This is a genomic window from Paracoccus marcusii, assembly GCF_006151785.1.
In the GTDB taxonomy this organism is placed as follows: Bacteria; Pseudomonadota; Alphaproteobacteria; order Rhodobacterales; family Rhodobacteraceae; genus Paracoccus; species Paracoccus marcusii.
Genome location: NZ_VDDD01000002.1, coordinates 1 through 53,556 on the forward strand (window position 1 = coordinate 1; position 53,556 = coordinate 53,556).

A 53,556-nucleotide genomic window follows, 5' to 3' on the forward strand; every position below is an offset into this window, starting at 1 on the left:
GCCCGAAGGTCTTCCTTTCGGCCGTCGCCCTAGCCGCCCTCGTCATCTACTGGTTATGAATCCTGACCCTAGGCCAAAGCCTAGATGAACCAAGAGTCAAACGAGGCCTACAGCCGTGATACGTTTTCCGCCAAGTTCTGTCAAAAGCTAAGGCCTTCCCAGAGCAAATGGGGGAATTTTCGGGGGAAGAAAACCAACCCCGGTGCGTAAATGCAATTAATAACAATAGGTTACGAAAGAAATATGGCGGAGGGGATGGGCCTGATATCCAACCTTCTCCACCCTAAGTCATTGTTTCCGTTATAGCGATCTTGGGATCGTTACCACACTGCAGCTCGCATCAGTCCGCATCCTCCTTTCCTCCATGTCCATAGAGGCTAGCATTCTGGTGGGCCCGATCTTGTCGCTCGAACTCGAGCGTCGAGTGCGTGATGCCAAATTCGCTCTCAAGCGCCCGCTTTATCGCGTGCTTGATGTCCTCGAGGCGATCCCATGCATTCACCTCGACCACCACATGTGTGTCGAGCGCAGCAGCATGCTCTTCCATCTGCCAGAAATGGGCGTGGTGGATGTCAGCCACCCCGTCGATGCCACGCATCGCGGCGACAACCGCGTCGTTGTCGATGTCCGGCGGGCTGCCGAGCATCAGGGTCCGGATCGGCCCACCGATCTCGGTCAAAGCCAAGTAGAGGATATAGAGCGCGATGCCGATGGTGATCGCCGGATCGACCCACCGCATGTCGTAAAGGATGATCAGCGCGCCACCCACGATCACGGCGACCGATGCCAGGGCGTCCGACAGGTTGTGCAGGAAAAGGGCACGGATGTTCACGCTGCCCTTCTGCATCGAATAGGTGAGCAGCGCCGTCAGCGTGTCCACCACCAGCGCGACACCGCCGAGGATGACCACAGTCCAGCCAGCGACCTGGGGCGGGTCGATCATCCGCATGCCGCCCTCGTAGATGAGATAGAAGCCAACGAGGATCAGCGTGGTGTAGTTGATCAGAGCGGCGACGATTTCGATGCGGCCGTAACCGAAGGTCATCCTCTCGTCAGCGGGCCGCCGCGCGATCTTGCGCGCAGCGAAGGCGATCACGAGGGACGCCATGTCGGAGAAGTTGTGCAGCGCATCGGCGATCAGGGCGAGGCTGCCGGACAGGATGCCACCGACGATCTGGGCGACCGTCAAAAGCGCGTTCGCCCAGATCGCAATGGAAACCCGTCGGTCGCCGGACTTGGGGTCGATATGTGCGTGGCCATGGTCGTGAGACATCGTGTTCTCGCTTAAGTCTTGCCGTCATCTTGATGGACCGCCTTGTGGTGCTCGCCATGCGCGTCGCGCAGGATTTCGATACCGCCCCAGGCGGCGACGCCGGCGACCGCGATACCGACCACCAGATCGGGCCAATTGCTGCCCAGCAACCAGACCAGACCGCCTGCGACGAGAATCCCGCCGTTCGAAATGAAGTCATTGAGACTAAATGTGTTAGCCGCTCGGACGTTCACGTCGGGATCCTCGAGCCGACCAAGGAGCCAGATGCAGATGCCATTAACGACCGCGGCAATGAGCGCCATGGAGATCATGAGCGGGCCGAGTGGTTCGGAACCGGTGTAGAAACGGCGGACGGCATCAATCAGGATACCGGCCGCGAAGATCAGCAGCAGCCCCCCCGACACGTTAGCGGCCGCACGCTTCCATTTGTCCGAACGAGACAGGGCGAAAAGGCTGATGGCGTACACGAAGCTGTCGGAGGTGTTGTCCAGACCGTTGGCGATCAGCGCACTGGAGTCGCCCAATGCACCTGTCGCAAAAAAGCCGATGGCGATGGCCGCATTCAGCAGCAGAACCGTCCAGAGCGTACGGCGCTGACGTTCATCCGGATCCTTTGGCAGTTCTTTGGTCATCAGGTTCGCCTCCGTTCGTGCTGGCCGTCGGATCAAGGCGGCCTCATTTGCCCTGCATGCGCAAGCCACTCGATCCCCGCCAGAAAAGAGGCAGCTTGCTGCCCAAGAATCGGCCGAGAGGCAGTTCTAGTTCCTCTAGTCAGAGAGATTCAAGGGCTGCGCGTGGATTTATGTCTAGACGCCGCGCGGGGCGAGCAGGATCAGGGCCGCGCCCGCAAGGCAAACGACGCCGCCTGTGAGATCCCAGCGGTCGGGTCGCTCGCCTTCGGCCAGCCACATCCAGAGCACGGACGCCACGATGTAGACGCCCCCGTAGGCTGCGTAGGCGCGCCCGGCGAAGGCCGAGTCGATCTGCGCCAGGAGCCAGCCAAAGGCGATCAGGCTCGCAACGCCTGGAACCAGCCAAACCGCTGAGGCGCCGAGGCGCCACCAAGCCCAGATCGCGAAACAGCCCGCAATTTCCGCCAGAGCCGCGGCGGCATAGATCGCCAGGGTCGGCAGCGCCGTCATTCGGCGGCCCCGGACGTCCTGTGGTCTTGCGCGCAATGTGAATGATCGCTCAGCACCTCGATCACGCGGCAGTCGGCCACGGTGCCCTGTGCGCACTGCGCGATCATGCGCTCGAGCTCTGCCTTCAGCGCCGTGAGCCGCGCGATCCGGGCCTTGACGGCGGTGAGCTGTTTCTTCGCGATGACGTCGGCGGCTGCGCAGGATTGATCGGGCTCATCGGAGAGGCTCAGAAGGTCCCCGATAGCGTCCAGCGGAAACCCAAGCTCGCGCGCGTGGCGGATGAACGCCAGCCGATCCAGCGCCGAATCCCCATAGAGCCGCTGGTTTCCGGCGCTGCGCTCCGGCTCCGGCAGGAGCCCGATCTGCTCGTAGTAGCGGATCGTCGGAACCTTTACGCCGGCCGCCTCACCCAATTTTCCGATGGTGAGCATCAGATTGCCTCTTGAAGCTATAGCTACTAGAGACCTTACATTCCCGACTCAGTAAATACAACGTCGCCCGCTGGGCGGGTGGAAGGGCGTGATGACAGCGAGCGACAGTGCAACCTACGAGTGGACGGTTTCCGGGATGGACTGTGCGTCCTGCGCCAACAAGGTCCGGGGTGCGGTCGAACGCTTGCCGGGCGTGAGGGACGTCGACGTGGCGCTTATGACTGAGCGGCTTCGGCTAACCCTCGACGACGGGCAGACGCCGCGCGATCAGATCGAGGCGACCGTCAAGCGGCTCGGCTACGGGATCGCAGCGAAAGGATCGAGCCCCGACCGAAAACGCTTCGTGCTGCCGGAGGGCGAGCAAGCGTCCCGTGCGGACCGCTCGCGGGATGGCGCAGGACTCGAGCCCGACACTGCATCGACAGAGCCCGAGACCGGCCCTGCGCCCGGTTCGCGTTGGTATCGAACTGCGAAGGGCAGACTGGTGATCGGCACCGGGCTCCTCCTCGCGGCGGCATGGGCCGTGAAACTGCTCGCTTCCCAGGACGTGGCGACCTGGGCATTCGTCCTCGCCACGCTCATCGGGGTTGCGCCAATCGCGCGCCGCGCCGTGGCGTCCGCCCGAGCGGGTATGCCGTTCACGATCGAGATGCTGATGACCATCGCCGCCACCGGCGCGCTCGTCATCAATGCAGCAGAAGAAGCGGCGCTGGTCGTCTTCCTCTTCGCTGTTGGGGAGGTTCTCGAAGGCGTGGCGGCGAACAAGGCGCGCGACGGGATCCGGGCGCTCGCTCGCCTGGTGCCGAAGACTGCGCTCCTCGAGATCGGCGGCAGGACACGGGTGATACCGGCCGACCAGTTGCAAGTGGACCAGATCGTTCTGGTGCGCCCGGGGGACCGGGTCCCGGCAGACGGCGAGGTGATCGAGGGCACTTCGGGCGTCGACGAGAGCGCCGTCACGGGGGAGAGTGTGCCGAAGCTGAAGGAGCCGGGGTCCCCGGTTTTTGCAGGCTCGATCAATTCCGAGGCGGCGCTGCGTGTCCGGGTCACCAAGTCGGCCGAGGACAACACCATTGCCCGTATCATTCGGCTGGTCGAGGAAGCGGAAAGCGCCCGGGCGCCGGTCGAGCGCTTCATCGATCGTTTCAGCCGTATCTACATGCCCGCAGTCGTCGGGGTTGCGGTGCTGGTGGCGATCACTCCGCCCCTCGCGTTCGCGCAAGCCTGGGATACCTGGATCTACCGCGCGCTCGCGTTGCTCTTGATCGGATGTCCCTGCGCGCTGGTGATTTCGGTGCCGGCTTCCATCGCCTCTGCGCTTTCTTCCGGCGCGCGGCGCGGACTCCTGATGAAGGGAGGCGCCGTGATCGAGGCCGCGGCGGCCACCACGCATGTCGCATTCGACAAGACGGGGACCCTGACCTACGGGCGGCCGCGCGTCACGGACGTGGTGCCGATCTCGGGATCGGGAACGGAGGTGCTGGCGCTGGCTGCCGCCGTCGAAGCGGGGTCGAGCCATCCTCTGGCGGAAGCGATCTTGACCCGCGCGGAAGCTGCGGGAGCGCCGTCCCTGGCCGCGACCGCCGCCAGAGCACTCCCGGGCAAAGGGGCAGAGGCAGTCGTTGAGGGTGAACCCGCCTGGGTAGGCTCTCCACGGTTCGCCGAGGAGCGCGGTGTGTTGGACGACAGCACGCGTGGGGCGGTGGTCGGCATGGAGGATGAAGGCAAGACCGTCGTCGCGGTCTTCCGCCGGAGCCAGCTTGTCGGACTCGTCGCGCTCCGGGACGAACCCCGAGAGGATGCCGCCCGCGCGGTGCAGCAACTCAAGGCGCTTGGCATCGCGTCGGTGATGCTGACCGGCGACAACCGGCGCACGGCAGCAGCCATTTCCGCTGGGCTGGGCATTGAGCATCGCGCCGAACTGATGCCTGAAGACAAGGTCGCGGCGGTCCGCGAGATGACGGCCACGGGCCATGTCATGATGGTGGGCGACGGCATCAATGATGCCCCTGCGCTCGCCACCGCCCACATCGGCGTGGCCATGGGCTCGGGAACGGATGTCGCGCTCGAAACCGCGGACGCCGCGATCCTGCGCAATCGGGTGACCGACGTGGCCGGCAAGATACGCCTTGCTCGCGCAGCCATGGCGAACATCAGGCAGAACGTGGCGATCGCGCTCGGCCTCAAGGCGGTGTTTCTGGTGACCACCATCCTTGGCATTACCGGGCTCTGGATCGCCATCCTCGCCGATACCGGGGCGACGGTGCTCGTCACGCTGAACGCGCTGCGGCTTCTCGCTTTCGATCCGGAGGAGACCTGAGATGCTGTCTCCGTTCGGCTGGTCGGCGCTCGCCGTCTTTGCGCTCTACCTCGCGCTCTTCTTCTGGGGCGGCGTATCGGCGGCCCGGGCCGCGGGGCGGCCGATATGGCTGTTCGGGCGGGCGACCGGCCGCGACCGGCTAGCCGCTGCGGGCTTCCGCGCCGCCTTCGCTATCGCCTTTCTCGGGCCACTGATCTGGCTGGCATCTCCGCAAGTCCAGAACGCCGACCCGTTCTGGGCCGACGGTGGGCTGCCTCTTCTGAGCTTCGCCGGACACCTTCTCGCCATTCTGGGCGCGATGGTCGCCTTTGCCGCTCAGATGTCGATGGGGGCGTCCTGGCGTGTGGGTGTCGATCCGGCCGCAATCGGTGAACTTGTTTCCGGTGGCCTCTATCGGATCAGCCGCAACCCGACGTTTCTGGGCCAATTGCTGCTGCTCGTCGGAATCGCCCTTGCCATTCCTTCTGTCCCGACGGTGTTGGCAGCTCTCCTGTTCTGGGCATCGGCGAGCACTCAAATACGGAGTGAGGAACGTCTGCTCTCCCAGGAGCTCGGCAGGCCATACGACGAATTCAGGGAGCGCGTCCCTCGGTGGGCCGCTTTTCGGCACTGGGGCGAAGGATCAAAATCAGCATCCACTCGCAATTCCCATATCGCCGAGATCAACGGGTAGTGAGCCGGCAGAACTTGAATCCCGACAGGCCGAAGCCTCTAAGGCTTCCGATGGCATCGAGGCGAAGGAATAGATGACGTTGAGAAAACTGCAGATCGCACTTTGGGCAGCGGTAGCGCTGGTCCTGATCGGCACTGCCGGCTTCATGCTCGGCGCGCGAAACGAAGAGCCTGTCGCAGCGGCGACCTTTCAGCCGAGCTTTGCCTTGGCCGATGCTGCGGGACGGGAGCGCACGGGCGAGGAATTCAGGGGCAAGTATCTTCTCGTCTTCTTCGGCTTTACCAACTGCCCGGATGTCTGCCCGACGACGCTGGCCGAGGTGGCGCAGGTGATGGACGGGCTCGGCGAGGACGCGGCGCAGGTGCAGCCGCTGTTCATTTCGATCGATCCCGAGCGCGATCGGCAGATGGGGCTTTCCGAATTCACGGAGGCGTTCCATCCCTCGATCCTCGGGCTTGCCGGCACTGCGGATGAAACGCGGGCCGCCGCCGAGAGCTTCAAGATTTTCTACGAGCGTCAGGAGGCCGAGGCCTCCCCCGACGGCTACAGCATGTCGCACAGTTCGGCCCTTTACCTGATCGGGCCAGAAGGCCACTGGATCAGGCAGTATAGCTACGGGACGCCAGCATCGGAAATTCTGGCCGATCTCCAGACGAGATTGTGAGGCAAACAATGAAAAGATTGGCGATCATCCTGGCCCTTCTCATCGCCGCACCCCCTGCCATAGCATGCGAGACCTTCACGATAGGCGATATCACGGTGGAGCAAGTCTGGTCGCGTGCCTCTATCGGGACGCAGCGGCCGGGTGTGCTGTACGTGATGATCCGCAATGAGGGGGCAGCCGACGACGCATTGGTCTCGATCTCAACGCCGATCGCGGAACAACCGATGCTGCACGAGACAACGGTCGAGGATGGCGTCGCTTCGATGCCGCACGCCATGCGAGTCCCCGTGCCTGCCGGGCAGACGGTCGAGCTCCGCCCCGGCGGCTATCACGGCATGCTGATGGGCCTGACCCGGACGCTGGAAGAAGGCGCGTCCTTTCCTGTCACCCTGACATTCGAGCAGGCCGGAGAGCTGACGGTTTCGGCCGAGGTGCTGTCGATGCGGGCGGAGGCGCCGGCATGCGACGCCGCACAGTGATCGCCGGCCTCGGTGCCGTGGCCGGAGGCCTCGCGTTCACGCTCGGGCTCGGCGCGTGGCGAACCCGTGATCGGGAGATCGTTCAACAAGATCCACGTCTGCCGCTGCCGCTCTCGTCGATGGACTGGCGTCTGGTCGATCACCGCGGCGAGCCCGTTGTGCCGGCCGACTGGGTCGGGCGACCGGCGCTGGTGTTCTTTGGCTTTACCTGGTGCCCCGATGTCTGCCCGATGACCTTGGTCGATATATCGGGCTGGCTCGAGGATCTCGGTCCCGACGCCGACCGCCTGACGGTCGCGCTCATCACCGTCGATCCGGAGCGCGATACGCCGGAAGTGCTGGCGGAGTATCTCGGCAACTTCGATCCCCGCATCACCGGACTGACCGGCGACCCAGAGCAGATCAGGGCGGCCGCGGAGGATTTTCGCGTGCGCTATGAGAAGATCCCGCGAGAGGATGCAGACTACACGATGAATCACACGGCCGGCGTGTTCCTGTTCCATCCCGAAGGACGCTTTGCGAGCATCATCGACTTTCACGAGGACAGGCGGCACGCCGTTCCCAAAATCCGGCGCGCCCTGAGCTGAGAACCAGAGCGAATGCCGTACGCCGAAGGAGAACCAATGACGTTCAATCTATCTCGACGTGACCTGGTGTTGGGCGCCTGCGCTGCATCTCTGGTGGCTCCCTTCGCTGCGCGGGCTGAAGCCGCGCTGGCCGTGCACGTGGTCAAGGGCACTGGCTGCGCCTGCTGCACCGCGTGGGCCGAGTACCTGCAGGCGGAAGGATTCGATGTCACCGAGGAGGAACTTTACGGAACCCTGCTCATCCGCCACAAGCTCGACCATGGCGTCCCCCAGAAGATGATGTCCTGCCACACCGGACACGCTGGGGGGTATGTCCTTGAAGGCCATGTGCCGGCTGCCGACATCCGCCGCCTCATTGAGGAGCGGCCTGACGCCGTGGGTCTGGCAGTTCCCGGCATGCCCTACGGTTCACCGGGCATGGGTCCGGAGGATAAGCGCGAGGCCTATGACGTCTTTCTGATCCGCCGCGACGGATCGACAGAGGTGTTCTCCAGCTACGAGGCAGCCTGACCAGAAATTTACCCGGCCAGAGAACGATTCCGCTGCAGTCCAAGGAGCCCGCTAGCCTTCCATAGCCCACGCGGTCAGATCGAGCGCTGGTTGACGCGCTTCGACAGCTCTGCAGCGCTTTCCACCCGCTCCGAGTATCGATCGGTCAGATAGGCCGAGCGGTCGCGCGTGAGATGGGTGAACTTCACGAGTTCCTCCATCACGTCGACGATGCGGTTGTAGTAGGGCGAGGGGCGCATCCGGCCGGCCTCGTCGAACTCGCCCCAGGACTTCGCCACCGAGGACTGGTTCGGGATCGTCACCATGCGCATCCAGCGGCCGAGGATGCGCATCTGGTTGACCGCGTTGAAGCTCTGCGAGCCGCCTGAGACCTGCATGACGGCGAGCGTCTTACCCTGCGTCGGCCGCACACCGCCGAGCGACAGCGGCAGCCAGTCGATCTGCGCCTTCATGACGCCTGTCATCGCGCCATGCCGCTCCGGCGAGCACCAGACCATGCCCTCAGCCCAAATCGCGAGGTCGCGGAGCTCCTTGACCCTCGGGTGGTCGGGACCTTCCGCGTCCGGCAGTGGCAGGCCCGAAGGGTTGAAGGTGCGGGTCTCGGCGCCGAACCAGCGCAGCAGGCGCGCCGCCTCCTCCGAGGCGAAGCGCGAGTAGGAGCGTTCCCGCAGCGAGCCATAAAGCATCAGGATGCGCGGCGGATGCGTGGGCGCGCCCGGCCCGGCGAGCGCGGCCACGTCGATCGGCCTGAGCGACGCGGGATCGACGTTCGGCAGATCCTCGATCGGGAAAGGATGATCAGCCATGACGTGCGCCTCCGTCATCGCCAGGAAAATGGTGCCGCGTCCGGTTGGCGAAGGCGACGAGCGATAGCATCACCGGAACCTCGACGAGAACGCCAACCACCGTGGCGAGCGCAGCACCGGATTGAAGTCCGAAGAGGCTGATCGCGACGGCGACCGCCAGCTCGAAGAAGTTCGACGTGCCGATCAGCGCGCAGGGCGCCGCGACGGTGAAGGGCACGCGCCAGGCCCATGCCGCAGCATAGGCGAGCGCGAAGATGCCGTAGGATTGGATGAGCAGCGGCACCGCGATCAGCGCGATCAGCAGCGGCTGGTCGAGGATGATCTGCCCCTGAAAGCCGAAGAGGAGCACGACCGTCGCCAGAAGGCCGACCACCGAAAAGGGTTTCACCGCTGCCGTGAAGCGCGCGACCGCCGCCTCGGCGCCCGCGCCCCGCCGTCCCCGCGCGAGCCACTGGCGCGTGGCGGCGCCGGCAGCGAGCGGGATCAGGATGTAGAGTCCGACCGAAAGGATCAGCGTCTCCCACGGCACGACGATGTCGGTGACGCCGAGGAGCAGCGCCACGATCGGCGCGAAGGCAAAGATCATGATGACGTCATTCACCGACACCTGCACCAGCGTGTAGGTGGCGTCGCCCCGAGTGAGCTGCGACCACACGAATACCATCGCCGTGCAGGGAGCGGCCCCCAGCAGGATCAGACCGGCGATGTATTGCTGGGCATCGGCCGGTGCAATCAGATCCGCGAACAGGACCTCGAAGAACAGAACGGCGAGCCCTGCCATGGTGAAGGGCTTGATCAGCCAGTTCACCGCGATCGTCAGCACAAGCCCTTTCGGCCGATCGCCGATATGGCGCAGGCTCGCGAAATCGACCGCCACCATCATCGGATAGACCATCGCCCAGATCAGGACGGCGACGACGAGGTTGACGGAAGCGATCTCCAGCCCGGCCAGCACCTCGAACAGCCCTGGAAACACGTTGCCGAGCAGCAGGCCAGTGGCGATGCAGAGCGCCACCCAGACCGAGAGCCACTTTTCGAAGAAGCCGATCCCGGCAGGCGGCGCCGCGATGGCCTCGGCCGTGGGCGCATAGGTGTCGTTGCTCATCGGGCGGCGCTCTCGTTTACGCGACGTCCGTTGGCGTCCACCACGAGCTCGCCATCCTCCTTGCGGAATTCGCCCTGCTGCGGATTCGGCAGGATCTCCAGCACGGCCTCGGACGGACGGCAGAGCCGGGTCCCGAGCGATGTCTCGACGATCGGTCGGTTGATCAGGATTGGATGCGCCAACATCAGATCTATCAACTCGTCGTTGGAGAACTTCGGGTCGTCGAGCCCGAGCTCGTCGAAGGGCGTGCCCTTCCGGCGCAGGAGATCGCGCACGGAAATGCCCATTGCGGCGATCAGGGCCACGAGCCGCTCGCGGCCCGGCGGCGTCTTCAGGTATTCGATGACCTCCGGCTCCTCGCCGGAGTTACGGATCAGCGCCAGCACGTTGCGCGACGTGCCGCAGTTTGGATTGTGATAGATCGTGGTGGTCATGCGGTCTCCTTCCGGGCGGCGGCAGTCGGGGGAGCGATCCCGCAGGCTGCCGGATCGCCAGCGCAGCAGTGACGGGTCAGGTAATCGATCAGGCCTGTCATGGTGTCGAAGCTGGCCGCGTAGATGAGCGAGCGCCCTTCGCGCCGGACGGTCACCAGCCCGGCATGCTTCAGCTCCTTGAGGTGGAACGACAGGGTCGCCGAGGGAAGATCGAGCGCCTCGCCAATCCGGCCCACTGCTCGGCCCTCCGGGCCGGCCTCCACCAGCAGGCGGAAGATGTCGAGACGCGTCTCCTGCGAGAGCGCGGCCAGCGCCGCTAAGGTATTTTTCTTCTCCATATCTCCACAATATTGGAGATGTAAGGGACAATCAATCCCCCGAGTGCGGCAGCTCAGCGCCGATCGTCGCTGGCCCTGCACGCCCATGCCTGCTCGCGCAGTACGACGTAGTCGCTCATCATCTCCGCCAGCACCGAGCGCTCCGGCAGCAGCAAGAGCTCGTCGGCCGCACGCGCCTGGAGACCGCGACTGTACTCCACGACCGGCGGGCATGCAGAGATGCCGCCCGTCTCAGAACCGGCCGTCGCGCAGCCGCTTAGCAAGCTCGTCGCGATCACGAGGGCGGCGCGCCGCCGCTTCCAGCATCTGGCGTTGGACATCATTGGCTTTCTCCGCGGTCGCAAGGCGTTCGGCGAGGCGTCCCGCTCGCTCGCCGGACCGCCGAAGCGCAAGCAGGAACAGGAGCACGGCGAGGACGATGGCGCCGTAGCGCGGCGCTGCCCGCATCCACGGGCCGGCGGCGAACCCGCTCAGGAGCGCGGCGATCACCGCCGCCCCCGCTTCCAGTCGTCGAGCCGGGCGTAGATCGTGACCGCGATCCCGAAAAGCGCCACGGCAATGAACACCCAGCGCAGCGTGTCGAGATACGGGACCAGCGGCAGGATTGCGGATTGGGTCTCGGCCAACACGGTCTTCGCCACCTCGACCCCGGCCGCGCCCAGCGTCGCGACACCAGCAGCGCCGCCACCCTTCATGGTGCGGCTGTCGGCCAGCACTTCGCGGGCGGGCGGCGTCTCGGCGGCGAAGACCGTCTCCCGGACCGGGAACCTCTCACCCCACTGGCGCGCGGGGCCGAGGTCGACATGCATGAACCCCGAGCGGGGGTAGAAGCCGAAGCCGAGGAACCCGACCTCTCGCGCCGCCGCCTCGAAGGCCACGGGATCGTGGTTCGCCATGGCGATGTCGAAGGCGGCGCCGTCCATGTGCTTTGACCGGGTCGCGCCGCCGACGGCACGGTTGTGCTCGGGGCTGCGATAGGCCGAGCGGACGATCAGCGGCTTGCCCAGCCGGTCACGCAGCGCCTGCAGCTTGTCGAGCGCAGCTTCGTTGACCAGCAGCTTGCCCGTCCCTCGGCAGGCGATCTCGGCGGGTGAGAAATTCGGCCAGCGCCAGGCGCTCTCCGGCACGTCGCGCCAATGATTGTGGAATGTCGTCGTCATGGGGTCCTCCGAAAACGAGTTTCCGGCCCCTCGCAGGGCTCGGTGCGTTCGCCGCTCGGGAAGGTCCACTGGACCTTCCCGTCTGCCTGTCAGGCAGACCACGGCTCACCCCGCCACGAGGGCGGGTCATTGCGGGCCGATGAATGGGGATGGTGCGCGGCTACGGGCTGCCGCCGAAGATCTTCAGCTTGATGGCGATGCCGGCGAGCAGCGCCAGCATGACGCCAGTGGTGATCATGCGAACGGCGGTCTGCATGGCGGTGCGGCGCACCAGCCGGATGCAGTCGACCAGCGAGCGCAGATCGCGGATGTCGAGGGCCGCCTCGTCGCCGTCGAGGCCGACATCGGCCAGCGCGCGCTTCGCGCCTTCCTCGGCCGCCCGGGTCAGGATCGCCTCGAACTCGGCGTCAGGCATACGCACGAAGCCCTCGGATCGGGGTGGTGTCATCGGATCCTCCTTCCGCGGCTCAGCCGATCTTGCAGCCCCAGAAGGACGTGTGGTCGGCGGCGAAGTAGCCGTCCGCGACCCGGAAATACCCCTGCAACTCGACGGTATCGCCCGCGATGAGCGGCACCATGGTCTGCAGCCAGATCGCGGTGGCGAGCGAGACATGGGTGGCGGAGATTTCGCCGAGGGAGCCGCGGATTTCCGTCGTGCCGTTCAGCACGAGCCGCCCGCGCATGCGCGCCGTGGCACTGGCGTTGATCTTGTAGAGGAGCGTCGCGCCGAAGAGGTAGGTGCCGTCCACCGGCGCCACGAAGTGGTTGTTCGCGGCGTCAAAGGCGCCCTGGTCGTTGTAGTCGGTGTTGTTCAGGCCGATCTTCGTCCAGGTCCCGACGCCGACATAGTTGTCGTAGTTGGTGTACGCCTTGAACCGCGGCAGGCGCGGCTGGTCGACGATGCCGGTCGCGTTGTCGACGCTCAGCCCATCGAAAAATGTGCTGCCGTCTGCCGAGACCGCGAGGCGGAAGCGGTCGGAGCCGAACAGCCCCACCAGCGCCTTGGTCACGAAGCCGGTCTGCAGCGTCAGGCCGAGATCGTCGCCCGCAGCCTCCTTGTTCATGGTGTAGAACAGATCGCCGGTGCCACCCTCGGCCACGGTCTTCGCGGTCCAGAGCGCGGCGTTGAGCTTGGCCGAGAACGGGTTCGACGCGTCGGCCGTTGTACCCAGCCCCAACAGTGCGAGGTTCTGCAGCGTCGCAGGCGTGGTCCCGATCCAACCCGCGCCATCATAGACCAGCAGCAGTCCTTCGTCCTCGACCCATGCCCGCCAGCCGGTCCGCGGCGGCAGGCGCAGCCAGGCGCCGTCCGTCCAGAGCGCGACATTCAGATCCCAGCCGGCCCAATCGCCGGTGGCGCTGGAGGCGACGATGTAGCGGTCGCCGTCGGCGGGGCTGCCGGGCGGCGCAGTCAGATCCCGGTCGAGCACCGAGAGCTGGACGAGCCCGTCGAGGATCCGCAGCGCCTCGTTGTGGGTGACGTGCTTCTGGGCCTGCGCCGCCAGAATGTAGGGCAGCAGAAGATGGGTCGTGGCGTCGGACATGGAATGGCCTTCAGAACGTGAGGGTGACGGTCTTGGGCGCGCCCCGCCCGACGAGGGCGGAGAGCTGGTGGATGCGGATGGCGAGCGTGTTGCCCGGCCCAAGCGGCGCGCCCCAGTCAGCGATCTGGTCGGCGGCCGCGTAGATCGCGCTCGTCGAAGTCGCGCTCAACACCCGCTTCACGGTCGCACCTCCGAGGATCTCGACCTCATAGGCTTCGAGCTCTTCTCCGAGCGGCACCTCAACCGCGCCCCAGCTGTCGGCCGCGAGCGCGCGGGTCCTGCGCGTCCAGCGGATGGTCAGATCGCCGGGGCTGCGCGGCGTGCGCCATGGCTGCTCGACATGAGCGACCGAGAACGGCCGCAGTCCCACGCCCTTGGGCGCGAAGGGCTGCGCGACGTAGGTCTCGTCGCTGACGGGGCGGCTCGCCGGGCCAATGCGCCAGTTCCACGGGATACCGAGATCGGCCTCAGCGATCGGCAGCGATGCGAGGCTGTCGTCGAGTACCACGACGCGGGCGCCAGCAGGCGCATGATTGCCCATCGTACTCTCGGTCCCGCGCTGGCCACGCAGGAGCCGGGTGAGCCGGTACCGGCCCGGCGCCAGCAGCTCGGCCGCACCCGCCTGCACGATTTCCCAGACGCCGGGCGCGCTCTCGATGGCCAGCGCGTTCGCCCCGCCGAACAGGGTCAGGTCCGTGACGCTTTCCAGCGTGCCGGTCAGCAGATCGACCACCAGCGCATTGCCGAGATCGAAGCGCGACGTCGGCCCCGCGAAGAAGTCGGAGACCAGCGCCCCGATCCGGGCGCGGCTGCCAAGCGTCGTCAGCAGCTCGAAGCCATCGGTCGAAGGGCTGCGGAACACCGCCATCTCGCCGGGCCAGGGAACCGCGTGCGCGGCTACCAGCGGCCGATGCGCGGGCTGATCTTCGGTCAGCTGCGGCAGGTCCATCAGCACGGCATCCGGCGCGCCGAACACGACGGCCCGCGTCAGCGACGCCGCGCGGGGATCGCCGGGCGGCAGATCGTAGGTCGCGCGGTCCTGGCGGACCGCCTCAATGCCGCGCGCCTCGGCGTCGGCGATGGCGACGAGTCGCAGATCGTCCAGTCGCCCGTCATGGGCGAGCCGGATCGCGTCGGCCGGATCGAGCGCGAGGCGCGAGGGCGGCAATCGGAACGCCGCCGTCTCGCGCCCCACCCACGCCTCCATCAGCGCGCGGCGGCAGCGCCGCTCGGCCTCCTCGGGCGGCACCGCCATCGGGAAGGACTCGGAGGCGATGCGCGTCGTGTCCACGGTGATGCGCCGCGCCTCGACGAGGGCCGCATCGTAATCCTCGTCGGCGCGGGCGACTTGCCACTTCAGTGCCTGCGGCAGTTCGGTTTCTTGGCCGCGCGTCAGCTCCAGCACATCGCCCTCGCGGGCGGCCACCAGGTCGTCGGGCGCGAGGGTGGCGACGGAGGCTCGGCCGCGCATCACGAAGCGGATCACGCCCTCGGTCTCCACCGCGTCGAAGCCGAAGTGACGCGACAGCGTGGTGATCGAGGCGCGCGGGCTTTCCAGCGCGGTGATGGCGTAGCCCTCGACCGCGCCCCAAAGCCCGGTGACGTCGATCCGGGACTCTTGCAGCCCGGCGCGTAGGCAGAGGTGGCGGACGAGCGCCGCGAGCGACACCGCGCCGAGACGGCCCGTCAGCCAGTGACCCAGCCGCCAGTTCGCCCCGTCCGTCCAGACGTCGGTCAGCGCCGGGAAGAACGGATAGGGCCGCGCGTCCCAGGTCCAGGCGGCGCATTCCGGCACATGCACCATGCGTGCGCCATAGACCGATGACACCGGGTTGTTCGCAGCCTCGCCCCACCAGAGGTACGTCGCCTCGAGATAGGCGCGCTGGATGGCGTCATCGCGCCAGCCCCGCGAGAAATGCGGCGTGAAGCTCTCGGACGATTTCGGGTCGAAGAAGACGTTGGGCTGGTTGGTGCCCCGGTCGATGGCCGGGCAGCCGAGTTCGGTGAACCAGATCGGCTTGGACTGCGGCGCCCATGCCGTCGCCGCTGCGCTCTCGACCCCGCCCGAGCGGTCGTAGTGCGGGTTCGACCACCAGGCGCGCAGATCCTTGTAGCGGAACACCCACGGCTTGGCCGCCGCACCGTCTGTGATCGGCGTGCGGACCTGCGCCAAGCGATCCGCCGCGCTGGCATAGAACCAGTCGAAGCCTTCCCCGCCCGCGATGTTGCCCTGCAGGTAGGCCCGGTCGTAGATCGCGGGCCAGCCCTCCTGTGCATCGGCATGCTCGAAGCCGTCCCGCCAGTCGGATAGCGTCATGTAGTTGTCGATGCCGACGAAATCGATCTCGGGATCGGCCCAGAGGGGGTCGAGGTGGAAGAACACGTCACCGCTGCCGTCGCCCGGCTGGTGCCCGAAATACTCCGACCAGTCCGCCGCATATCCGATCTTCGTCCCCGACCCGAGGATCGAGCGGACATCCGCAAGGAGGTCCCGATAGGCCTGCACCGCCGGATAGGTGCTGTCGCCCGAGCGGATGGTGGTCAGCCCCGGCATCTCGGTGCCGATCAGGAAGGCGTCGACCCCGCCCGCCGCGGCACAGAGATGGGCGTAGTGCAGCACCATGCGCCGCAGGCCCCAGTCGCCGGGCGTGCCGGTCCACGAAACCGACTGACCCGAGACGCTGAAGCTCGCGGGCGTGGCCGCGCCGAACAGCGCCGCGACCTGCGCGGCCGCCGTAGCGGTCTTGTCCACGGTCCCGGCGAAACCGGCGGCCGGGGAATAGGTGATCCTGCCCCGCCAGGGGAACGCGGGCTGGCCGGTCTCGGCGGCGTTGTCGGAATAGGGGTTCGGCAGCGCGTTGTCGGGCGGCACGTCCATCAGGATGAACGGGTAGAAGGTGACGCGCAGCCCGCGCGCCTTCATCTCCTGGATCGCCTGCACCACGGCGAAGTCAGACGGCGTGCCGCCATAGACCGGGCGATCCTCTGCATCCCGGCTGACGAGGAAGGCGCTGGCGCGGCTGACGCCATTGACCGACCAGGTGGCGGGCGTGGTCGATTTGGCCGACACCTCGACTCCCGGCCGCACCTTGCAGGACCCTGCGCGCAGATCGTCGCCGAACCAGGCGACGACGAGACTGACGCTCTCGACTGCCGGCGCCATCGCCTGCAGCCGGTCCAGCGCCTCCACCATGTCGGTGGAGTCGGCCAGCGCGTTCAGGTTCTCTGCCTGCGTCGCGCCGCCATCGGTCTTGCGGATCGCCTGCGTGGCATAGGTGAATTCGCCCGAGGCCGGGATCATGGTGACCGCGCGGGTCAGCCCTTCGGCGGTGTCGGGATCGGCGAGCGGGCGGAACACCTCGAAGGAGAGCTGCGGCAGGCGGCTGCCAAAGGTCGAGAGCGCCAGTTCCTCGAAGACGACATACGCCGTGCCGCGATAGGCGGGCGTGCTGGCCGCGCCCATCTTCGCGGCGATGAACGGATCAGCGATCTGGGTTTCGTCGCCGGGATACCAGCGCCAGGTGACGCCGGAGAGGTCCATCGGCTTGCCGTCGGCCCAGATGCGGCCGATGCCGGTGATCGGACCTTCGCAGAGCGCCACGGCGAAACTTGCGTAGTACAGATACTCGGTGGTCTTGACCTTGCCGCCCCCGCCGCCCTTGCCGCCGCCCTGCGTGGTGGTCTTCGTCTCCTCTCGGAAATCGGTCGCCCAGATGATGTTGCCGCCCATCCGCATCCGACCATAGAGCCGCGGGATCACCGCGCCCTCGGTGGCCGAGGTGATGCGCAAGGTGTCGAGCCGCGCGCCCTCGATGCGCTGGGTGGGCGCCAGCGACGAGATGATCCAGCTGTCGACGACCGACCCGATGGTGGAGCCGATGAAGCCGCCGATCGTCGCGGCGCTGACACCGAGGATCGCGCCGCCGATGCTGCCGCCAATGGCGGCGCCGGCGGCACCGAGAACAAGCGTTGCCATGTCGGGGTCTCAGCGTTGCGGGAAGAGGAAGGCGAAGGCGATGCGCCGCCGCCAGGCATTGGTGAGCGGTTCCTCGATCACGCCGAGCCGCTCATAGGCGTGGAGGAAGGTGGCAGGACCGGTGAGGATCCCGACATGCTTGGCGATGGCGCGGGGCCTCATGCAGAAGAGGACCAGCGCGCCGGGACCGGCCTCGGCAGGCGACACCTCGATCATCATGCGCCGCGCGCCTTCGGCCAGAACCTCGCGCGGGCCGGTCTCGCCCCAGTCGCGGCTGTAAGGCAGAATCGGGAACGGCTCCGGCCCCACCACGTCGCGCCAGACCCCCCGCGCGAGCCCGAGGCAATCGCAACCGACGCCGCGCAGGCTGGCCTGGTCGTGGTACGGCGTGCCGAGCCAGGAGCGTGCGACGGCGACGACACGCGCGGGGTCGGCCGATGCGAGAGGTTGCGTCACAGCACGCCTCCCTCGTGGCCGCCATCCTTGGTGGCGTAGCGCAGCACGGCATCCTGGCCGGGGATGTGCGGGAACCCCCGGAAGTTGGCCGTGTTGGCGAACCTGGCGCCGCAGGTCTCGATCCGCTTATCGCAGCCCGCACGGATGGTGAAGGCATTGCCCTCGGAGATCTCGCGCACCGGCGCCTCGAGAAGGGTCAGCACGGCGATGCCGTCCGTCACATCATGGCCGAGAACCTCGGCCCGACGCCCCGCGTTGGAGCCACTGGTCCATTCGATGGTCCCGAAGGTGAACCAGCCGGAGGCGAAGCCGCCGAGGCCCGAAGCGGTGAAGGCGCGGTCGCGTAGAAGGTCGATCACGACGCTCGTGCCCTTGAACGCCGGGTTCTCCAGATCGACGCCGCAGCGCGCATCGCCGAGCGCGGCATCGCAGGTCGCCTGGAACGTCCGCCCGATCGTCTGGCCAAGCACATGCGCGAGCGAGCGGACTTCGGCGACGAAGGCCAGCCGCCCGCGCCGGATCTGGCCGATGGCCCCGCGCCGCATCAGCACGCGCTGGTTCGTGTCGGCCCAGTTCACCCGCCAGACTTCGACCTCGGCGTTATCCCAGCGGCCGTCGAGGATGTCGGTCTCGGTAATCCGGTCCGAGGTCAGCACGCCCTCGGCGTCCTGCGCATCGACCGAGAGGTCCGAGCCGGAACGGACCTCGGAGGCCGTCAGCCCGCTCTCGGGCTCGAAATCCGTCCCCTCGAAGCTGAGCGTCCGATCGTGGTCGGTGAAGCCGAAACTCGTGCCGTCGGCGCGCACGATCCGCCAGCACCAGGCGAGCGTCGTCGTTCCCTCGTCGAGATGGGCCTGCAGGTCGGGGTCGAGGGACTTCATCGGCGCAGTTCCAGAAGCGGGATGGAGGTGATCGAGCCGAGCCGCTCGAGGTCGAGCGTCACGTCGAGCGCGTCGGTGTCGAAACGGACCGGCACGTCGAACTCGAAGCCCGCGGTGATGGCGGCGCCAGCGCCCGGCGCGGTGCTGAAGGTGACGACGCCGGTGGCGGTGTCGACCGACCAGCCGGAAGGCTGCTCGACCCCGCCGAGCGCGATGCGCGCGGTTCCGGTCACCGGCTTCGCGACGGCGCGCGTCCAGGATTGCGCACCCGAGGCGTAGCGCTTGACCAGCTGGAAGGCGGTCGTCGCGCCGTCGCCCGTGCCGATAGACTGATCGGTGGGCGACGGCGTGCCCGAAGGCAGGCAGGACTTGTGGTCACCCCAGTCCTTGAACCGGAAGCCATGCAGGCGGCCATTGCGCGCCTCGAAGAAGGCGACGACGGCGGCCAGATCGTCGGCGCGGCGGATGCCATAGGCGACATCGTAGCGGCGGCGCGAATTGGCCCAGCTGGCGTTGCGCTCCTCGTCGCCCGAGGCGAGCTCGACGATCTGCGTGCGCCGCTCCGGTCCGCCCCGCGCACCTCGGCTGATGTTGTCGGGAAACCGGACCTCGTGAAACGCCATCACATGCCCCTCCGACCGAGCGACACGGCGCGGGCGATATCCGCGGCGACCTGCGTTCGCGATTGCCGGAAGCTCTCGGCGTCGCGGGCCATGATGGTCACGTTGACCCCGCCGCCCGCGCCGTAGCTCTGTGCCTCCCGCCGCGACAGCACGCGTTCCCCGCGCTGCAGGATCGCGGGCACCTCGTCGTGACGAAGCCCGGCCATGCCGCCACCATGCATCCGCGGCGCGGCGGCGAAGGCCATGGCCGGGACCATCCGCGAGGGTCCAGCCGATCCGACCATCCCGCCCGCATGCAGGACGTTGGCGAAGATGCCGCCCACCCCGGAGAAGACGCCGGAGAGCGCATTGGCGATCGGCCCGAGGATGAACCGCCGCGCCGCCAGTTGGGCGAGATCGGCCAGCAGCGACGTCACCAGATCGCGGAAGTCGAGCTTGCCGGTCTTCACGAACTGGCCCACCGCGTTCTCGGCCGACTGGAAGGCGCCGACGAGGCTCTGGCCGATGTCGCCACCGATCTCGCGGGCCTTGCTGGCGTAGTCGGAGAGCGCGGCGGTGACCGCCCGCCAGCCGGTGACGGCCGCATCGGTCGCGGGCTCCGCTACCGCAGCAGCAGCTCCGGCCGCCACACCTGCATCTGTTGCGGCGCGCCCGGCGTCGCCGAGGGACGTCTCCAGGCGCTCCGCCGCAGCGGTGGTCTCGGCCAGTGCGTCGGCGCCGTCCTCGTCGGTGCCGCGTACGGCATCGCGCAGCGCCTGCCAGCTTTCGAGGGGCGCACGGGCCCCCTCCGCCAGGTCGCGCGCCGCGCCGCGGTAAAGGTTGGCGGACTCGAGCGCCCTGTTCGCCGCCTCGGTCAGACCGAGATCGGGCGCGGAGAGCGGATTGTCCTCGAAGGCCCGATCGAAGGCCGCCTGAGCTGCCGTGGTTGCGGCAGTCGCCGCTCCCTCGAAGCGGTTCTCGATCTCGCCGAGGTCGAGGTCCGGAACCAGCGATATGCGCCGCTCCGACCCGAGCGCTTCGAGCCCCTGGTTGATGCCGCCGATAAAGCCGTTGATCCGCGAGACCACCCCGTTCAGCATCGCCTCGACGCCATCGACCAGGCTGTTGGCCGCCTGGAACGCGAGATCGCCGATGGCGGCGGGCAGCAGGCCCCAGATCGCCTTGATCGCCTCGTAGGCGCCTTCGAAGGTGTTCGCGGCCGTGTTGCCGAAGCCCACCACGCTCTCGATGGCGCTCTGCATGCCCGATGCGGCATCCGCCTTCAGGTCGAAGAACATCGCCGTGGCGGCCGCGCCCGCCGCCGCCGCGCCCATACTGATGCGTTCCCAGACCTCGACCGCGAGGTCCTTCAGGAGCGACATCGCTTCTCCGAAACCGCCGGCGCCGGAGACGAGCCGGGTGAACTGGTAGACGAGCTCGCCCGCGCCGACGATCAGCGCGCCGATGCCGGTGCGGATCAGCGCCCCGCGCAGGACAACGAGCGCCGTGGCGAGGCCCCGGACCGAGAGCGCCGCAGCCGCCATGCCGGCGACCCAACGTCCCGCGAGGAACGCCGCGAAGGTGGCGGCATAGGTGGTCAGGCGGCCGATGTTGTCCAAGAGACCGCGGATCGCGATGCCGAGCGGCCCGGTGCGGCTGGCCACCGCCGCCATGGCATCGGCGACGGCTTCCAGCGCAGGTGCCGCTGCGACCGCCAACTGGTTCGAGAGCCCGCGCCAGACCAACCCGAGCCGCGAGATGGCGTCGTTCGTCCGCTCGATCTGGTCGGCGTCCTGCTCGGAGACGACAACCCCGAAGGCGAGGACGTCCTCTGTCGCCTGGCGCAGCGTCGCGGTGTCGATCCGGCTCATCGCGATGGAGCCTTCCTCGCCGAAGAGCTGGCCCGCGACCGCCGCGCGCTCGGCGGCAGGCACGAAGCTCTCGATCGCCGCGTTGATCGCGCCCACGCGCTGGTCCAGCGGCAAGGCGATCAGCTCATTTGCTGAAAGCCCCAGCCGGTCGAGCGCGTCGGCAGCAGGGCCGGTCCCGGCGGCCGCCTGACTGAGACGGCGCGTCAGATCCTTGGTGGCCTGCTCGATGCCGGACATGGAGACGCCCGCCAGATCGCCCGCGCGCTCCAGCGTCTGGATCGAGGCGACGGTGGTGCCGAGCGACTGCGCCAGCTTCGCCTGCGCATCGACCGTCTGCAGGCTGGACCGGATCATCGCCACGCCAGCAGCGGCTGCGGCGGCCACGGCAGCGGCAGCCGCGACCCGCACCCGCCGCGAGAAGGCCGCGAGCCGGGCGTTCGCGGCTTCCATCTCCCGGCTCAGCCGTCCGAAGCCGCGCGACCCGGCCTCGCCCACGCCTTCGAGTTCGGCGCGCACCTGCCGTCCGCCCACGGCCGCGAGGCGGACGCTGACCCTCTTCTCAGCCATGGGAATGATCCATCTTTTCGTTGAGCTTGGCCACCATCACCGCTTCGATGACGGGCAAGAGTTCACCCGCAGCAGCGGGCGGGACGCCGAGCGCATTTCCCAGAGCGAGGGCCGCGGACAGGTCCCAGCCGACCACCGCGCCGGGCAGCACGCGCAACTGACCGCCGAGGCGGCCGACGAGATCCCAGACCTGCCAGCCCTCATGGGTAAGCGGCCGGTTCAGGCGCGTCGGGCAGTCTTCGCACGCTTGCGCGCAGGCTTCGCAGTAGCGCTCGCCCCCGCCGAAGGACCACTCGGCGAGAGCGCGGAGGCGTTTTTTTCCTGTTCCAGCAGCAGGCCTTTGGACACGTAGGTCAATTGGAAGGCCTCGAAGATCGGCCAGACGTCGAGCAGCGTGTCGATGGCCTCGGGGGTGGGATCGATCGGGTTGCCGTCGGCATCGCCGATGCCCTCCCAGCCGAGCACAGCCCGTCGCGCCAGCGCCTTGGCGAAGGCGACGGCGCGCTCCTCGTCGGAAGCCTCCTCGGGCACCGCCTCGACGGCGGGGTCGCTGCGCGTCGCGACCATCAGGGCGGTCGTCAGCGGGCGCAGTTGCACCCGGACGCCGGGGGCGAGGTCATGCCAGCGCGGCGCGTTGGTCAGGTCGAGCGTCAGCATCAATACGTCTCCACGTCATTCACGAGGGTGGCGGTGCACATCCGGCCGACGACGCTGTCGCGCGCGGCCTGCCAGTCGAATGTCGCCTGGACGCCCTGCGGCCCGGAAATCTCGATCCGTGGACGCGGCAGGTAGACGGCGTGCACGGTGAAGGAGAAGCTTTCGCCTGAAGGCAGGACGTAGGCGAATTCCATCTCGCAGGCCTCGCCGTTGATCGCCTGCGTCACCAGCGTCTGGTCGGCGAAGCGCACCTCGATCCGGCCCGTCAGCGCGGCAATGGATGGATCCGCGCCATCGATGCGGCCGTCCGAGCGGATGGTCTCGATCCGGTCGAGGTTGTTGGCGTAGGTGATCTCGGCCGAGACCACATTGCCGAGGGCGGTGCCGTTCCGGGTGATCGCCCCGTTGAAATGGCCGAAGCGCTTCAACTCCAGTGCGGCGGGCGTTCCGGCACTGGTCGTGGTGCCGACCGTCTCGCCCTGCGCCACCAGCCGCGCGGTCGCGGTGAGCAGGCCCGAGCGCTGCATCTGCCAGGTGATCTGGTCGAGCACGCAGCCCGAGTACATCGCATAGCGGGGCACCTCGGGCATGCCGGTCTCGATCGACATCGAGGGCAACGTCCAGGACCCCGACTGAAATTCGTGGCTGTACGGGGCCTCCGCGCCCGTGGTCGTGGGCGCGCCGAAGGCTGCCTTCAGCCAGAAGCCGAACGCCTCGGCGTCCAGCGGCACGACGACGTCGCCGTCGGCCGTCACGGCGTCCTTGATCGGCGCTAGCGGATCGCGGCCGTAGCCGAGAAGCTCCGAATTCAGCAGCGGCTGCTCCGCGCCGAGCGACGTGCTGGCGAAGGGCATGCGGGTGAAGCCGCTGACGGGCGGCGTTCCATAGGTCGTCTCGAACGCAAGCGCCATCAGCGCTCGCGCCCCTTGGGCTCGTGCCATGTTCGTCTCCTGTGGTCGGTTGGGTCAGGCCAGCGGGTCGGCCGTGGAATAGTGCAGCACGACCGGGATAACGGCGGCCTTCAGACTCGCCGCGCCCTCGACCGGCAGATCGACCGGGCGCGGGGCTTCGGCCTCGACCCAGTCGCAGAACCCGCCCAGCGTCCGGTCGGCGGCGAGCGCTGCGCCGATGCTGGCGGTCAGCGTGTCAAAGGCGGCGTCGCGATCGGCACCCTGAACGACCGCCTCGATCTCGGCTCGGTGCTGGTAGTGATAGCGCAGCGGCGACAGCGTGACTTCGGGCGCACCTGGTTCGCCATCGCGCAGGATCATCAGGCCCTCGACCGGCATGCGCTCGGGCAGCACGTCCCCGCGCAGAGCGGTGGCGGGCAGCGCCGAGAGCCGCGCGTGCAGCGCGACGAGGATGGTTTCGCGAGGTGTCATGGGTCGGCCGAGTTGGAAATCGCGTCGAGCACCGGACAATCGGGGACTTCGGCGCCCGAACACCTGGATGCAGTTGTAGCGAGGACGGATTCGATACGCCGAAGATCCGCGATCCTCGCGCGGACATCGGCAAGGTGCCGCTCCGTCCGTTCCTTGACCTCGGCGCAGGTCGGCGCGGCGCCGTCGCCGAGCCCCATCAGCCCGCGGATGTCCTCCATCGAGAACCCGAGTTCGCGGGCGCGCAGGATGAAGCGGAGGCGTGTGGCGTGTGCGGCGGAATAGACCCGGTAGCCGGCGTCCGTGCGGGGCGGGTCGGGCAGCAGGCCGGTCTTCTCGTAATAGCGGATCGTCTCGATGTTGCAGCCGGTCGCCCGGGCCAGGTCGCCGCGTGTGAAGCCGCTCTCGCGCTCGTGATCGGTCATGGGCAAGTTTCCTCTTGAGCCTGTAGTTGCTACAGACCCTACACCCATCGTCAATCACAGACGAGAGGTGCGCGACATGGCGCTGACAGACGACAGAACGGACAGCACGGGCGCGGATCGCCCCGCCCGAAAGGGCTGGCTCGCGGCGGGCGGTGTGGTGGGCGCCTTTCTCGCCTCGGCCTGCTGCATCGGGCCGCTGGTGCTTCTGACTCTCGGCATCTCGGGCGCCTGGATCGGCAACCTGACGGCTCTGGAGCCTTACAAGCCGATCTTCGCCGTGATCGCGCTCGGCTTCATCGCGGCGGGTTTCTGGCAGGTCTATTTCCGCAAGCCAACCGTCTGCGAACCCGGTTCCTACTGCGCAAGGCCAGCATCGGCGCGCATCACCAAGTCGGCTCTCTGGGCCTCCCTGATCCTCGTTCTCGCAGCCCTCACCATCGACTGGTGGGCCCCGCTTCTCTACTGACCCCGAAAGGACATCCACATGAAGAAGATCCTTGCACTCGCCTTGTTCGGCCTGACCGCCGTTGTGCCGATCACCGCCATCCCTGTTGCCGCGCAGACCGTCGCCGCCGAGCAGACCGTCACCTTCGCGGTGGACAACATGACCTGCGCGCTCTGCCCAGTCACCGTGAAGCGTGCGATGGAGGGCGTCGCGGGCGTGCGCGCCGTCGAGATCGACTTCGATGCCCGCACCGCCACGGTGATCTTCGACACCGCCGCGACGAGCGCCGACGCCATCGCGACCGCGTCGGCCAATGCAGGCTACCCGGCGCGTGTCGCGGGCTGACGAGATGACCGAGCAGTCCGACCGCAAGCTGATCGCGACAGGGATCGTCGGCACCGTCATCGCGGCGCTCTGCTGCTTCACTCCGGTGCTGGTGGTGCTTCTGGGTGCCGTGGGCCTGTCGGCCTGGCTGGGTTGGCTCGACTACGTTCTGCTGCCCGCGCTCGCCTTTTTCGTCGCGCTGACCGTGTACGCGGTCTGGAGACGGCAGCGGCGCCAGACCACTCGAACGGATGGATGACTTGATGAAAGACGATTGCTGCGCGCCCAAGGGCGATTTCGACCTTGCCGTGATCGGCGCCGGATCGGCCGGGTTCTCGGCCGCGATCACCGCCGCCGAGGGAGGCAAGCGCGTCGCGCTGATCGGCCATGGCACCATCGGCGGGACCTGCGTGAACGTGGGCTGTGTGCCCTCCAAGACGATGATCCGGGCCGCGGAAGCCCTGCACGGTGCGCAGACAGCACATCGGTTCCCGGGCCTGAACAGCGAGGCGCAGGTCGCCGACTGGTCGGCGCTGATTGCGGCCAAGGACGATCTTGTCGCGACACTGCGCCAGAAGAAGTACGCCGATCTGCTGCCGGGCTACGGCGGTGTGACCTATCTCGACGAGGGTCCGGCGCGTCTCGTCCTCGGCGGGGTCGAGGTCGGCGGGCGCAGGATCACGGCTCCCAAGGTGATCGTCGCGACCGGTGGCCGACCCGCCGTGCCCGACATCCCTGGGATCCAGGACGCACCAACGCTCGACAGCACGTCGCTGCTGGAGCTGGACCGGTTGCCCGAAAGCCTGATCTTCCTCGGCGGCGGCTACATCGGCGTGGAGCTGGCGCAGATGATGGCGCGGATGGGCACCCGCGTCACCATTGTCTGCCGCTCGCGCCTGCTGCCGCGCACAGAGCCGGAGGTGTCCCGGGCGCTGACGGAGACGCTGCGCGCCGAGGGCGTCGCGGTTGTCGATGGCGCGACCTACGACGCCGCACGGCGCGACGGGGTCCGTGCGGTCCTGACGGTGACGGTGGACGGCGCAGACCGCGATCTGACGGCCGACCGCCTCGTCCTGACGACGGGACGCGCAGCCAACACCGAGGGGCTGGGCCTCGCGGAGATGGGCGTCGAGACCGACGCGCGTGGCGCGATCCGGGTGGGCGACGACATGCAGACCACGAAGGCCGGCATCTTCGCGGCGGGCGATGTGACCGACCGCGACCAGTTCGTCTACATGGCCGCCTATGGCGCCAAGCTCGCGTCCCGCAACGCCGTTCTGGGCGGGGCGGAGCGCTACGACAACGCCGCGATGCCGTGGGTGGTGTTCACCGATCCGCAGGTCGCCGGCGTCGGGCTGACCGAGGCGCAGGCGCGCGCCGCGGGTCATGACGTCAAAACCAGTGTGCTGACGCTCGACAACGTGCCCCGCGCGCTCGCCGCCCGCGACACGCGCGGCCTGATCAAGCTCGTCGCGGACCGGGCGACCGACCGCCTCCTGGGCGGCGTGATCATGGCGCCGGAGGGAGCCGACAGTGTCCAGACGCTCGCCATGGCGCTCAAGTTCGGCATGACGACAAAGGCGCTCGGCGAGACGATCTTCCCCTATCTGACCACGGTAGAGGGGCTGAAGCTCGCCGCGCAGACCTTCGACAAGGATGTCGCGAAGCTGTCGTGCTGCGCGGGGTAACCCGAGCCGTCGGTTTCGTGGCTGCCGAGCAAGATTGCGCATCGATGCGATCACAACCTACCCCCCACCCAGTTCGCCACGATCAGCCCCGGCACGCTGTCCAACGCCCGGTCTGCATCCCGCGCCAGATCCAGCCGCTTCGGCAGCTTGACCTGTGGCACCAGCAGGAAGATCGGCGCAGTGACCTTTCCGCGCCCGGTCTTCGACCGCGACACCACCGCCTGGCCTTTCGTGTTCAGCCGCCCCTCGGCGACCAGCAGGCTGGGGCCCGTCCGGCGATAGACGAAACGCAGGCGGAGGCCGCGTCGCCGCTCCCATTCACCGGGGGTGATCCGGCCGCCGCGCAGGGATTTGCCCGCCGCGGGCAGCGGGATCGCCAGCCAGAACCCGTTCTTCGATCGGATCAGCGGCCCGGTGTCATGCGCACCGACGATTACCGGCGCCTTCGACCAGACCAGCGCCGCAGCCTCAAGGCTCTCGCCCGACCTCGGGAAGTTCTGGCTCCGGATCGAGTTGGCGAGCCGTGTACCAAGCCCCGCGCCGGTGATCTGCAACCGCCACGCCGTCTTCAGCCCAGTCCCGGCCTCGCGAATGGCGGCGGTGACGGCCCGTTCACCCGCCGCGACCTCGGCCGCCATCATCGCGACGATGTCGGGATCGATGTCGAGCTTCAGTTTCACGCGGGCCTCAGGTCGACGGTCCAGACCAGCCGCTCGCGGTCGCGGACCGGCTCGCCCTGTATGAGGAAGGCGTCGCCGTCGATCTCGATGCGGTCGCCGGGACGCGGGTTCGCCACCTCGGCCACGCGCAGGTCGATCCGGGTGGTTTCGGACCAGAGCCGCGCGTCGCCGAAGTCGGTGACCGCGTCGGCGCGACGGGCGACGGCACGCACCAGCACGGGTGTACCGCCGTCGGCGATGTAGACCGCGTCCCGGCCGATGTTCGGATCGGCGAAGAGCGCGCCGATGGCGGCGGCGAAGGCCGACATCAGAACGTCGCGTTCAGGCGCACCCGGCCGATGGTGTCGCCGGCGCCGCTCGCCACCGCCTCGACGGCCGCGCCGATGAGGGTGTTGTCGGTCGCGACGGTCGTGGTGCGCTTGTTGGTGTCGTCCCAATAGACCTTGGCGCCAACCGTCCACGCCTGGGAGCCGACCTTGGTGATGTCGAACACGCCGACGAGCGCGGTCTCGACGGGCTCGCCAATGGCGGCGGCACCCGCGGCGATGCCGAAGATGGAGCCGACGAGCAGGCCATCGCCGGAGGCGACGGCATAGGGCGCGGTCAGGGTGATGGTGTTGCCGGGCTGGACGTAGGTTTTCATGATGGGGATCCTCGTGGAAAGACGAAGGGCGGCCCGTCAGGACCGCCCGTGTGTCAGGGTTCAGGAAGCGCGCCTTACGCGCCCGGGTTCTTGTAGAGGCCGCGCCAGTCGATGGCCTTGGCTCCGAAGTCGAGGCGGCACTTGATCTCGACCCCGTCGACGTCGAAGCCGTTGCGCGTCTCGATATAGGCGCCCTGCTGGCCCTCGAGATAGGCGTACTCGATGGTGTCGATCTGGTTCGGGCTGGCCGCCAGATACCAGGCGGTCTCGCTGGCGGCGTCGAGCCGGGGCTCGCTGATCGGCGCCAGCGTCCTGATCGACTGCGGCACCACGCTGGACGTCGCGGCGGGCACGAGGTTCTGGGCCACCAGCTGTTCGGCTTTCAGTTCCAGTGAGGCCGGCACGATCAGGAAGGCAGGCCGGACGTTCAGCACCGTCTTCTTGTCGAGGCCGGTCTGCTTGGCCATCGCCGCGCGCGCCGCTCCGACGCTGCTGACATCGAGCGCCGCGCCGGTGCCTGCCAGGTTCTTGTGGGTGGTGTGGAAGAGCGCATTGCCGTCGGCCATCGCCGGGTTGGCGGTGATGATGCCCCAGACCACGTCCGACTCCAGCTGGGCGATGGAGTTGCCGTACATCGCCGGGATGCGGGTGAAGGCGTCGAGATCGTCGTTGATCAGCGTCTGACGGGTGATGGCGACCACCCGGCCATAGGTCTTGACCTTGTAGCTCTCCTTGCTCTCGCCCAGCGTGCCGCGCTTGAACTCGCCGCTTTCGCCGACCTCGAGCAGCTGCGGGGCTTCGCCGAGCTGGACGCGATGCATCGCCTTGAAGTCGGTCGCCAGCACCTGGCGACAGAACAGCATGAAGGTGCGGGGATAGGCCTCGTAGGCCTGCCGCAGCGTCTTGTTGGTGACGGCCGACAGGATCTCGGGGAAGTCCGAGGTCGAGTGCAGCGCGCGCGTCGCCACCTCGTCACGCGACAGGCCGCGCGTGTTGACCCCGGCATTGCCGAGGCTTTCGCGGGCGAGCTCCAGCAGCGTCATGCCGCGATACTGGCGCGCGGCGTCCTCGAGCTGGAACAGCGTTGGGCTGTAGCGGTGCAGCAGTGCGTTCGCCACCGCGTCACGGCGGGTGATGCACTCGTCTCGGCCGCCGAGCGGGACGGAGACATGGGGGAAGTTCCGGGTCTCGTCGGATTTCGCGGCGACCTGGTCGAGGATCAGTCGGCGGGACTCGTCGATGCTGACGCCGCGCTTGACCAGATCCTCGGCGAAGCCGCGCTCGAGGTTCAGCCGCCCGGCCAGATCGTAAATGGTGGAGACGCGGTCGCGCTCGGCCTCGCGGGCGCGGGTGGCGACCACTTCGGTATCGGGCGCGGGAGTTACCTGCGTCTTCTGGCTGCGCGTCTCGCTGGCCGCGACCTTCGGGTCGGGCGCAGCCGGTTTCGGCTCGGTCATGGGGGTGTCCTCGGTATCATTCGGCTCGGTCGGCTGGGTGTTGGCGGGGGTTGCGGCGTCGCTCGCCGGGGTCTGGGTCGTGTCCGTCATCGGGATCGGTCCTTTCGTGGTGGAAGGGGCGTCCCGGCGGTGGAGGACGCAGTCGTGAAGGGGGTGCTGGGCGCGGAAGCCCGCTGCTGGGTCGGCTCCGACCGCGACGGCGGAGACCTCGAAGGGCGTCCAGTCCACCGCGCGCCAGAGCTCGCGGGCGCCATCAGGCTTCGAGATATCAAACCGGTGGACCTGGTAGCCGATGGAGACGGCGCGGATGTGCCCCGCCTGGATGTCGCGCCAGATCGGCTCGACATCGGCACGCTCGCTGATCCGGACCAAGGCGATGCCGCGACCGTTCTCGATCCGGGCCGAGCCCGGCACGACCGAGCCGATCACCGCGTCGAGCGTGTCGAGCTCGTGCACCTTCAGGAACGGCGCGCCCGCGTTCAGCCGGTCGAGCCGGACATGGGCCGGGTCGAGGCTGAGTTCCTCGTCATAAGGCTCGCCGAAGAAGGTGGCACGGCGGACGCGAGCCCCGGCCGACCAGACCACCTCGACGGTGCGGTTGTCGGCATCGGCCGTGTTCGGCGCAAGCTCCGCCGACCGGCGCATGGCCGGCAGTTCGATCATCGTGTCCATGAAGGTCAGTCCTGTTGGTCGGCCTGCGCCGGGTCTGTATCCGCGTCGGCGGAGGGGTCGTCGGCGTCTGGTTCGTCGGCGGCCGGATCGTTCGCCGGATCGCTGGCCCCGTCTTTGGATTGTGCGCTGCCGGTCTTGGTGACGCGGCGAGGGTCGCTGTCGAGGACCAACCCCAGCGCGTCGAGCTTGGCGTTGGTCGCCGCGATCTCGGCCAGCACGGCGTCGGGGTTGCGGCCCTGCCGGGCGATCACCTCGGCCAGCGTCATGGTGCCCGAGCGGATGGACAGCAGGTTCGCCATCGCGTCCTTCTGCGGATCGACCGCCTCGAACTTCGGCGGCGACCATTCCACAGGCACGATCGGCGACGGGATCTGCCCCGCCGCCCATGCGGCTTCCGTGAACCACCGCCACACCGGGGCGCAGAACATCGGGATGAACAGCTGCCATTGGACGGCGTCGATCTGGCGGCGGAACTCCACGAGACCCGCCCGGATCGAGGAGTAGTTCACTTGGGACAGGTCCCCCGTCAGCAGCTCGTAGGGCACGCGGAAGCCTGCCGAGATCGTGTGCAGGCTCGCGCGCTTGTATTCGCCGTAGCCGCCCGTCGCCGAGGGCTGGTTGAAGCGGATGTCCTTGCCGCCGCGGGCATAGGCGATCAGCCCCGGCTCGAACTGTTCCACCCGGTTGCCGTCGGCATCGACCACGGAGGGCGCGATGCCCTGTTGCGCCTCGTCGTCGCCGAAGACGATGGCGGTGACGCAGGCCTCGGTCTTCTTGCGAACCAGTTCGGCCACTTCATAGTCGTCGAGATCACGCAACGACCGGATCACCGGCGCGCCCCAGGGGACGCCGCGCGCTTGCGTGCGCTGCTTCTCGTAGACATGGGCGATCTCGGTCGCGGGGACCGGGCGGCTCTGCAACCCGTTCTGCAAGGCCCCGTAGGCGTCGCCCGGATGCTCGGCATGCAGCCAGTAAGCCCGGCGCTTCCCGACCGGGTCGAACTCGATCCCCTGCACGAGGCGCCCTGCGCCGAGGGCTCCGGACTTGGTGGCGTCGAGGAAGTCGGCTTCCAGCACCTGCAATTGCAGCGGCACCGGCAGGCCGTCGCTCGCGCGCCGCAGGCGGCGGCGCACCAGAACCTCGCCCGCCTCGACCATCTCCCGGCAGATCAGCGTCTGCAGGCCATAGAAGTCAAGCTGGCCATCGGCGTCGCAGTCCGCCGTCCAGCGTTCGAAGAGCGCATCGACCTTCCGGTCCAGCTTGTCGTCGCCGCTAGCGGCGCGGGGCATGATGCCCGCGCCGATGATGTTGTTGACCAGCACCGCCACGGCCTTGGCCGCATGCGGGTTGTTGCGCACCAGATCGCGCATGCGGTCGCGCAGCAGCGCCCCGGCGACGCCGATTTCGGTGTCGGCCGAGGATCCCGGCGCGCGCCAGCCGTCCGTCCGTCGCCCGCGCGCCGCGCCGTCATAGCCACGCGTCAGCGTCTCGAATGCCTGACGCGCCATCACGCGCCGAGCCGCCATGCGCGGCGCCACCGTGGCGATGGCGTGGTCGAACCAGGTCGCCGACATCAGCGATCCCCGCGCGAGAAGCCAGCGAGCCCCGCCACGGGCAGCGGGCGGCTGAAGCCCGCGATGGCGCGCTCGATGGTCCGGATGCGGGCGAGCAGATCCTCGGCCGAGCCGTAATCCACCGACTTGCCATCATAGCTGACGCGCGTCGTGCCGCTGGCATAGGCCCGGCGCAGCGCCGAAAGCTCGGTTTCCGTCCAGTCGATCATGTTCAGAACCATCCCTCCCGCCGCCCGAGCCAGTCGGAGCGGCGCTTGCCCTGCGGGGCCTGTCCCGGCCGGTTGATCTGCCCGGCGGGATCGGTGTCGGTGGGGGCGGCCCCGAGCTGATCCTCGAGGTCGCGCCATTTCTCGTCGGGCCAGCGGTCCGCGCCCGCGATCCAGGCGGCTGCGCGGGCGTAGACCCGGCAATCCAGCGCCTCGTTGCGCTCGCGCAGCTTCTGCCATTCCAGCCGGGCGAAGCCGCGCTTGGTGCGCACCGTCACCAGCTGCTCGGCCACGAACTGCTTCAGCCATTCGTTCTCGACCCAGTGCGGCAGGTGCACCGAGCCGGGCGGGAACGCCGCCCCGTCGGCCATCTCCTCCTCGGTCGGGCGTGCCAGCCGCAGGAAGCGGTAGGTTTCGGCCTTGAAGGTCGAGACCGCCACGGTCCAGAGCCGCGCCCCGCGCCGCAGGCGTTTGCCGCCCTCGGTCGCGTCGACAAAGGTCGGCCCCGACACCGGGCTCGAGCGGTTGAACCCCTCGACGCCCTTGACCGGCGACACCTGCGCGAAGCCTTGCGCCCGCGACCAGGAATAGACCGCCGGGGCCTCGTAGCCGGTGTCGATGGCGAGCCGCGCGATCCTGAGATGCGCGCGGCGTTCATGCGGCCAGGACCTGTCCAGCAGCGCGGTCAGCTCCGACCAGGCGTCGTGCCGGTCGGGCCCGCCCTCGATGACGACGTGATCGACGAGCCAGCTTTCCAAGCCGCGACCCCAGGCCCAGACATCGACCTCGATCCGGTCCTTCTGCACGTCGGCTCCGGCTGTCAGGAACAACCCGCCTGCTGGCACCGTGCCGGATTTCCAGCGTTCGCGCCGGTCGTAGAGCCGCTGCCAGTCGGGCGCTTCCCCGGTCTCGACCCATGTCTCGCCGAGGATCGTGTTGCGGAACGCCTTGATCGCCTCGTCCGACCCTTGGGCTGCTTCCCATGACCGCACGATCCGCTCCCAGCTCAGCCAGCCGATCGGCGAATAGAGCGCCGAAAGGTGATACCCGACCGTGGTCGGATCGGCGGCCGTGGCGGTCGCCCGCCATTCGCCGCCCTCCAGCATCGCCGTCTTGTGGTGTTCCGCGATTGCCGCGTCGCAGCCCTCGCAGTGATACTCGGCCGTCTCCGGGCGGCCCTTTTGCCAGCGCAGCCGGTCGAACTTCAGCCATTGTGCGTGGCCGCATTGTGGGCACGGCACGAAGAACCGACGCTGGTCGCTGGCCTCGTACTCGCGCTCGATGCGCGACAGCCCCCGGATCGTGGGCGTCGAGACCAGCAGCACCTTGCGCCGGTGGGCGAAGGTCAGGGAGCGCGCCTCGGCGAGCGTGACCGGATCGCCTTCCTCGTCGGCCGAGGCGGGATAGGCGTCGACCTCGTCGAGGAAGATGTAGCGCGCCGGGGTGGACCGAAGCCCGACCGCCGAGTTCGCGCCCGTCATGATCAGGATGCCGCCCGCGAACTCCTTCGAGAGCATCGTGTTGCCCGCATCGCGGGATCGCGCGGGCTTCACCCGCTCCCGCAGCTCTGGGCTTTCATCGATCAGCGGGTCGATGCGCTGGCGCGAGTTGCGCTTGGCCAGTTCCACGGTCGGCTGGACCGCCAGCATCGGACCCGGCGCCTGGTGGATCGCGAACCCGATCCAGTTGTTGCCCGCCTCGGTCGCGCCGACCTGCGCCGCCTTCATGAACACGATCCGCTGCGTGGGATCCCCCGGCGACAGCCGGTCCATGATCTCGCGCATGTAGGGCGTGCGCACGGTGCGATACCGCCCCGGTTCGGCTGAAGCCCGCCCCGAGAGCATCCGGTGCCGGTCCGCCCATTCCGAAACGGTCAGGTCCGGGTCGGGCCGCAACCCGTTGCCCCAGGCGCGGAGGATCTCGCCCGCGCCGTCGAAGTCGATCAGGCCATCATCGTCACCGGAAGTCGGGCCGGACCTCGGCGAGTTCGTCGAGGTGGGCGCGTACATGTTTCTCCAGGACCTTCTGCATCGCGGCTGGCTCCACGGTGATCTGCTGGCCGGTCACGTCGGCGCACGAGGCTGACAGTTCGGCCGCCATCAGCGCCGCCGCGCGTGCAGGCCAGTTCACCCACGCGTCCCGTTCCTCCCGCGCCAGCCGGAACACCAGCGCCAGCGCGCGGGCCCGCTCGATCAACTCCCCCTTCAGCTTCTGGAGCCGGATGCGCCGCTCCTGCGCTTTCAGCACCTCGTTCGCGGTCTTCGCCTGCAGGAAGGTCGTGCCGCCGCCGACGGCCGGGACTGCCAGCCCCTGTTCACGCAGCGTGTCGCCAACAGCGGCCACGGCCGCCTCGGGGACGGGCTTCAGCTTCGGCGTGGGCGGCTTGCGGGTCTTGGACGGGTCGGTCGTCTCGGCACGTCTGGCGTCGCTGGCGGCCGCGTTGATGCTGCCGTCGGGATAGAGGACCAGCCGCTCGGCGGCCTTGGCCTTCTGGATCGCGCCCCGCGACAGCCCGACATGCGCGGCGTACTGGCGCTCGCTCATGCCCTGCATCGACGGCTCCGATTATCTATCGAAATCATGTTCTTATCGAGTTGATAAGCAGCGCGACCGGAGCGAACGTCCGTTCAGAAGGACGATGCAACTCACCAAGGAGCCATCACGATGACCACGCGCCTGAACCCGATCACCACCCCGCGCCACGAACTCCGCGCCGAGAAGGCGCGCCGGAATAAGGAAGCCGCGCTCGCGGCCTTCATCGGCAAGAAGGCCGAGATCGACGAGATGCTCGCCCGGCTGCAGACGCTGAGCGACGACCACTTCAACGCCCACCCCGACGAGATCAACTGGGGCCATGTCGGCACCCTCGAACACTACGCCAGCCTCCTGAAGCGCATCACCGACAGCGCCTTCGGCGAGGGCGAGCACGCCCGCTGATCTCCGGCACTGCCGGAACTCCCGCCGCGCGCCCTGCGCGGCTCGGGGTCGTAGGAGGCGCCGCATGACGCGGGCCCGAATACGGAGACGATCCCATGACCAAGCTTTCTGACACCCAAGCCATCATCCTCAGCGCCGCCGCACAGCGCGAGGACCGCATCGCACTGCCGCTGCCCGAGAGCCTGCGCGGCGGCGCCGCTGCCAAGGTGGTCGGCGCGATGCTCGCGAAGAACTTCCTGCAGGAGGTCGACGCCGACACGCGCAAGGGCGAGCTTATGTGGCGCGAGACCGGAGACGGCCACGGCGTCACGCTGGTTGCCACCGACGCGGGCCTTGCCGCCATCGGGATCGAGACCGAGGACGCGAACCCCGCGCCTGCGGGCGCGACGGACGCGCCTACCGAGGAGGCCGCGCCGGACACCCCCACCGTAGCCGAAACCGCGCCCAAGACGCGCACACCGCGCGAGGGCACCAAGCAGGCCACGCTGATCGCCATGCTGCGCGCACCGGACGGCGCGACCATCGAGGAGATCATGGCCGCGACGGGCTGGCAGTCGCACACGGTGCGCGGCGCGATGGCGGGGGCGCTGAAGAAGAAGCTCGGGCTCGAGGTGACCTCGGAGAAGGTCGAGGATCGGGGGCGCGTGTACAAACTCCCCGCCGCCTGACGCGCCGGACCCCGACAAGCTGATGACCGCCGTCCCTACGGGGCGGCGGTCGATCATTTGGCGCTCCGCATCCGGGTCGCCTCGAACACCCGCCGCAAGGCGAAGGAACGGGCGATCGAGACGACGGTGAAAATGGCGCCCATCTTCAGGTTCTGCGCCAGCGTCGTGTGCAGCCCGAAGATCGGGAAGATCAGGATCTGCGTCACGACCGCGACGCCGTAGCCGACGATCACGTTGGCGACGGACTCGACCAGCGACATGAGGCGGGTCTGCTTCATGCCGCTGCCTCATCCATCGGCCAGCAGTTCAGCCGCGAGAGTTCGCAGCGCATGCGCCGCAACCAAGGGGACCACGCCGTTGCCACAGAGGCGAAGCCGGTCCACCCGGTGGGCCAACCCATCAGTGCCTCGACGAACAGCGGGTTCAAGGTCCGGCGCGGCTCGGAGGTATCGCTCCCAGCCATCGGCGTCACCAGGACCTGGCGGCCAAGCAGGCCGTTCACCGGCCTGTTCGCGAGTGTCGTCGCCCCGTCCTTGTGATCCCGCGCCGTCGGCGTCATCCACAATCCCACCGCATGGGTCAGATCGGCCGTCTTGCGGTTGCCCGCGCTCGGCTTGCAGCCGTCGTTCGCCATCGGCGTCGGCCAGTCCCGCGCCATGCGGTCCAGACCCTTCTCGTCTCGTCGTTCGCCGCCCCGGCTGCGGAAACTGTCGGTCTGCGGCGTGGGCCACATCGCAGCCGTGGTCGCCAGGTTCATGCCGTGCTGGCCCGCTTTCTGCGACGGCGTCGGTATTGTCTGCCTGTTCTCGTTGGCGCTGGCCCTTGGCGTCGGCCAGAGCCGCAGCAGTTCCGTCCGGTTCCCGCCACTCGACCGGGTGCCAGAGCAGGCGCGCGGGGTCGGCCAGCTCGTCCCCTTCGCGGATGGCGAGGATGAAGAGCCGCTCGCGCTTGTGGGGCGCGCCGACTTCCGCCGCCGTGAAGAGGCCTGCCGCAAGGCGGTAGCCCATGCCGACCAGTCCTGCGGCGACTTCGGGGAAGCCGAGGCGGAGATGATGGGCGACATTCTCGAGGAAGACGAAGGGCGGTTCGACCTCGCCGATGATGCGGGCGACATGCGGCCAGAGGTGGCGCGGGTCGTCCGTACCCCTGCGTTTGCCCGCGACGGAGAACGGCTGGCACGGATAGCCCGCAGTGACGATGTCCACCGCGCCGCGCCACGGGCGGCCGTCGAAAGTTGCAACATCGTCCCAGACAACAGCCTGATCCAGGGACGCGTCTTCCATCCGCGCCACGAGAGTGGCTGCGGCGAAGGTTTCCCGTTCGACATGGCCCACAGTTCGATATCCGGGGATGGCGATGGTGAGCCCGAGGTCGATACCGCCCGCGCCGGAGCAGAGGGAGAGGCCGAACAGACATGCGTCTCCGGCTCCGGAAGCGTCTCCGGAGGAAGGTAGAGCCAGGTCATGCATGTCACGCGGCGGTCTGGCGCTTTCGCGCGGGTTCGGGTTCGGCGTCCGTGTCCGGCGTATCGGTGACGTCGCCCAGCCGCTCCGCCTTCACCTGCGCGAAGGTCCGGCCGTCGCCGTCGAGGATCGCGTCCTTGTCGGTTTCGGCCTGCCAACGCTCCACGGCGACATCGACATACGCCGCGCTGATCTCCATTGCGAAGACGCGGCGGCCATTGGCCTCGCCCGCCATGATCTGCGACCCGGAGCCGGAGAACGGCTCATAGCAGAGGCCGCCCCGCGCCACATGCTGGCGCATCGGGATCCCGAAGGCGTCGAGCGGCTTCGGCGTCGGATGGTCAGGCCGGTCATCCTTGGCGAAGCTGGGAAGCGCCCATGTCGATGGCAGCGTTTCCTCGGCCACCTTCGGCGGGCGGTTCGGGCGACGCCAGCCCATGAAACAGGGCTCGTGCTTCCAGAGGTAATGCGACCGGGTCAGGACGCCCCGGTCTTTCACCCAGATGATTTGCTGATGCACAAAGGCGCCTGCCTTCTCCCAGCAGGCTTCCAGCATCGCCTGGCGGCGCGAGGCGTGCCAGCAGTACCAGGCAGCATCCTCGGCGATGGCTTCCGCCACGGCTGCAGCGATGAACCCGTCATAGAGTTCCGCGCCCTGCGAACTGTCGTCCCAAGTCGTGCCGTAGGACGCCGACCAGTCCTTGTTGCGGGTCGGATGGTTCGAGCCGTCGTAGTCGACGAGATACGGTGGATCGGTCGCGAAAAGGATCGCGCGCTCACCGTTCATCAGGCGGCGCACATCGGCCGCGCTGGTGCTGTCGCCGCAGAGCAGCCGGTGATCGCCGAGGATCCAGAGATCGCCCGTCCGCGACGCCGGATTGCGTGGGGGTTCGGGGATGGTCACCGGCGGCACGGAGCCCCCGGCGCCCTCTTCCTCGCCGCCACCGTCGAGATCGAAGGCCAGCAGCTTGTCGAGTTCGCCATCGGAAAACCCGACCAGCGACAGGTCGAAGTCTTCGGCCAGCAGGTCGTTCAGTTCCGCCGACAGCAGCGCCTCGTCCCAGGTGCCGAGTTCCGTCAGCTTGTTGTCCGCAATCCGGTACGCCCGGCGCTGCGCTTCGGTCAGGTGCCCGAGCACGATCACCGGCGCCTCGGTCAGCCCGAGCTGCGTCGCGGCCAGCACGCGCCCGTGGCCTGCTATCAGTTCGCCGTCCTCGCCGACGAGGCAGGGCACGGTCCAGCCGAACTCGGCCATGCTGGCGGCGATCTTCGCGACCTGATCCGCGCCATGCGCCTTCGCGTTCTTCGCGTAGGGCTGGAGGCGCGACAGCGGCCACGTCTCGATCGCGTCCGGGGCGAAGCTCAACGTCATGATGGGCACGGTTCCTCGGTCGGGTGGATGCCGGTGGCTTCCGGACTCCGGATGCCGGGCCGGACTCCACACGGGGTCCAGCGGCCACCAGCGGTGTCCGGTCGGAAGGCCAGCGTTCATTGGTGTTTGCGCGGGGCGCGCGTGGCTCCGGCTTCCGGGTGGCTTCCCAAAAATCCGGCCCTGTCGCTGGCGATGTTCCGCGCTTCGCCCGCCAGCATACGAATGTCGCCAGGAAGGAACCAAGAACTCAGTGGGTTAGCCCATCGGACCCTGGCTGGACCCTTCGCTGGACCCCGGAAGCCAGCGGCGCGGCGTCTGCCTGCGCGCTCCTCTCCCGAGCATATTGGTTTTCTAACGGCCTCGACGAAATGTGTAAGGCCCTGCGATGTACACCCGAAAATTTCCTCAGAGGACGATTTTTCTTGACAGCCGATTGGCGTTTTCGATGACGAACTGCTGTGACCGCCGGGGCGACGGCACGCGACCGTTCAGCCGCCAAGTGATCACCGCCAGACCGTATTGCCAGCGCTTGGTCGCCGCCGTGCGCGAGAGGCCGAACTGCCAGCAGATCGGCTTCCACGCCATTCCGTCGGCGCGGGCCCAGACCAGGCGCCCATCCTCGGGCTCGAGCCAGCGCAGCCAGAGCATCGCCTCCTCGGCCTGCGTGATCTGACGCGGGCTGGGCCTCGGGCGACGCATCTGCGGCTCCTGGCCGACCTTGTCGGCGAAGCTGTGGAAATACTCGGGCCATGCGTTGAAGAAGCCCTGCGGCATTACGCCCGGCATTTGCCGCATCACGCCCGCCGCAAGTTCCAGCCGATCCTGCACCTGCGCTGTGGTCCACTCACCCATGACGCGCCTCCCGTTCCCGCTTGCCGTAGAGCCGCTCGCCGAGCTGGCGGACCAGCTCGCGCTCGGGCCAGGTCAGGCGGTCGTCGTCGACGGCGACGGCCAGCAGGCCCTGTTCCTTCCAGCCGTCGCGCTTGACCTCGTCGGGGTTGCGGCGGTGACCGCCGTAGCCCTTGGGCGTGAACCGCATGCCACTCATTGCACACCTCCCCGGGTCTCCAGCGCCCAGAGCAGGATCGCGATGGCGTCGGCCTCGTTGTCGTCGGCGGGCGAGAAGCCGCGCGCCCGCGCGGCCGCCATCATGGCGTCCTTGTTCGCGTTTCCCTTGCCGGTGGCGTGGCGTTTGATGGTGCCGACCGGCACGCCCTCGTAGGGAATGCCGCGCAGTTCGGCCCATGCCGTCAGCGTGGCCATCAGCCCGCCATAGACATGGGCGGCATCGGTCGCGGCATGGCGGCGGACCTCTTCGAACCAGATGGCGGCGACGGGCCCGGACAGCCGGTCGATCTCGGTGAGCCAGTTGGTGAACCGCAGATACCGCATGCCGCCACCATCGAACCGGCCGGGGCGGAACGACGCCGTGCCGGAGGTGATCAGCCCGTCGATGCCGTGCAGCGCCCATCCCGTTGCGGTGCCGAGGTCGAGCGCCAGCATCACCCGGTTGGCGTGGACGACGGGCCGCAGATCGGGGATTGCCGCGCGGCTGGAGGTGGCGAGAGTCAGGTCAGCCATGGGTGGTCTCCTCTTCAGGTTGGCTGCTCGGGGGGAAGACGACGGTGGTCTGGTGCGTGGGCAGGTCGGGGCCGCCGTCGTCGGATCGGAATGTGCAAGGAGCGTCGGAGCCCGCGCGCGGATACCCTCGACGTATGGGAGGGGAGGCCAAACCTGCCGGTTGGCCTCCCCATACGTAGTATGGGGGCTTGCCCACTCGTCTCATGTTTTGGCTGCAAGCCTCTGTTCCCGTTAATTTTTCATGGCTCAGAGGATGAGGCGGGTCGATGAGAAAGGCCTTTCTCATCCTCATCACCAACCCATTGATTTCATTGGGCCATGAGGACGGGATGAGAATGAGGAAGACCGCGCTCATGATGAGGAAGTCAGTCATGGGCCTCCTCCGGATAGACCCAGACGGAGGGGTTCTCGACCTCGCGCGCGCGGCCGGAATGGGGGCATTTGTAGTGCGTCGGCAGCACCGCGACGCCCTCGGCAAGGACCTCTCCGGTGTCCGTGTCGATCACGGGATCGCGGCCGAAGCGCATGTCCCTGATCACGAGATATCCGAAATGCGATTGCGTCCCGGCGTACCCGTGCTTCGTGAAACTTCGGCGGAACTTGATCAGGCCCTTGGTGGCGAGCACCGACAGCCGCTCTCGGATGCTGTAGCGCCCGCCGAGATCGTGCTGGTTCTCGAAGGCCTCCGCGAACTGCGTGGCGGTGTAGAGCCGACCCTCGGCCGCCTCGTCGAAGATCATCCCCAGGACGACCTGGTTTTTCCGATCCCGCTCGGCATCATGCCTGGCGCCGATGTCCTGGCGCACGAGGCGCTCGTTCATCGGGTTGATCTCGACCCATTGGCCGCGCACCTTGTCGATCAGCTTCGAGGCCAGCGCGGGACCGTTGCGCAGCTCGATCTCCAGCTTGCGCTCTGACGCGTCCTCGTCGGGGCGGTGCAGGATCAGCCCGGAAGTGTAGAAGCCCCGCAGGGCGCTGGCGCCCGAAAGCGCGAGGAACGGATCCTCCTTCACTTGGTGCTTGCTGAGCTTCTTGGTGTGATGGACCAGGATGACCCCGCAGTCCGGGTCGATGTGGTCGCGCAGAACCTCGACCCGCTCCTTGAGGAAGAACATCACGGCGGTGTTGTCGTTCTCGCCACCGCCGTCAGGTCCGCCGTCGAAGAGGTTCCGGATCGGGTCGACGCAGAGGATGTCGGGCGGCGCGTCCGGGAATGCCGTCCGGATCGCACGGGCAACCCGCACGCTGCCCTCGTTGTCGAGCAGCATTTTCAGCTTGGGTGTGGCGACGAAGGTGTCGCGCGCGGCGGCAAGCACGTCGGGCGGCAGGGCGATCTGCTTCAGCCGCTCGCGCAGATAGTGATACTGGATCTCGGCCTGCAGGTAGAAGATCCGCAGCGGCCGTGGCGGCGTGAAGCCGAGGAAGGGCACACCGGCGGCCATGTGGACAAGCCAGGAGATCAGCAGGTCGCTCTTGCCGACCTTGGGCGCACCGCCCAGCACCAGCAGTCCGCCCGGCGTCAGCACCCTTGGCGCGATGATGTCCTCCGGCATCGGGCTCTGATCGTCCAGCAGCGCGCCCAGCGTGAAGGCGGGCATCTCGACCGGTCCCGGTGCGCCGGAGTCCAGCCGGATCAGCGGCGGGCCGTATTTCTCGACATGCCGTTCCCAGAGCCGCTCGGACTCCCGCTTCAGCCGCTCGACCGGCCACTGGGGCCGCAGCATCGCGGCGTTGTAGCCGCAGATGCCGATCCAGCCCTCGTCCTTTGTCATCCGGCCCTCGTGGACCATGCGGATGAAGTGCCCGATCGCGGCGGAGGCGCCCTCGAAGCGGGACCAGTCGTCCTGCGCCCCCTCCCGCACCGGCATGACCAGCACCTCGTCCAGGATGGGCTTGTCGGGATGGGTGAACGCGGGCTGCAGGGACACGCCCGCCGCGGGCGGCATGTCGGTGACGGCTTCGATGAATTCGGCCAGATCGCGTTCGCGGTCGGCGTTCAGTTCGACGATCCGCACCTGCGTCTTGAGGTTGTTCTTGTAGTAGACCGAGCCCGCCACGCGGATCGGCTGATGGGCGGAGCGGAAATGCATGTCGCCGCCGACCTTTGCGGCGATGTCGCCGCGCAGACGGCAGACGCGCGCTATGTCGTCACCATCGGCGGGTTCGGTCAGCGCCCACCAGACGTGGCACTTGCGCTGCCCTTCGGCCGTCACGCCGCCGCTTTCCACCACCATGCTGGGACCGCCAAGGTGGCGCTCGAGGTGCGCGCGCTTGGCGGCGATGTCACCTGTGTCGAGATCGACCACCACCGTCTGCATCTGCAGGATATCGGTGGCCTTGGCCTGGCCGGGCGCGGCCACGGTGCCGGGGATCACATAGACCGCCGCTCCCTCGCGTGAGGCCCATGTCGCGAAGGTCGCCATCTTCTCGGGGGCGGAATGATCCGCTTCCAGCCAGATGTTGTGGGGGCGGCCATCGATGCCCTGACCCTTGTCGATGAAGCTGCGGACAGGGATCAGACCGTCGCAATACCCGAAGACGACCTGCATGAATTGCGCGATCTGCGCAGGGTCGGGCTCGTCGCCGAAGACGTCGATCTGCGGCGCGGCATCGTTGAAGTCGCGCCACGGGTTGAAATGGACGATGTTTTCCTTGGGCTCGTCGGGCGTGGTGTCGTCGCGCATGGCTGGCTCCTGGTCGGGATCGGATGGCTCGGTGGGCTCGTCGGTCATGCCGCCAGGCTCCAGCACCGCTCGGCATGGGCGCAGAACCGGCATTCGAAGAAGTCGCGGCTGGCGGCGACGCGCGGCAGCAGTTCGCCCGCGTCGGTGGCCTGCAGGATCCGCACCGCGCGATCGGACATGCGCTGAGCCAGATCGGCATCGAAGGCGACCTGCTCGTGATGCAGTTCGGCCGTGTCCTTGTTGACCGCCGTGAACAGTGCCGGGGCCGAGGAAATGCCCGGCACCGAGGGCTCCATGTAAGCCTGGTAGATCGCGATCTGGGCGGCATAGACGGGCTTGGAAACGGCAACCCCGTCCTTCACGCATGCCCGCCAGTTCTTCGCGTTCATCGTCTTGCATTCCCAGAGCGCCGGAGTGCGAAGACCGAGCGCGGCCGGGGCTGCGGCGATAACCCCGTCGACATGGCCACGAATGCGGCCGCCCGCGACGGAGAAGCCGAACTGATCCCCATCGGGCCGATTGCCCCTGCGGGTGTAGAGGTCGAGCCCCGCCGCCCGCAGCCAGCGGATCGCCAGATTCTCGAGCTGGTGACCGATTTCGAAGATCCGCAGCGTCTGCCCGCCGAAGTCCGCACTCTCGTCCTTGGGCGCGCCTGCGAACTCGAACTGCAGCGCGCGTTCGCAGGCATGTCCCAGACGGGACGCGCCGAGATAGGTCCGGGGCGGTGTGGCCTCCCACTCGGCGATCAGCGCGGCGTCGACCAGCGCGTTGATCCGCTCGGCCATGGAGGGGCGCGGGTTGAAATCCAGCATCAAAACGGCACCTCGCTCCCGGCAGCGATGCGCGACATCTCGGCGCCATAGCCCTCCAGCACCTCCTCAATCAGGGCGGTGACATCGGTTTCGGTGAGATCGCGCAGCCGCTTGTCCCAGCCGATCAGCTCCATCGTCTGGCCCAGCCGCTTCATCACCAGTGCAATGGCGAGGCGTTCTTCATCGGTCGTTCCCTGCATGGTCAGTCCTTTCCGGTGGCGAGCCGCGAAGAACGCCTGGCAGTGCATCGAGCAGAACCAGCGGTGTTCGCGAGGGCGGGGTTTGTAGGGGTTGAAGAAGCCGAAGCCGCGCGCGGGGCGCAGACAGACGGCGCAAGGCTTGAGGCGCGGGTGCCAGAGCCGAATACGCTCCGGGCGATACGCAGGCGCTGCGGGCGGGGATGGGACTTGCGCGACATGATTCACGCCGCCCTCCGCTCGGGCTCGGCCGCCGTGACGAGGCGCCGGATGTCGCGCTTGTTGAACTGGAACGAGATCAGCGCGGAGGCGCGATGGCGCGTCAGGCCGTAATCGCGCCGGATTTCGGGCGGCAGGCAGTTCAGCTGCTTCTCCGTCGCGTCCTGCTTCAGCCAGCCCTTCGACTTGAAGGCGCTCTCGTCAGTCTCATGGGTGTTCAGCCAGTCGTCGGCCTGCGCGAGACAGACGATGCGCTCGCCTACGCTCAGGAGCCGCGTCGCCTTGCCCTTGGCGCCCCCGACCGCGTGCCAGCGGCCCTCGAGGAAGAACACGCCGCCCCAGGCGTGAAAGCCGTTGGCCATCAGCGCCGCGTCGTCGCCGAACAGGTCCACCCACGCGAAACTCGATCGCTCGAGAAGATCGAGCTCGGTCATGACGAAGCTGTCGATTGGCTCCGCGCCTTCGCGCGGCAGCTCGCACCCGCAGATCGGGCATTCGGTGACGGCGATCGGGATCTCGGCCTTGCATTCGGGGCAGAGTTTCGTGGGGGCTTCCCCCGCAGTCGGAACGCGCCCGTCGAGATCGACATCCTGTTCCAGCGTGCCGTGGATCAGGCTCGACGTCCCGAAATCCAGCACGACGCAGTCGGTCTTCACGATGCCGGGGTGTTCCTCGGGATCGACGGTGCGCAGCCCGCGCCCGACCATCTGGATCATGGTGGACTTGTAGGAACTGGGGCGCAGCAGCACGACGCAGGAGGTGGGCGGATGGTCCCAGCCCTCGGTCAGCACCGCGACGTTGACGACGACGCGGATGTCGCCCGCGGCGTAGTCGGCGAGGATCGCCTTGCGGTTCTCGGCCGCCAGATCGCCGTGGATCAGCGCGGCGGAAACGCCCGCTGCCCTGAACGCGTCGGTGACGTGTTCGGCGTGCGCGACGGTGGAGCAGAACACCACGGTCTGCCGGTCGCCCGCCTTTTCCTTCCAGTGGCGGATCACCTCCTCAGTGACGGGGGCGCGGTCCATGATGCCCGCGACCTCCGCCATGTCGAAATCCGACATGGTCTTGCGGACGGACCGCAGTTCGTCCTGCACGCCCACGTCGATGACGAAGGTGCGCGGCGGCACGAGATGGCCCGAGGCGATCAGTTCGCCCAGACGCACCTGGTCGGCGACATTGTCGAAGACCTCGCGCAGGCCCTTCCGGTCGCCGCGGTTCGGCGTCGCCGTGACCCCGAAGATGCGTGCGTCGGGATTGGCCTCGCGCACCCGATCGATGATGCGGCGGTAGCTGTCGGCGACCGCATGGTGCGCCTCGTCCACGACCAGCAGGTCGAGGCGCGGCATGTCCGCGAGGTTCGAGGCCCGCGCCAGCGTCGGCACCATGGCGAAGGCGACCTGGCCGCCCCAGGACTTCTCCGTGGCGTCGATCACCGAGGTAGCGACGCCCGGCACCACGCGCTGGAACTTGGCGCGGTTCTGCGCGGTCAGTTCGTCGCGATGGGCCAGCACGCAGGCCTTGGCCCCCATATTTTTTGACATGGCGCCGATCATCTCGCCGGTAACCGCCGAGAGCATGATGGTCTTGCCCGCACCGGTGGGCGCCACGCCCAGCGTGTTGCCGCGGGAAGCGAGCGCAGCCACGCTGCGCTCGACGAAGGTCTTCTGGCGGGGGCGCAGGCGCATGGCCGGTCTCCCCCTTACTGCGCCCAGCTCGGCCGACCGGCGAACCCGGGGGCGGACGCAGGCTGGCTGGGCTGATGTGCGGGTGCCGCATGGGTGGTCTGCTGCGGGGCATGCCCGGCCAGACCGTGTCCGCCGAACTGCAGCGGCGCCGTCCCCATGACCTGCGCGTAATCACGATGGTCAGGCGTGACCGCGCTGCGGATCTCGTTCTTGTCGTCGCCGCTGGCGTCGGTGCCGATGTCGATGCGGGCGATGAACTCGATCCCGTCGAGATCGGCGAAGCCGTTGATGCGCCGCGCCGCCTGCGCCTCGGCCGACATGTCCTTGTCGGAAATCCCGAGGGCCGAGTTCAGCATGCCGCGCACGAGGCTGCGGCCCATGTTCGCCCAGTCCGGCCCCTTGGGGCTGTAGAGCCCGATCAGGGTGAAGATCTTGCGCCGGGCGTACTGGCCCTCGGTCACCGTGAACTCGCCGTTCAGATAGACAGCACCCGTCGAGCCGCGCGTGGCATAGCCGCCGGTCCAGCCTTGCGAGTCGTCGTCGAAACCGCCCGGTCGGATGGTCAGGCGCACTTTGGCCAGCGTGCCCTTGGGGATCAGGTTGGTGTTGCTCTGCGCGTCGTTGAAATCGTTCCAGGAACCCATGGGGAACCTCCTTTTCTGATCAGGATTGCGGTTGGGATTGGACGTCGGCCGCCGGATCGGCGGGTGGCGGGGTGTAGGTCAGGCGCTTGGGCGCTGGTGCGACGGGAGCGCGGATCTTCGTCATCAGGCGGCCGAGGTGAGGCTCCTCGACCTGATCCAGACGCCCTGAGCGGTCCTTGGCCGGAAAGCCCCAGGGGTTGATCGTCTGGCAGATGAAGGCGCGATAGGGATCGCCGTCGGCTTTCAGCTCCGCCATGGTGATCACCTCGTCGACGATCCCCGGCAGCTCCAACCCGGTCTTCGAGCCGTCGATCTGCGGCTGGAACACCTTGCGGTTGAAGTCGTCGAGCTTCTCGTCGAGGATCCCGACGAACCAGACGTTCTTCGCCCGCGTGTGCTGGAGATGCGTGAGCCAGCCGATCATTTCGCGGCCATGGAGGCCGTAGGCCCCGCGCACATCCGGCTTGCCGGTCTTCTCCGACAGCGCCTCGGGCTGGCCCTTGCACCAGCCGAAGCACAGCCGACCCGCCACGGTGATCGAGTCCACGAAGATCGTGTCGTAGCGGTCGAGTGCGGCCGGATCGCCGAAGCGGTCGCAGACTGCCTTGTAATGTGCTGGGCTGTAGGGCTGCTCGTCGCGCAGCGCAGGGTTGGGCCCGCCGATGAACACCGCGAAATCCCGGCATTCCGTCCAGGTTCGCGGCCGGATGCTGTCGCCCGCCCAGCCCTCGATGGCGAGATCGCCCGCCTCGAGATCCATGAACAGGGTCGTCGACGCGTTCAGGGTCCAGAGGAGCGAGGTCTTCCCGATGCCAGACTTGCCGAAGATGCAGCCCTTGATCCCACGCGGCTCCGCCAGCCGCTGGTCGGCGCTGATGATCGGGAGGCTCATTGATCGCCCCCCTGCGGGACGATCTCGATCTTCAGCGTGCCGGGCCGGACGGTGCGCGCGGACTCGAAACCGGCACGGATCGCATCGGGCCAGGCGGCGTATTTGCGCTCGGGCACCTTGAACGCGATGTCGACATACTGGCCGGGATCGTCCCCGGCGGCGCGGATGCGCTCGACCATGGCGGCGAGGCGATCCTGATCCCAATCGACCCGTTTCGGCAGGTCCGCGACCACGGTGAAATCGCCGTCGTCGAAGCGGATCGTGCCGGTGTCCTTGCCCGCCGCCTGCCGTTCCTCGGCGGCGCGGGTGGCGTAGCGGACCGTCAGCGCGCCATCGAGGCGGGCCTTCGCGGCCTTGTCCCGCTTGATGCGCTCGTCGACGTCGCGCTGCAGGATGGCCAGCAGTTCGACGGGCAGCTGGGCGATGTCCTGCAAGCCGAGGCCCGGCAGGTCGTCGACGGTGGGGGTGTTCGCGGGGAACGGCATGTAAGGGTCTCCATGATCGGCAAAAAGGAATTGGAAGGCGGTCATCACGCGGCCTCCTGCTCGGCGAGCAGAAGCGCGGACAGCGACACGGCTGCGGCCTTCGGTTTGGGGCGGGCGACGGCGATGTAGGCGAACTGGTCGGGGCCCGTGCGCTCCTGCACCAGGTGCACGAGGCCCTGTTCGGCGGCCCAGAAGGCGCGCGACCCGAGCCGGGCCAATTCCGCGCGCTGTTGATCCGGGAGCCGGGCGAACATCGGGAAGATGTCGAGGACCAGAAAGCCGCGATGGTATTCCAGCCGGTCGCCCGGCACGGCCTGCGCCACCCAGGCGCAGAACTCGATCTCGGTAAGCGGTCGGCGGGCGCGGACCGTGATGAAGGGGGTGGTGCCCATGAACATGATCTCCTCCTTTCGCCTCTACTCAGGCCGCCGCGAGATCGTCCCAGGCGGGACCGAGACCGTGGGCGGTGAGGACGTGGCGGAGATCGGCGAGGCGGCGGTAGAGCGCGGACCGGCTGCCGAACCCCTCGGCCGCGAGCGCGGTGACGGGGCGATGCGCCAGCGCCGCACAGAACCGGCGATCCTCGGCCGGCAGCCGCGCGAGGGCGGCCTGCAGGGCGAGGTGAAGTTCGGTGACGGCGGCAGCGCAGCAGGTCTGGCCGTGCCAGGCGGCAAGCCCGTCGTCCTCGGTCAGCGTGTCCCCGACCGGCTCGCGGGTTTCGGCCAGGGGCACTTCGAGCGAGAGGAGCGACCCACCCTGCGCACGGCGCTGGCGGTGATGGCGCATCGCGATCCGCGAGGACTGGTTACGCAGCACGATGTTGGCGAAGGCGCCGATGCTGCCGCGCGAGGGATCGTAGGCGGGCAAGCGGCGCAGCAGATCGACCAGGAGGTCCTGGCCCAGATCCTCGCGCTCGCAGACCGGCAGGCACAGCTTGCGCCGCAGCCGCTGTGCCGCCGCATCGGCCGCGCGAATGATGATTTCAATGTCGGCGGGGTAGAGTTCGATCTGCATCGCTGTGCGCCTCGGTCATCGTTTCTGATGAGCCCAAGATGCCGGATGCGGTCGGCGCGCAGGTGGGAACGGGGTGGGAATGAGGTGGGGGTTTGGTGGGCCTGGCCCTTTGCCCGAGGCGATGAGTTGGGCGCTTCACTCAACCCTTGTGCTTATTGTCGGGCGGGTTTTGCGTTCAGCCTACCCCGGGTGGTAATAAATGGCGTCGAGCATTGCAGCCCGACACTCCCAAAGCTGTCCATCGCGAGTTTCGGGCTTGTCGATGTTGTACCACTCCGATGCGCGGATCACTTCCACGACTCGGTCCCAGTAATTTTCGAGGTTAAGAGTCGACTTGGCGAAGCCCATCCCATTCGCCGCGGCCACAATATTGGGATTGGAGATGCATAGGAATACGTCGGGGCGTTTCATGGCAAGCAGGCGTGACGCCGTCGCGACGCCCCCAACCCTGCTCGAATTGGCAAACGCCTTGACGAAAAGGCGGGCAAATCGGTCGAAATGCTCTCTTGTGACCTCTCCCTTCTGTGGAATGCTGTCAACGGCGCGAGCTAAAAATCGGTCGTTTTCTGCAACGCGATTCTTGAAGTCTCCCGCCCCACGCATTGAACCGAACCAACCCCAATCTCTATCAAGCGACTCGTCACCGGCCTTTTCTTGAACACCTATTGCACCTGCGATTGCTTTCCTTTGTGACGTTGTTAGGTCGTGGAACGAAGGCACGGCCGATAGCCAACCCTGCGCAGTTCGGAGCAGGTCGAGACTTTCATCAACGTCGTGGTGAGCGGAACCTCGCACGGCGCGGACATACTGATCCCAATCCATACCGACCAAGGGGGACGATAGGCTCTTCACGCTTGCAGGCGGCACCCCTGCCAGCGGATCGCGAGGCGGACCTGGCCGCCTTGCGGCGAGTTTGCATCCGAGACGGTATCGCGCCGCCAGTTCTTTTGTCACGCGCTCACCGATTGAGGCACTTCGCGCGGCGAAGGAAAGGGTGTCAGCGAGCACCTTGTCGCTGACGGAACCCTTAACAAGGACGCAGGCTTCATGGTTCTTGCCCAGCCCGCCGCGAGTGAAGTTAGCGCTCCCGATTACAGCAGCAGCCCGTTTCCCAGAACGGAACGCGTAGACCTTTGGGTGGAACGTCCCACCAGGAAATTTCGTGACGACGTAGCATCCGTCGACCCCGATGAAAGAGTCTACAAGGTCTGGATCGGTCTGAGCGAACGCGAGGCCGAATGTCACGGCTCTGATTTTTGCTGAATGGGATAGCACTTTTCGGGCGAGGGAGGTGGATGTGCCCCAAGCAACCGCCCAATGAAGCTCGTCATATTCGGCCAGAAGGCCCTGGATGGCACTCTCTACGTCGTTCCCCGTCAGAAATTCGATTTCCAATTCAATTATCCCCTCACGCGACTTGCAGGTCATCAGTTGATCGAAGCATAGCAGGCGCGGGTCAGCCCACAACTCGTGGTGAGGGGAGAGAGACCGAAGCGCCCCTAGCAGCCGTCGACCAAAATCTCGGTCGCAGGGACGCCAAGCCGATAGCCACGGTTGCGGACCGTCTCGATCATGACCTTGCTCTCGGCATCGCTGAACCCCGCAGCCTTGAACGCGTCGCGCAGCTCGCGGATCAGATCCTTGGCCTCGCGCGCAGTCGTGCCTTCGACATGGGATCCGGAGGCGACCTGGTCGCGCGACTGCGCCTTTTCCAGCAGACGCTCGAACACGGGGAAAATCTGACGCGACAGGATGACGGAGCGACCATCCCATTGAACCTCGGCCGTTGCCCTTCGCACGCGAAGCACGGGCGCCAGCGGGACCGGCGCCAGAGCCGCGACGTCGATTGTGCCGCCGAGGCCATTTGTGGCGGGCGTCAGCACCTCAAGGGTTTCGATGAGATGAAAGCCCGCATCCTGATGTCGCCGGGCAGTCTCCGCTGGCAACTGCGGCGCGAGGATCGTGACGTCCGAGCCCTGCGCCGCCTGGCGCAACGATGCGATGATGCCGTCGCTGGTCAGGGCTGCGGACTCCAGCACAAGAAACACTGCCCGACCCGATGGCGTATCGCCGAGCCGCCAGACCTTCTCTGCCGCCAGCTTCGGGGCCGCGCCAAATCCCGCAGCCGTGCCGATCACGGATGCGAGTGCCGCAGCCCCGATGCGGAACTCGCGCAGATCGTCCTCGGTGAGATCGATGTCATGTCGGCGGTCGAGCGGGCACTCAGCACGATATCCATCGCCCGCTTTCCGGATCGGCCGACAGGGGAGCCCGCATTCACAGGCATCGCAGATGTCCCAATCGGCGAGCGGCGCCTGTTCGACAAGGACACGTTTCGCCAGCAGCCGGTCGAAGACCGGACCGAAGAACGGCGCGGCAAGCTCGCCGGACAGGATCGCGTCGTCGCCAGCCTCACTCAGCCGCGTCAACAACCTCAAAATCGTCTCGGTCATTCATCAGCCCGTTCCGTTCGATCAGCTTCATCACCCGCGCCTCATGCTGGGTGCGGCGGAACTGCACGACGCCCGGTGGCCGCAGCTTGACCGTGACCTGCGGCTGGCGTTTGCCGTCGCCCTTGAACAGGATCCGGAACACGAGCTCGCCCAGCCGCCAAGCACCGCCGAACGAGACCGGCGTGGTGCCGAAATGCTGGAGCGCGTCACCGCCGAGATCTCGCGAGCGCAGCGTGCGCACCACGCGCGGATACCCCTTCTTGCCGGGCGCCATCAGATCCGCCGCCGCCTCGATGATCAGCACCTTGTCGATCAGCGGATCGTAGGCGGCATCGAAGGCGAAGCTCGGTCCGGCCAGTTCGACCGGGCGCAGGGTATAGAGGTCCTGCGCATCGTCGCCGTCGAAGAAGCCGGGTCTGTCGAGGATGATCGAGGCGAAGAGTTCCGCGATCTCGGGCTGATGCGCCTTCCGGATGCGGGCCAGCCGCAACATGCCGGTGTTTTCGGAGTACCGCAGCACCGCGTGGGAAATCTGGCGCACGCTGATGACCCGTTCGACCTGGCCTTCGACGACCGGCATGGTCGAGACCATGGAACCGTGGCTGACCACGAGGTTGATCTCGTCATCGTCGTCGTAGTCACCCACCCGGCAGTAGTCCCCGAGAAACGCATCACGGAAGAGCGCGGCGACGGCCGTCCGGAACGCCTCGACCTTCTCCTCTGTCAGGTCGATCGCGACGCCACGTTCCCGCCCGGCAAATTCATGCAGGCGGTCGGCGGTGAGCATCGCCATGTGATCGGCGGCCGCGTCAAACAGATCGGGATGCTCCAGAAACACCCGGACGGCGATGTGTTTGGGATCATGCGCCTTGTTCGGCGAGTCCTCGTCGCCGGTCTTCATGTCGGGGAACAGATCGACGCCCTGACGGGCAGCCTGCGCCTGGATGATCTCGAGGCCGCGGGCATCGCCCAGTTCCGCGATGCGGTGCAGATCGCCGCGCAGCCCCTCGGGATAGCTGTCCTCGGCGCCGGTCAGCAGTTTCTCCAGCGCCTCGCGGGCGACATCCTCCTCCTGGTCCAGCAGGTCGACGGAGAAACCCTTGTACTTGTCCTCGTGTCGCGCCAGCAGCGGCTTCATCAGGGCGAGATCGATGGTCTTGATGAACCGGGGGTTCACGAACTTCTTCAAATTGCCGGCCACGACGAATCCCCTTTCCTGCAAAACCAGTGTTCTTGCTACGTTCTTTCTGGCGATTCCTCAACCTGCGCGGGATCGCTGGGACAGTTTCCGACAGCGACGAGTAGAGGCCGGAGGAGACGACTGCTCCGAGGCCCGCATGAAACGCCCCAATCCGCTACCTCCCGACCAGATGACCGCCGCCGAACGCCGCACCGAGCTGTGCGGCCTGCTGGCGCTCGGGCTGGTTCGGTTGCGGATGCGGGATGGGGGCGAAGTATCTGACGATACTGGAGGACGTTGCCTACACTATCCGCCCGACCAATGCCGTCATGCAACTCCAACTCGCCGGAGAAATGCATGAACAAGCCCGATCCCATCCCCGCGCGCCTCGCCGCGCTCAAGACCACGCCGACGCCTGACCTGAAGCAACAGTGGCGCGACCTGTTCGACAGCGAGCCGCCGCCGTTCAATCGCCGCTACCTCGAATCCCGGCTGGCGTACCGCATCCAGGAACTTGCCTATGGCGGGCTGAAGCCGGAGACGATCCGGCGCCTTGAGCGGTTGGGCGAGGAACTGGACGGCGGCGACAGCAAGAAGCGCGGCATCCGCGCCGATCGCAAACGCCCGATCACCGGCACGCGGCTGCTGCGCGAATGGCAGGGCGTCGAGCAGATCGTCACCGTCACCGCCGATGGCTTCGAGTGGCAGGGGCGACCCTACAAGTCGCTGTCGGCTATTGCGCGCGCCATCACCGGCACCCGCTGGAACGGATGGACCTTCTTCGGCCTCAAGAACCACAGGGGGCGGACATGACCAAGCCCCCCGAAAAATCGAAGGTTGTCCGCAAGCTGCGGTGTGCCGTCTATACCCGGAAATCCTCCGAGGATGGGCTGGAGCAGGAGTTCAACAGCCTCCACGCCCAGCGTGAGGCCTGTGAGGCTTACATCGCCAGTCAGCGATCCGAAGGCTGGGTGCTGGTCCGCGACCAGTATGACGACGGCGGCATCTCGGGCGGCACGCTGGAGCGCCCCGGACTGAAGCGGCTGCTGGAGGACATCGAGGACGGGCTGGTCGATGTGGTCGTGGTCTACAAGATCGACCGCCTCAGCCGCTCGCTGGCGGATTTCGCCAAGCTGGTGGAGGTGTTCGACCGGAACGGCGTAACCTTCGTGTCGGTCACGCAAAGCTTCAACACGACCACCTCGATGGGGCGGCTGACGCTGAACATCCTGCTGTCGTTCGCCCAGTTCGAGCGCGAAGTGACGGCTGAACGCATCCGCGACAAGGTCGCGGCCTCTCGG

The 53,556-nt window shown here is 67.5% G+C and carries 62 protein-coding genes and 1 pseudogene (1 of these 63 only partly in view); 14 read left to right on the forward strand and 49 right to left on the reverse strand.

Features of this window, described 5'->3' with window-relative positions; genetic code table 11:
• Positions 1 to 340: 340 nt before the first annotated feature.
• The 4 genes from FHD68_RS00485 to FHD68_RS00500 form a co-directional block, all read right to left on the reverse strand.
• Positions 341 to 1,273 (reverse strand): cation diffusion facilitator family transporter, encoded by a 933-nt coding sequence (locus FHD68_RS00485; protein ID WP_089389211.1) that lies wholly within the window; start codon positions 1,271 to 1,273, stop codon positions 341 to 343.
• A gap of 11 nt (positions 1,274 to 1,284) precedes the next feature.
• Positions 1,285 to 1,905: a cation efflux transmembrane domain-containing protein gene (locus tag FHD68_RS00490; RefSeq protein ID WP_089389210.1), complete on the reverse strand. Its 621-nt coding sequence runs from the start codon at positions 1,903 to 1,905 to the stop codon at positions 1,285 to 1,287.
• Positions 1,906 to 2,079: 174 nt separating this feature from the next.
• Positions 2,080 to 2,415 (reverse strand): YnfA family protein, encoded by a 336-nt coding sequence (locus FHD68_RS00495; RefSeq protein ID WP_127898535.1) that lies wholly within the window; start codon positions 2,413 to 2,415, stop codon positions 2,080 to 2,082.
• Positions 2,412 to 2,846 carry a MerR family transcriptional regulator gene (locus FHD68_RS00500; RefSeq protein WP_139084963.1) on the reverse strand — a complete coding sequence of 145 codons (435 nt, stop codon included), beginning with the start codon at positions 2,844 to 2,846 and terminating at the stop codon, positions 2,412 to 2,414. Before FHD68_RS00500 ends, FHD68_RS00495 begins: the two co-directional genes overlap by 4 nt.
• Before the next feature lie 91 nt (positions 2,847 to 2,937).
• On the opposite strand from FHD68_RS00500, the gene FHD68_RS00505 reads away from it, so the two are divergent.
• The 6 genes from FHD68_RS00505 (at position 2,938) to FHD68_RS00530 (ending at position 8,079) form a co-directional block, all read left to right on the forward strand.
• Entirely contained in the window at positions 2,938 to 5,166 is a 2,229-nt protein-coding gene (locus FHD68_RS00505) for a heavy metal translocating P-type ATPase (protein ID WP_240542406.1), read from the forward strand.
• Between the two features lies 1 nt (position 5,167).
• Complete coding sequence (locus FHD68_RS00510; protein WP_127898533.1) at positions 5,168 to 5,839, forward strand: methyltransferase family protein; 672 nt, start codon at positions 5,168 to 5,170, stop codon at positions 5,837 to 5,839.
• Between the two features lie 73 nt (positions 5,840 to 5,912).
• The gene (locus tag FHD68_RS00515) at positions 5,913 to 6,503 is read left to right on the forward strand and encodes an SCO family protein (RefSeq protein WP_127898532.1); all 591 of its coding nucleotides are present in this window, start codon (positions 5,913 to 5,915) and stop codon (positions 6,501 to 6,503) included.
• A gap of 8 nt (positions 6,504 to 6,511) precedes the next feature.
• Positions 6,512 to 6,982: a copper chaperone PCu(A)C gene (locus tag FHD68_RS00520; protein ID WP_127898531.1), complete on the forward strand. Its 471-nt coding sequence runs from the start codon at positions 6,512 to 6,514 to the stop codon at positions 6,980 to 6,982.
• Positions 6,964 to 7,569, forward strand: a complete 606-nt coding sequence (locus tag FHD68_RS00525) for an SCO family protein (protein ID WP_127898530.1) — start codon at positions 6,964 to 6,966, stop codon at positions 7,567 to 7,569. The genes FHD68_RS00520 and FHD68_RS00525 overlap by 19 nt, the downstream gene beginning before the upstream one ends.
• A gap of 36 nt (positions 7,570 to 7,605) precedes the next feature.
• Complete coding sequence (locus FHD68_RS00530) at positions 7,606 to 8,079, forward strand: DUF411 domain-containing protein (RefSeq protein WP_127898529.1); 474 nt, start codon at positions 7,606 to 7,608, stop codon at positions 8,077 to 8,079.
• Between the two features lie 74 nt (positions 8,080 to 8,153).
• Here FHD68_RS00530 and arsH read toward each other — a convergent pair whose 3' ends face one another.
• From arsH to FHD68_RS00620, 18 genes are all read right to left on the reverse strand, one after another.
• Entirely contained in the window at positions 8,154 to 8,885 is a 732-nt protein-coding gene (gene arsH, locus FHD68_RS00535) for an arsenical resistance protein ArsH (RefSeq protein WP_139084966.1), read from the reverse strand.
• On the reverse strand, positions 8,878 to 9,990 hold the full coding sequence (arsB, locus tag FHD68_RS00540; protein WP_127898527.1) for an ACR3 family arsenite efflux transporter: 1,113 nt from the start codon (positions 9,988 to 9,990) through the stop codon (positions 8,878 to 8,880). The genes arsH and arsB overlap by 8 nt, the downstream gene beginning before the upstream one ends.
• Complete coding sequence (gene arsC, locus FHD68_RS00545) at positions 9,987 to 10,424, reverse strand: arsenate reductase (glutaredoxin) (protein WP_127898526.1); 438 nt, start codon at positions 10,422 to 10,424, stop codon at positions 9,987 to 9,989. The genes arsB and arsC overlap by 4 nt, the downstream gene beginning before the upstream one ends.
• Entirely contained in the window at positions 10,421 to 10,762 is a 342-nt protein-coding gene (locus FHD68_RS00550; protein ID WP_127898525.1) for an ArsR/SmtB family transcription factor, read from the reverse strand. The genes arsC and FHD68_RS00550 overlap by 4 nt, the downstream gene beginning before the upstream one ends.
• 231 nt (positions 10,763 to 10,993) lie before the next feature.
• The gene (locus tag FHD68_RS00560) at positions 10,994 to 11,251 is read right to left on the reverse strand and encodes a hypothetical protein (RefSeq protein WP_127898523.1); all 258 of its coding nucleotides are present in this window, start codon (positions 11,249 to 11,251) and stop codon (positions 10,994 to 10,996) included.
• Entirely contained in the window at positions 11,248 to 11,922 is a 675-nt protein-coding gene (locus FHD68_RS00565; RefSeq protein ID WP_127898522.1) for a YcbK family protein, read from the reverse strand. The genes FHD68_RS00560 and FHD68_RS00565 overlap by 4 nt, the downstream gene beginning before the upstream one ends.
• 160 nt (positions 11,923 to 12,082) lie before the next feature.
• Positions 12,083 to 12,370 (reverse strand): DUF6127 family protein, encoded by a 288-nt coding sequence (locus FHD68_RS00570; RefSeq protein ID WP_085378178.1) that lies wholly within the window; start codon positions 12,368 to 12,370, stop codon positions 12,083 to 12,085.
• Between the two features lie 19 nt (positions 12,371 to 12,389).
• Positions 12,390 to 13,466, reverse strand: a complete 1,077-nt coding sequence (locus FHD68_RS00575) for a DUF2793 domain-containing protein (protein ID WP_127898521.1) — start codon at positions 13,464 to 13,466, stop codon at positions 12,390 to 12,392.
• Between the two features lie 10 nt (positions 13,467 to 13,476).
• A complete protein-coding gene (locus FHD68_RS00580) occupies positions 13,477 to 17,442 on the reverse strand; it encodes a baseplate multidomain protein megatron (protein WP_139084969.1) in 3,966 nt (1,321 codons plus the stop codon).
• 9 nt (positions 17,443 to 17,451) lie between these two features.
• Positions 17,452 to 17,898 (reverse strand): NlpC/P60 family protein, encoded by a 447-nt coding sequence (locus FHD68_RS00585; RefSeq protein ID WP_093359544.1) that lies wholly within the window; start codon positions 17,896 to 17,898, stop codon positions 17,452 to 17,454.
• The gene (locus tag FHD68_RS00590; RefSeq protein ID WP_093359545.1) at positions 17,895 to 18,779 is read right to left on the reverse strand and encodes a DUF2163 domain-containing protein; all 885 of its coding nucleotides are present in this window, start codon (positions 18,777 to 18,779) and stop codon (positions 17,895 to 17,897) included. Before FHD68_RS00590 ends, FHD68_RS00585 begins: the two co-directional genes overlap by 4 nt.
• Positions 18,776 to 19,402, reverse strand: coding sequence for a DUF2460 domain-containing protein (locus tag FHD68_RS00595; protein ID WP_083548837.1), 627 nt, complete (start codon positions 19,400 to 19,402; stop codon positions 18,776 to 18,778). Before FHD68_RS00595 ends, FHD68_RS00590 begins: the two co-directional genes overlap by 4 nt.
• Positions 19,402 to 21,819 carry a phage tail tape measure C-terminal domain-containing protein gene (locus FHD68_RS00600; protein WP_127898519.1) on the reverse strand — a complete coding sequence of 806 codons (2,418 nt, stop codon included), beginning with the start codon at positions 21,817 to 21,819 and terminating at the stop codon, positions 19,402 to 19,404. The genes FHD68_RS00595 and FHD68_RS00600 overlap by 1 nt, the downstream gene beginning before the upstream one ends.
• The gene (locus FHD68_RS18855) at positions 21,812 to 21,970 is read right to left on the reverse strand and encodes a DUF7697 family protein (protein ID WP_419181863.1); all 159 of its coding nucleotides are present in this window, start codon (positions 21,968 to 21,970) and stop codon (positions 21,812 to 21,814) included. Before FHD68_RS18855 ends, FHD68_RS00600 begins: the two co-directional genes overlap by 8 nt.
• Positions 21,971 to 22,038: 68 nt before the next feature.
• Positions 22,039 to 22,476: a hypothetical protein gene (locus FHD68_RS00605; RefSeq protein WP_127898518.1), complete on the reverse strand. Its 438-nt coding sequence runs from the start codon at positions 22,474 to 22,476 to the stop codon at positions 22,039 to 22,041.
• Complete coding sequence (locus FHD68_RS00610; protein ID WP_083548834.1) at positions 22,476 to 23,417, reverse strand: phage tail tube protein; 942 nt, start codon at positions 23,415 to 23,417, stop codon at positions 22,476 to 22,478. Before FHD68_RS00610 ends, FHD68_RS00605 begins: the two co-directional genes overlap by 1 nt.
• A gap of 24 nt (positions 23,418 to 23,441) precedes the next feature.
• Positions 23,442 to 23,858, reverse strand: a complete 417-nt coding sequence (locus FHD68_RS00615; RefSeq protein ID WP_083548833.1) for an acyl-CoA transferase — start codon at positions 23,856 to 23,858, stop codon at positions 23,442 to 23,444.
• Positions 23,855 to 24,280, reverse strand: coding sequence for a MerR family transcriptional regulator (locus tag FHD68_RS00620; RefSeq protein ID WP_062563550.1), 426 nt, complete (start codon positions 24,278 to 24,280; stop codon positions 23,855 to 23,857). Before FHD68_RS00620 ends, FHD68_RS00615 begins: the two co-directional genes overlap by 4 nt.
• A gap of 76 nt (positions 24,281 to 24,356) precedes the next feature.
• Here FHD68_RS00620 and FHD68_RS00625 point away from each other — a divergent pair, with 76 nt between their 5' ends.
• Genes FHD68_RS00625 through merA form a run of 4 tightly spaced genes read left to right on the forward strand, consistent with a single transcriptional unit; the run spans position 24,357 to position 26,737 of the window.
• Entirely contained in the window at positions 24,357 to 24,746 is a 390-nt protein-coding gene (locus FHD68_RS00625; protein WP_062563549.1) for a mercuric transporter MerT family protein, read from the forward strand.
• 18 nt (positions 24,747 to 24,764) lie between these two features.
• Positions 24,765 to 25,070, forward strand: a complete 306-nt coding sequence (locus FHD68_RS00630) for a heavy-metal-associated domain-containing protein (RefSeq protein ID WP_062563548.1) — start codon at positions 24,765 to 24,767, stop codon at positions 25,068 to 25,070.
• Positions 25,071 to 25,074: 4 nt separating this feature from the next.
• Positions 25,075 to 25,308 (forward strand): mercury resistance system transport protein MerF, encoded by a 234-nt coding sequence (gene merF, locus FHD68_RS00635; RefSeq protein ID WP_123644184.1) that lies wholly within the window; start codon positions 25,075 to 25,077, stop codon positions 25,306 to 25,308.
• A gap of 4 nt (positions 25,309 to 25,312) precedes the next feature.
• Positions 25,313 to 26,737: a mercury(II) reductase gene (gene merA / locus FHD68_RS00640; RefSeq protein ID WP_244297718.1), complete on the forward strand. Its 1,425-nt coding sequence runs from the start codon at positions 25,313 to 25,315 to the stop codon at positions 26,735 to 26,737.
• Positions 26,738 to 26,787: 50 nt separating this feature from the next.
• Here merA and FHD68_RS00645 read toward each other — a convergent pair whose 3' ends face one another.
• The 8 genes from FHD68_RS00645 to FHD68_RS00680 all read right to left on the reverse strand — a co-directional run bounded on the left by FHD68_RS00645 (position 26,788) and on the right by FHD68_RS00680 (position 34,522).
• On the reverse strand, positions 26,788 to 27,417 hold the full coding sequence (locus FHD68_RS00645; protein ID WP_062563545.1) for a DUF6441 family protein: 630 nt from the start codon (positions 27,415 to 27,417) through the stop codon (positions 26,788 to 26,790).
• A complete protein-coding gene (locus FHD68_RS00650) occupies positions 27,414 to 27,725 on the reverse strand; it encodes a head-tail joining protein (protein ID WP_062563544.1) in 312 nt (103 codons plus the stop codon). Before FHD68_RS00650 ends, FHD68_RS00645 begins: the two co-directional genes overlap by 4 nt.
• A complete protein-coding gene (locus FHD68_RS00655) occupies positions 27,725 to 28,060 on the reverse strand; it encodes a DUF2190 family protein (RefSeq protein ID WP_062563543.1) in 336 nt (111 codons plus the stop codon). Before FHD68_RS00655 ends, FHD68_RS00650 begins: the two co-directional genes overlap by 1 nt.
• Before the next feature lie 74 nt (positions 28,061 to 28,134).
• A complete protein-coding gene (locus FHD68_RS00660) occupies positions 28,135 to 30,189 on the reverse strand; it encodes a prohead protease/major capsid protein fusion protein (protein ID WP_127898516.1) in 2,055 nt (684 codons plus the stop codon).
• Positions 30,190 to 30,194: 5 nt separating this feature from the next.
• Positions 30,195 to 31,763: a phage portal protein gene (locus tag FHD68_RS00665; protein ID WP_127898515.1), complete on the reverse strand. Its 1,569-nt coding sequence runs from the start codon at positions 31,761 to 31,763 to the stop codon at positions 30,195 to 30,197.
• A complete protein-coding gene (locus FHD68_RS00670; protein ID WP_221288083.1) occupies positions 31,763 to 31,984 on the reverse strand; it encodes a phage head-tail joining protein in 222 nt (73 codons plus the stop codon). The genes FHD68_RS00665 and FHD68_RS00670 overlap by 1 nt, the downstream gene beginning before the upstream one ends.
• Entirely contained in the window at positions 31,975 to 33,978 is a 2,004-nt protein-coding gene (locus FHD68_RS00675) for a phage terminase large subunit family protein (protein WP_083548831.1), read from the reverse strand. The genes FHD68_RS00670 and FHD68_RS00675 overlap by 10 nt, the downstream gene beginning before the upstream one ends.
• Entirely contained in the window at positions 33,926 to 34,522 is a 597-nt protein-coding gene (locus FHD68_RS00680; RefSeq protein ID WP_028720223.1) for a hypothetical protein, read from the reverse strand. Before FHD68_RS00680 ends, FHD68_RS00675 begins: the two co-directional genes overlap by 53 nt.
• A 111-nt stretch (positions 34,523 to 34,633) precedes the next feature.
• Here FHD68_RS00680 and FHD68_RS00685 point away from each other — a divergent pair, with 111 nt between their 5' ends.
• Positions 34,634 to 34,906 (forward strand): hypothetical protein, encoded by a 273-nt coding sequence (locus FHD68_RS00685; RefSeq protein ID WP_028720222.1) that lies wholly within the window; start codon positions 34,634 to 34,636, stop codon positions 34,904 to 34,906.
• Between the two features lie 95 nt (positions 34,907 to 35,001).
• The gene (locus FHD68_RS00690) at positions 35,002 to 35,574 is read left to right on the forward strand and encodes a DUF3489 domain-containing protein (RefSeq protein WP_028720221.1); all 573 of its coding nucleotides are present in this window, start codon (positions 35,002 to 35,004) and stop codon (positions 35,572 to 35,574) included.
• A gap of 53 nt (positions 35,575 to 35,627) precedes the next feature.
• Here FHD68_RS00690 and FHD68_RS00695 read toward each other — a convergent pair whose 3' ends face one another.
• The 19 genes and pseudogenes from FHD68_RS00695 to FHD68_RS00780 form a co-directional block, all read right to left on the reverse strand.
• The gene (locus tag FHD68_RS00695; protein WP_127898514.1) at positions 35,628 to 35,852 is read right to left on the reverse strand and encodes a DUF7220 family protein; all 225 of its coding nucleotides are present in this window, start codon (positions 35,850 to 35,852) and stop codon (positions 35,628 to 35,630) included.
• Positions 35,849 to 36,331, reverse strand: coding sequence for a hypothetical protein (locus tag FHD68_RS19450; RefSeq protein WP_244297729.1), 483 nt, complete (start codon positions 36,329 to 36,331; stop codon positions 35,849 to 35,851). Before FHD68_RS19450 ends, FHD68_RS00695 begins: the two co-directional genes overlap by 4 nt.
• Before the next feature lie 202 nt (positions 36,332 to 36,533).
• A pseudogene (locus FHD68_RS19455) lies at positions 36,534 to 37,043 on the reverse strand (DNA cytosine methyltransferase); the annotation flags it as partial.
• Between the two features lies 1 nt (position 37,044).
• Positions 37,045 to 38,409: a site-specific DNA-methyltransferase gene (locus tag FHD68_RS00705; protein WP_093359550.1), complete on the reverse strand. Its 1,365-nt coding sequence runs from the start codon at positions 38,407 to 38,409 to the stop codon at positions 37,045 to 37,047.
• 405 nt (positions 38,410 to 38,814) lie between these two features.
• A complete protein-coding gene (locus tag FHD68_RS00710; protein WP_023851473.1) occupies positions 38,815 to 39,261 on the reverse strand; it encodes a DUF6362 family protein in 447 nt (148 codons plus the stop codon).
• Positions 39,254 to 39,448 (reverse strand): hypothetical protein, encoded by a 195-nt coding sequence (locus FHD68_RS00715; RefSeq protein ID WP_167550348.1) that lies wholly within the window; start codon positions 39,446 to 39,448, stop codon positions 39,254 to 39,256. The genes FHD68_RS00710 and FHD68_RS00715 overlap by 8 nt, the downstream gene beginning before the upstream one ends.
• A gap of 5 nt (positions 39,449 to 39,453) precedes the next feature.
• The gene (locus FHD68_RS00720) at positions 39,454 to 39,990 is read right to left on the reverse strand and encodes a hypothetical protein (protein ID WP_139084976.1); all 537 of its coding nucleotides are present in this window, start codon (positions 39,988 to 39,990) and stop codon (positions 39,454 to 39,456) included.
• A 365-nt stretch (positions 39,991 to 40,355) separates the two neighbouring features.
• Complete coding sequence (locus FHD68_RS00725; protein WP_139084978.1) at positions 40,356 to 42,722, reverse strand: AAA family ATPase; 2,367 nt, start codon at positions 42,720 to 42,722, stop codon at positions 40,356 to 40,358.
• Positions 42,719 to 43,486, reverse strand: coding sequence for a hypothetical protein (locus tag FHD68_RS00730; protein ID WP_139084980.1), 768 nt, complete (start codon positions 43,484 to 43,486; stop codon positions 42,719 to 42,721). The genes FHD68_RS00725 and FHD68_RS00730 overlap by 4 nt, the downstream gene beginning before the upstream one ends.
• The gene (locus tag FHD68_RS00735) at positions 43,486 to 43,686 is read right to left on the reverse strand and encodes a DUF6511 domain-containing protein (protein ID WP_139084982.1); all 201 of its coding nucleotides are present in this window, start codon (positions 43,684 to 43,686) and stop codon (positions 43,486 to 43,488) included. Before FHD68_RS00735 ends, FHD68_RS00730 begins: the two co-directional genes overlap by 1 nt.
• A 221-nt stretch (positions 43,687 to 43,907) precedes the next feature.
• Entirely contained in the window at positions 43,908 to 45,587 is a 1,680-nt protein-coding gene (locus FHD68_RS00740; RefSeq protein WP_139084984.1) for a DEAD/DEAH box helicase, read from the reverse strand.
• 14 nt (positions 45,588 to 45,601) lie between these two features.
• Positions 45,602 to 46,231, reverse strand: coding sequence for a hypothetical protein (locus FHD68_RS00745; protein WP_139084988.1), 630 nt, complete (start codon positions 46,229 to 46,231; stop codon positions 45,602 to 45,604).
• 19 nt (positions 46,232 to 46,250) lie between these two features.
• Positions 46,251 to 47,123, reverse strand: a complete 873-nt coding sequence (locus FHD68_RS00750; protein ID WP_139084992.1) for an ATP-binding protein — start codon at positions 47,121 to 47,123, stop codon at positions 46,251 to 46,253.
• Positions 47,120 to 47,653, reverse strand: coding sequence for a hypothetical protein (locus FHD68_RS00755; protein ID WP_208863729.1), 534 nt, complete (start codon positions 47,651 to 47,653; stop codon positions 47,120 to 47,122). The genes FHD68_RS00750 and FHD68_RS00755 overlap by 4 nt, the downstream gene beginning before the upstream one ends.
• Positions 47,653 to 48,006 carry a hypothetical protein gene (locus tag FHD68_RS00760; protein ID WP_185961871.1) on the reverse strand — a complete coding sequence of 118 codons (354 nt, stop codon included), beginning with the start codon at positions 48,004 to 48,006 and terminating at the stop codon, positions 47,653 to 47,655. Before FHD68_RS00760 ends, FHD68_RS00755 begins: the two co-directional genes overlap by 1 nt.
• 22 nt (positions 48,007 to 48,028) lie before the next feature.
• Positions 48,029 to 48,622, reverse strand: a complete 594-nt coding sequence (locus FHD68_RS00765; protein ID WP_139084995.1) for a sigma factor — start codon at positions 48,620 to 48,622, stop codon at positions 48,029 to 48,031.
• A gap of 180 nt (positions 48,623 to 48,802) precedes the next feature.
• Positions 48,803 to 50,050, reverse strand: coding sequence for a phospholipase D family protein (locus FHD68_RS00770; protein WP_139084998.1), 1,248 nt, complete (start codon positions 50,048 to 50,050; stop codon positions 48,803 to 48,805).
• 71 nt (positions 50,051 to 50,121) lie between these two features.
• Positions 50,122 to 51,075, reverse strand: a complete 954-nt coding sequence (locus tag FHD68_RS00775; protein WP_139085001.1) for a helix-turn-helix domain-containing protein — start codon at positions 51,073 to 51,075, stop codon at positions 50,122 to 50,124.
• On the reverse strand, positions 51,035 to 52,276 hold the full coding sequence (locus tag FHD68_RS00780; RefSeq protein ID WP_139085004.1) for a hypothetical protein: 1,242 nt from the start codon (positions 52,274 to 52,276) through the stop codon (positions 51,035 to 51,037). Before FHD68_RS00780 ends, FHD68_RS00775 begins: the two co-directional genes overlap by 41 nt.
• A gap of 336 nt (positions 52,277 to 52,612) precedes the next feature.
• Between FHD68_RS00780 and FHD68_RS00790 the strand changes: the two genes are divergently transcribed.
• Both FHD68_RS00790 and FHD68_RS00795 read left to right on the forward strand, forming a co-directional pair.
• Entirely contained in the window at positions 52,613 to 53,068 is a 456-nt protein-coding gene (locus tag FHD68_RS00790) for a DUF2924 domain-containing protein (protein ID WP_139085010.1), read from the forward strand.
• Positions 53,065 to 53,556: the beginning of a recombinase family protein gene (locus FHD68_RS00795; protein WP_139085013.1), read on the forward strand. 834 nt of this gene lie beyond the right edge of the window; only the first 492 of its 1,326 coding nucleotides appear in the window; the start codon lies at positions 53,065 to 53,067; the stop codon falls past the right edge of the window. The genes FHD68_RS00790 and FHD68_RS00795 overlap by 4 nt, the downstream gene beginning before the upstream one ends.

Excerpts from the sequence above, each read along its gene's own strand:
- FHD68_RS00485 (WP_089389211.1), bottom strand. The coding sequence starts at position 1,273 with ATGTCTCACGACCATGGCCACGCACATATCGACCCCAAGTCCGGCGAC.
- FHD68_RS00490 (WP_089389210.1), bottom strand. The coding sequence starts at position 1,905 with ATGACCAAAGAACTGCCAAAGGATCCGGATGAACGTCAGCGCCGTACG.
- FHD68_RS00495 (WP_127898535.1), bottom strand. The coding sequence starts at position 2,415 with ATGACGGCGCTGCCGACCCTGGCGATCTATGCCGCCGCGGCTCTGGCG.
- FHD68_RS00500 (WP_139084963.1), bottom strand. The coding sequence starts at position 2,846 with ATGCTCACCATCGGAAAATTGGGTGAGGCGGCCGGCGTAAAGGTTCCG.
- FHD68_RS00505 (WP_240542406.1), top strand. The coding sequence starts at position 2,938 with ATGACAGCGAGCGACAGTGCAACCTACGAGTGGACGGTTTCCGGGATG.
- FHD68_RS00510 (WP_127898533.1), top strand. The coding sequence starts at position 5,168 with ATGCTGTCTCCGTTCGGCTGGTCGGCGCTCGCCGTCTTTGCGCTCTAC.
- FHD68_RS00515 (WP_127898532.1), top strand. The coding sequence starts at position 5,913 with ATGACGTTGAGAAAACTGCAGATCGCACTTTGGGCAGCGGTAGCGCTG.
- FHD68_RS00520 (WP_127898531.1), top strand. The coding sequence starts at position 6,512 with ATGAAAAGATTGGCGATCATCCTGGCCCTTCTCATCGCCGCACCCCCT.
- FHD68_RS00525 (WP_127898530.1), top strand. The coding sequence starts at position 6,964 with ATGCGACGCCGCACAGTGATCGCCGGCCTCGGTGCCGTGGCCGGAGGC.
- FHD68_RS00530 (WP_127898529.1), top strand. The coding sequence starts at position 7,606 with ATGACGTTCAATCTATCTCGACGTGACCTGGTGTTGGGCGCCTGCGCT.
- arsH (WP_139084966.1), bottom strand. The coding sequence starts at position 8,885 with ATGGCTGATCATCCTTTCCCGATCGAGGATCTGCCGAACGTCGATCCC.
- arsB (WP_127898527.1), bottom strand. The coding sequence starts at position 9,990 with ATGAGCAACGACACCTATGCGCCCACGGCCGAGGCCATCGCGGCGCCG.
- arsC (WP_127898526.1), bottom strand. The coding sequence starts at position 10,424 with ATGACCACCACGATCTATCACAATCCAAACTGCGGCACGTCGCGCAAC.
- FHD68_RS00550 (WP_127898525.1), bottom strand. The coding sequence starts at position 10,762 with ATGGAGAAGAAAAATACCTTAGCGGCGCTGGCCGCGCTCTCGCAGGAG.
- FHD68_RS00565 (WP_127898522.1), bottom strand. The coding sequence starts at position 11,922 with ATGACGACGACATTCCACAATCATTGGCGCGACGTGCCGGAGAGCGCC.
- FHD68_RS00570 (WP_085378178.1), bottom strand. The coding sequence starts at position 12,370 with ATGACACCACCCCGATCCGAGGGCTTCGTGCGTATGCCTGACGCCGAG.
- FHD68_RS00575 (WP_127898521.1), bottom strand. The coding sequence starts at position 13,466 with ATGTCCGACGCCACGACCCATCTTCTGCTGCCCTACATTCTGGCGGCG.
- FHD68_RS00580 (WP_139084969.1), bottom strand. The coding sequence starts at position 17,442 with ATGGCAACGCTTGTTCTCGGTGCCGCCGGCGCCGCCATTGGCGGCAGC.
- FHD68_RS00590 (WP_093359545.1), bottom strand. The coding sequence starts at position 18,779 with ATGAAGTCCCTCGACCCCGACCTGCAGGCCCATCTCGACGAGGGAACG.
- FHD68_RS00595 (WP_083548837.1), bottom strand. The coding sequence starts at position 19,402 with ATGGCGTTTCACGAGGTCCGGTTTCCCGACAACATCAGCCGAGGTGCG.
- FHD68_RS00600 (WP_127898519.1), bottom strand. The coding sequence starts at position 21,819 with ATGGCTGAGAAGAGGGTCAGCGTCCGCCTCGCGGCCGTGGGCGGACGG.
- FHD68_RS00605 (WP_127898518.1), bottom strand. The coding sequence starts at position 22,476 with ATGCTGACGCTCGACCTGACCAACGCGCCGCGCTGGCATGACCTCGCC.
- FHD68_RS00610 (WP_083548834.1), bottom strand. The coding sequence starts at position 23,417 with ATGGCACGAGCCCAAGGGGCGCGAGCGCTGATGGCGCTTGCGTTCGAG.
- FHD68_RS00615 (WP_083548833.1), bottom strand. The coding sequence starts at position 23,858 with ATGACACCTCGCGAAACCATCCTCGTCGCGCTGCACGCGCGGCTCTCG.
- FHD68_RS00620 (WP_062563550.1), bottom strand. The coding sequence starts at position 24,280 with ATGACCGATCACGAGCGCGAGAGCGGCTTCACACGCGGCGACCTGGCC.
- FHD68_RS00625 (WP_062563549.1), top strand. The coding sequence starts at position 24,357 with ATGGCGCTGACAGACGACAGAACGGACAGCACGGGCGCGGATCGCCCC.
- FHD68_RS00630 (WP_062563548.1), top strand. The coding sequence starts at position 24,765 with ATGAAGAAGATCCTTGCACTCGCCTTGTTCGGCCTGACCGCCGTTGTG.
- merF (WP_123644184.1), top strand. The coding sequence starts at position 25,075 with ATGACCGAGCAGTCCGACCGCAAGCTGATCGCGACAGGGATCGTCGGC.
- merA (WP_244297718.1), top strand. The coding sequence starts at position 25,313 with ATGAAAGACGATTGCTGCGCGCCCAAGGGCGATTTCGACCTTGCCGTG.
- FHD68_RS00650 (WP_062563544.1), bottom strand. The coding sequence starts at position 27,725 with ATGTCGGCCTTCGCCGCCGCCATCGGCGCGCTCTTCGCCGATCCGAAC.
- FHD68_RS00655 (WP_062563543.1), bottom strand. The coding sequence starts at position 28,060 with ATGAAAACCTACGTCCAGCCCGGCAACACCATCACCCTGACCGCGCCC.
- FHD68_RS00660 (WP_127898516.1), bottom strand. The coding sequence starts at position 30,189 with ATGGACACGATGATCGAACTGCCGGCCATGCGCCGGTCGGCGGAGCTT.
- FHD68_RS00665 (WP_127898515.1), bottom strand. The coding sequence starts at position 31,763 with ATGTCGGCGACCTGGTTCGACCACGCCATCGCCACGGTGGCGCCGCGC.
- FHD68_RS00670 (WP_221288083.1), bottom strand. The coding sequence starts at position 31,984 with ATGGTTCTGAACATGATCGACTGGACGGAAACCGAGCTTTCGGCGCTG.
- FHD68_RS00675 (WP_083548831.1), bottom strand. The coding sequence starts at position 33,978 with ATGTACGCGCCCACCTCGACGAACTCGCCGAGGTCCGGCCCGACTTCC.
- FHD68_RS00680 (WP_028720223.1), bottom strand. The coding sequence starts at position 34,522 with ATGCAGGGCATGAGCGAGCGCCAGTACGCCGCGCATGTCGGGCTGTCG.
- FHD68_RS00685 (WP_028720222.1), top strand. The coding sequence starts at position 34,634 with ATGACCACGCGCCTGAACCCGATCACCACCCCGCGCCACGAACTCCGC.
- FHD68_RS00690 (WP_028720221.1), top strand. The coding sequence starts at position 35,002 with ATGACCAAGCTTTCTGACACCCAAGCCATCATCCTCAGCGCCGCCGCA.
- FHD68_RS00695 (WP_127898514.1), bottom strand. The coding sequence starts at position 35,852 with ATGAAGCAGACCCGCCTCATGTCGCTGGTCGAGTCCGTCGCCAACGTG.
- FHD68_RS19450 (WP_244297729.1), bottom strand. The coding sequence starts at position 36,331 with ATGAACCTGGCGACCACGGCTGCGATGTGGCCCACGCCGCAGACCGAC.
- FHD68_RS00705 (WP_093359550.1), bottom strand. The coding sequence starts at position 38,409 with ATGACGTTGAGCTTCGCCCCGGACGCGATCGAGACGTGGCCGCTGTCG.
- FHD68_RS00710 (WP_023851473.1), bottom strand. The coding sequence starts at position 39,261 with ATGGGTGAGTGGACCACAGCGCAGGTGCAGGATCGGCTGGAACTTGCG.
- FHD68_RS00715 (WP_167550348.1), bottom strand. The coding sequence starts at position 39,448 with ATGCGGTTCACGCCCAAGGGCTACGGCGGTCACCGCCGCAACCCCGAC.
- FHD68_RS00720 (WP_139084976.1), bottom strand. The coding sequence starts at position 39,990 with ATGGCTGACCTGACTCTCGCCACCTCCAGCCGCGCGGCAATCCCCGAT.
- FHD68_RS00725 (WP_139084978.1), bottom strand. The coding sequence starts at position 42,722 with ATGACCGACGAGCCCACCGAGCCATCCGATCCCGACCAGGAGCCAGCC.
- FHD68_RS00730 (WP_139084980.1), bottom strand. The coding sequence starts at position 43,486 with ATGCTGGATTTCAACCCGCGCCCCTCCATGGCCGAGCGGATCAACGCG.
- FHD68_RS00735 (WP_139084982.1), bottom strand. The coding sequence starts at position 43,686 with ATGCAGGGAACGACCGATGAAGAACGCCTCGCCATTGCACTGGTGATG.
- FHD68_RS00740 (WP_139084984.1), bottom strand. The coding sequence starts at position 45,587 with ATGCGCCTGCGCCCCCGCCAGAAGACCTTCGTCGAGCGCAGCGTGGCT.
- FHD68_RS00745 (WP_139084988.1), bottom strand. The coding sequence starts at position 46,231 with ATGGGTTCCTGGAACGATTTCAACGACGCGCAGAGCAACACCAACCTG.
- FHD68_RS00750 (WP_139084992.1), bottom strand. The coding sequence starts at position 47,123 with ATGAGCCTCCCGATCATCAGCGCCGACCAGCGGCTGGCGGAGCCGCGT.
- FHD68_RS00755 (WP_208863729.1), bottom strand. The coding sequence starts at position 47,653 with ATGACCGCCTTCCAATTCCTTTTTGCCGATCATGGAGACCCTTACATG.
- FHD68_RS00760 (WP_185961871.1), bottom strand. The coding sequence starts at position 48,006 with ATGTTCATGGGCACCACCCCCTTCATCACGGTCCGCGCCCGCCGACCG.
- FHD68_RS00765 (WP_139084995.1), bottom strand. The coding sequence starts at position 48,622 with ATGCAGATCGAACTCTACCCCGCCGACATTGAAATCATCATTCGCGCG.
- FHD68_RS00770 (WP_139084998.1), bottom strand. The coding sequence starts at position 50,050 with ATGACCTGCAAGTCGCGTGAGGGGATAATTGAATTGGAAATCGAATTT.
- FHD68_RS00775 (WP_139085001.1), bottom strand. The coding sequence starts at position 51,075 with ATGACCGAGACGATTTTGAGGTTGTTGACGCGGCTGAGTGAGGCTGGC.
- FHD68_RS00790 (WP_139085010.1), top strand. The coding sequence starts at position 52,613 with ATGAACAAGCCCGATCCCATCCCCGCGCGCCTCGCCGCGCTCAAGACC.